This window comes from Pseudomonas sp. RL_15y_Pfl2_60 (assembly GCF_963970595.1).
GTDB lineage: Bacteria > Pseudomonadota > Gammaproteobacteria > Pseudomonadales > Pseudomonadaceae > Aquipseudomonas.
Map to the genome: position 1 here is coordinate 286,612 of NZ_CAXAOE010000003.1, position 57,671 is coordinate 344,282.

A 57,671-nucleotide genomic window follows, 5' to 3' on the forward strand; every position below is an offset into this window, starting at 1 on the left:
GAGTATGCGATACGCGCTTGGCCGTCTTGGGTATTAATCTGGCTAAGCTCTTTTACTCGAACGCCATTGTAAGCAGGATTGGTCGCCATGATTGATCAGCCTTTGGATTGAAGGTAGGTGTAGAAGTCAGTCATACAGGCGGTGTCCTGCTTACTGCGTTCGTGATCAAGTAACGATGGCGTGCCTCGATTTGGTGATACGCAGTCGTTGAAGTCTAATGCGCTAAGGGCGTGGTGCTCGCTGTCCCATTGAGGCTGCTCAAGGAACAAACGCAGGCTTACTTGCTGGCCCGGATAGGCTAGGAAGAGGCTTTGCGAGGCACTTGTGTAGGCTTTGGATAGCGTGGTTTGTTGGTTTGAGTCGAGCACTATTTGCCCTTGCTCATTGGTTTGGCCTTGCAACAATACCTGCTCTTTTCCTGTTTGCAGAATGCGCCAAGGTGTAAACGCTAATGGGAAGCCGTCTTCACCAGGTACATCACGCAACTCAATATTGAATACGTAATCGCGCGGTTCAACCAGGTCACGCGGTTGTAGTGTGCCAGGACTGGCGCTCTTCAAAAGGTCTCCAGCCTTGTCCGTATCTACTGGTAAAGGAATAACCGGCAGCAGCGCCGCAATTCCCGTCCCCTTGCCCGGAGATCCACCAGCGTTGTAGCGGATGATTGGACCGACCATGCTGATGCCGCTTGGGTCGAGTTTGATAAAGCTGCCGCCTGCTTGCAGGGTGAGTTCTACGCCTGCTTCGATGACCATTTTTTGTCCGGCCTTGAGGTGGATTTCGCGGCCGGCTTTGGTCAGTTGGGCGGTGCCGAGTTGGGTGTGTTGGCTGACACCGATGCTCAGGTGGTCGTTGGCTTTGGTTTCGATTTTGCGCGCGCCGGTAACGGTCACGTGTTCTTCGGCTTTGAATTCACTGAAGCTGTTGGCTTCGACGGTGTCGTGGCGTTCGTTGCCGATGTGGATTTTCTGGTCGTGTTCGATGTTTTCATCGAGGTCGCGCTGGGCGTGGATAAATATTTGTTCTTCGCCCTTTTTGTCTTCCAGGCGCAGTTCGTTGTAACCGGCGCCGCCCGGCGTGCTGAGGGTTTTAAAGGTGCTGCGGGTTTTGTTCGCAGGCAGGGCATAAGGCACATTGTTTTCTGCGTGGTACAGGCAGCCGGTAACCACGGGTTGATCGGGGTCAGCCTCAAGAAAGGTCACCAGCACTTCCATGCCGATACGAGGAATGGCGATGCCGCCGTATAGGTCGCCTGCCCAATTCGAGGCGACGCGCAGCCAGCAGCTGGATTTGTCGTCGCCGCTGCCTTCGCGGTCCCAGTGGAATTGCACCTTGATGCGGCCGTACTGGTCGCAGTGAATCTCTTCGCCCGCAGGGCCGGTGACCACCGCGGTCTGGCTGCCCAGTACTTGTGGCTTGGGATGCAGCAGCGGGGGGCGGAAGGGAATATCCCAAGGGGTTGCGATAAAGCTATTGCGGTAGCCCTGCTGGAAGTCATCCGTGTCGCCAACGTCATGGGTCATGGATTCTTCGAGCACTTGCGGTTGTTTACCTTCATGGCGAACCTGATGGATCAGCCACAAATCATTCCATTCGCTGCGCGGGTGATCTGAAATTTCCAAAAAGTGACCGCTGATCAACCCCGGTTGGTCGCTGTTACCTTCGGCCAAGCGATAGTCACTGCGGTGGCGTTCAACTGCGCGTTGGCTCAGGTGCTTGCCGCGTTCGCGCTCGCTGAAGCGGCCGGGATAGCTGTAGTCTTCCAGGTCTGGCAGGGCTTTGGCGTCTTCGTCTTGTGGCTGTTTGTAGGCAGCTTCAAGCTGCAGGCGCGGCGTCTCAAAGTTGTAGTCACGTTGGGTGACACGGCTGCTGCGCGTTTGCTGGCGCATGGCAAAGCGGCGGATCGCCGGTTCATTGGCAACCATGCCGCTGCCGGGTAAATAGACGGTCGGCTGGCCCAGTTTGGGGAATACGCTTTGGTCATCGCCAAACACCAGCATGTGGGCATCAGGGCTGTGCTGGAAGTGGTAATGAATACCTTCCTCTTCGCACAGGCGCTGAATGAAATGCAGGTCGGTTTCATCGTACTGCACACAATATTCGCGGGGCGGATAAACAGTCGGGCCCAGTTGGAATTGGTAGCTATTGCTGAGGATGCCGTGCTCCTCCAGCACCGCGCTGATGATTTGCGGCACGTTCAGCGCTTGATAAATACGCTGGTTGGTGCGTCGCGCCAAGTAGCTCAATTGCGGCACGATAGTTAATTGATAGCGGGTCAGGCGCTTGCCTGACTCGCGCTGGGCGAAGCTCTGGATGATGCCGTGAATACCCGCGCCTTGCGGGGTAAAGGCCAGAAATGCGGTCTTGCCGAGCAGGCTTTCAAGGTCGATATCGGGTTGTTCGCTGACCACCTCGATTTGAAACAGGTAAGGCTGGCTGATGCGTTCAACGCCTGTGAAGTTGAGTACCTGCAAATCGTGCGGCTGGTCTTTGATGCTCAGGCTGAAATGGGTTTCATTGGCCGGATTGAACATATCGGTTTCCTTGTGCAGTAATCATCCGTGGGCACCTTTTGACGAGAAATGATTCAGCCATCCTGTTCGTCTTGCAGGCTCGGGCGTTTGGAACGCATGCAGTAGTTCGGTGCAGCACTGGCTGCGGTGTTGCGGTTCGAAGGCGATCGCCTTGAGCAGCGCATCCCAGCAAAGTTGCGGGATCTTGTCGGGGCGTTGCAGTTGTTGATCAAGTTTTATGTTCATCGCCTGGCGCGCACTGAGGCGCTGGAACGGATGCTTGCCGCTGCTCAGTTCAAGCAGTACACAGGCCAACGCATAAATATCGGCTGCCGGGGTGAGTGGCTCACCGTTGATCAATTCCAGGGCGGCATAGCGCGGTGTCCAGGCGTTGAAGCGTGTGCGCGACAGGCGCGGCAGGCCTGTTAGCAGGCCTTCCATTGGCTGGCCGAGGCCGTAGTCAAATAAGCGCAAGCCATCATCGGCGAGCAGTACGTTGCTCGGCTTTATATCGCCATGAAGCACGCCTTTTTGATGCGAGTAGAGCAAGGCCTCAATCAGTGGAATGGCAATGCTGCGCAGTTCATCCCAGGGTAAACCGTGAGGCTGGTCGCAGAGCAACTGATCAAGAGTCGGGCCTTTCAACAGCTCAAGGGTGATGAACGCCCGCTTGCTTGATATATCGACATCAAAGTTGAACACGCGCACCACATTGGCGTGTTGCAGTTTGGATGTGAGGGCAAACTCACTAAACAACAGTGCATTGGCGTCGGGGTATTCAGCGAAGTCATCGCTTACGGTTTTGAGTGCAATGTAGGGATCGGGGTCGCCAAATTGCTCACGTAGCAGATCCCGCGCGCGATAGACCACGCCCATGCCGCCAACACCCAGCAGGCGCTCAAGTTTGTAACGACTGCCTAATATCTCCGCCATCTCGCTTAGCTCGACTGGCGCTTGTGGCGGCGCCGATCTGGCGGCATTTTCAGCGAAGGCAAAGTAGGTCAGGTCATTGGGCTCGTCATTGAGCGCTGCTGGCGTGTCGGTGGCGTTTGGGCTAGTCATTAGGCGTCCTCATTGGCGCACCAATACGGCGCTGAGGTTGTCGCGGGCGGGGCCATCAAGCACTTGGTCAAACATCCGGGAAATGGCCAGGTGTGGTGATGACAGGTTGAGCTGGGCGCTGATCGAGTCGGCGCTCAGGCTTTGGTACAAGCCGTCACTGCAGAGCAAGAACGCATCATTGGGAAACACGTCCAGCTCGATTGTTTCCAGTTGCAGGTCTTCATAGGCACCAATGGCGCGGGTTAGGGCATGTGAGCCGGGATGGAACCTGGCCTGCTCGGTGGTGATTTTTTTCTCGTCGATCAATTGTTGAGCGAGGGAGTGATCACGAGTCAGTTGGTAGAGGCGGTTGCCTCGCCACAAATAGCAGCGGCTGTCGCCAGCCCAGACACAGGCCGCCCGTTCACCATCAATCAGCAGCGCGACTACTGTGCTGCCGATGATGGCGTCGGGGCGGGCGGCGGTGACGGTCAGTTCCTGGCCGAGCCGCCGGTTCAGGTCATGCAAGCATTTGCGCACATGCTTGAGACGCTCCTCCAGCTCGCACTCATGGGGTAACTCAGCGAGCTGCTCGACGATCAAACGACTGGCCAGGGCACCGTTCTGATGGCCGCCCATGCCGTCGGCGACCACCCACAGGCCGCGCTCTGGCATGGCCAGGAACGCGTCCTCATTGCGTGCTCGCACTTTACCGGTCTCGGTTCGTGCCACACTTCGCCAGCGGCTTGCTGCGCCCTGCATTAGAGCGCAGCCGGCAGTCTGAAACTGCGCAACATGTTGATGTCAAAGGGGTTTGGTGAGCGCTGGCTGTGCAGCAAGTAGTTCGCACGTAAGCCACCCAAATCAGCTTTAAGCAGCAACACATCGCGGCCGCTGTGGTAGTCGACACTCATCAGGTCAAGCAGGCGAAACAGTGACCATGGCCCGTTGTTTTTCTCAATCCCAACACGGCGGCCATCGAGTTCCTCAAGAACCAGGCTGGTACGACCTTCGTTCGCCTGGGCTGGCCAACTGAACGAGGTTTGTACAATTGGCCCGTGGCGGTACTCGAGGTTTTCATCGCCGAAGCGGAAGTCGGCTCGTGCCAGGCTTGAGTCCAGTGAGTAAGGCTCCAGGGTAAACAGCACCTGCGGCTCGTTGGGGTTCTCGGCAAAGAAGCTGCGGCGAATGGTTTGAGCATTGCCCATTTGACGTAGGAAAGACCCCGAAATCGGCATGCCTTGGTCATCGACTCGACGCAATTGATACTTGCCGGCGCTGCCACGAACAAAGGGTTTGAGGTAGCTGTCGAAGAAGTCCTGGGCAATACCGCCGGCCTTGAAGAACTCCCGGAAGTCGGCAATGGCGACGTCGCTGTCACTGTCAGCGCTAAATGGATAGCGATTGCGCAGCGAGTTGCGATAAGCGCCGTACAGTTCACTCTTGTAGCGCTTGTTGAGATAGCCATAGGCCTCATTCAAGGTCAGCGTCCAGCTGCCGATTGCCAAGGGTTGGATCCAGCCCTGGACGGGCATTGGCAAGCGTGCCGCCGCAGCTGTCACCTGGTCGATCGCATTCGAGCGACCTCCCATGCGGCCTTTGGCCTGCTCAAACGCCGATTGCTCCGGTGCGCTGGCATTGGCCAGGCTGTTGAGTTGGATTTGCAGCTCGCTCAAGGCTTGCTGGGTTGCTGCCAGCTCTGGGCCTGGGCCACCTTCTTTATCCAGCAAGCGATGCAACGGCTCGAACTGGCGTTCGAGGGTTTTGCGTGCAGTGGCTGGCAAGCTGTCGGCCAAGGATGTCTTGGCTTGCTCTGCGGCGGCGGCAGCCAGGCGCGCGGCTTTACCAAGCTTACCGTTTACACCTTTGACTTTACCTGCGGCGGCCACACCATCTGCGACCTCGGCAAGGCCGGCAAAGCGCGTGTTGTCGCGAACTTCGACCAGCAGCTTGACCAAGGGTGAGTTGGCTGCGGTGAGTGCGGCCAACTCTTGCGAGCCTTGAGTGGTGCCAGTGATCGGCTGGATGGAAATCTTCGCCAGTGCCTCGCTCCAGTAATTGGCATAGTCGCGGAAGTACAGCTGTTCCATTTCAACCAGCAAACGGCTCAAGTCCTTGCTGCTCAAGGTGTCGGACTTGTCGTCGCCCAGCACCCAGTTGTCCTGCAGGATGTTGCGGACCAGATCGCTGCCCTGAGCGACAAACATCTTCTGATAGCCCGTCTGGGTGTAGAAGCCGGGAATGGTGTAATCGCTGCCGATAAACAGCGGCGCTTGCGGACCAAGATTCTGGCTTAAACGATATTCCGGGAGGCTGCGCGCCTGATCGCGAAGCATGCGGTACACCACATTTGCCAGGGATTCACTGCGCAGCACCTGGCGAGCTTGCGCAACCAGTTGGCTGTTTAGTGAGTAGGGCCTGAACGGGCCACTGAGCAAGCGTGCAAAGTGATCGTTAAGGCGCTTTTGCGCGCTGCTGTTGCCGGAGTAGCTTACGGACCAGTCCGCGGCCATCCAGTCTTGCAGGTAGGCAGGATCACGGCGTGATTCCAGGTTGAGCATGAGGTAGGCGCGCAAGCTGTTGAGCAGCCGCTCGCGGTCATTCATGTTGGCGCGGATTTGCGCCTCAAGCTGACGCGCGACGCGGGGTAGCAGGAGTTCTTCGAGCTCGGCGCGATAGGCACTCTGCACCACCGGATCTACGTCCTCGCCTTGGTACAAACCGGTGCGCTGGAAGTAGGACACATCATCAATCGGCGGGAATACCCGGGTTGCCGCGTAGCTGTTATCCAATGCGCCGAGGATGCGCAGCGCGTCGTCCTGGGGTGTGATTTCAGCACGTTGTTGGGTTAGATCCTGGGCAACGCTGCGCACTTGCTCCAGGCGTCCGTAGTTGGACGAGAAGCCATTGGCCCAAAGGAAACCGAAGATTGCCAGACACGCGATAGCACATCCGTACATGATCCGGTGACCCCAGTCGATACGGCGAACTTCGCGTTTATCCAGCCCGGCAAGGTCTGACTCAGGAAAGATGACACGGCTCAGCAACTGGTTGATAAAGCGGGTGCGGCCTTTGCGGAAGGTCGGCAGGGCGCTGTTGATCAAGCCAAGGTTGTCGCCAATGCTGGCGGTCGTGCCGTCCAGTTGGCTATCGAGTTCCGGCGCGCTGGTGAAATAGAATCCACGCAGGCGGCTGGCGCGTTGATAGCGGTTGCCGCTGAAGGCCAGTTCGATGAACAGGCACAGGCGCTCACCGACCTGGCCAAGCTGGTGCGGAAAGTCGAGGATACGGCCCCGGCGCAAGGTGTCGCGCTCTTGGTGCATGCGCAAAATGACTTGGCTGTTGAGGCGTGTCAGCAGGGCCTCGAACTCGCGGCGCACGACTGGGGTGTCGCTGCTGTTTTGATCCTTGCGGAAACTGGCACCAAGCACCTGGTCGCTTTCTTCGCGGGAGAGCTGGTCGAAGAACTCGTCGAAACCGAGGATTTTGTCGGCTTTGCTCACGGCCAGGTAAACCGGCACATCCGCGCCCAGACGCTGGTGGATTTCCTGCAAGCGTTGACGGGTCTGGCGTGCCAGTGTTTCCAGGGCTTGCTCGGATTTACCCTGCAGGTCATTCAGCCCGATATTGATCAGAACGCCATTGAGCGGCCGGGCGCGTCGTTTGCGCAGCAAGTCGAGCAGGGTGGTCCAGGCGCTGCCATCGACTTGTGGCTCAGGTTGCGTCAGGTAGCGTCCGGCGGTATCGATCAGCACGGCATGTTCAGCGAAGTACCAGTCCGCATAACGGGTACCGGATACATTCTTGGTCATGCGCGAGGCGTCGCCACGGTTGAGTGGGAACTCCAGGCCGGAGAAATCCAACAGGCTGGTTTTACCACTGCCTTGTGGGCCTATGACCAGGTACCACGGCAGGTCATTGCGCCAGCGTTCGCTGCGACCTTTGTACATGCTCGAGCGCTTGAGGGTGCGCAATGCGTCCTTGAAACGGCGGCGCAACTCATGCTGTTCATCGCTGATCTGGCCTTCACGACGCAAACGCTCTTGCGCTTGCTCGTCGTTCTCATCGGCTTTCTTTTGTGCAGAGGCACGCCAGCTGACGAATACCATCGTCAGGCCCCAGATCAGGAACAGCAGGCTGATGGTCAACAGGCGGCTGGTGGCCGACGCCCAGAACTTGTAGTCGTTGACCGCGAACAATGGGCCAGCGAACCAGATAATCAGGGCAATGAAAAGAACCAGCAACAGGCTCCAGACCCAGGTTTTACGCAGGAATACGGCTACTTTGCCGAAAAAACTATTCATTTAGGATCATCCATGACCGTAGCTGAGGTCGGTAGATTTTGCTGAAATGGCTCAAGCGTGGTGTCACGTTGTTCGCTCAATACCCAAGCGAAACCGCTGTACATAACACCCAGGCATATCAGGGTGAAAAGCGCGACCATCCACCACGGGACAATGCGTACCAGGCGATTGCGAGCATCTTTCAAACCTTCCCAGTGGGGCGAAATGTCCCGTGGGATATCGCCGCGCAACTGACGAATTTGCCGGTAAAGGCTATCGCGTACCGCTTCGAGCTCAAGCATCCCGCGTGGGAGCACGCGGTACTTGCCTTCAAAACCGAGCGACAGGCACAGGTACATCAGCTCCAGCATCGGCAAGTGTTTGACCGGGTTGCGGGCGAGGCGCTCAAGCAGCATGAAGAACTTCTCGCCGCCGAAGGTCTCGTTATGAAAGCTGCTCAGCAGGCTCATTTTCGACCACTGGCTTTCATTGCCCCAGGCCGTTGTCACCACCGCTTCGTCAATCACGGTACAGAGCACATAGCGTGCAGCCATGACCTGGCTGTTGTCGGCGCCTTCGTTGAGTGAGCTGTGCTCGAACAAGCGAATCGCACTGCTCAGGCGTTGATGCAGGCTTGAAAGGTCTTCGTGTTCGTAGCTGTGCTTGAGCCGGACCACTTCGGAGAGTAATGGCGAAGCCGCAGCCACCAGCGGATTGAGGCTGATATTGAAGCTTTCCGAAGGGCGCAGGCGGGCGGCGTAGATCATCCGCTCTTCAAGCTGTTCGAATTTTGGCGCAGTGGCAAAGTCGGTAAGCGGACTTTGTGCGGGAGCGCTGCCGTCTCGGCTCAGAATGACGGTCTGGTCACCCTGGCTGTAATTATCATCCTTGTTGCTCATAATCAGTTCCTGATCGCCCAGAATTTCAGCTCAAGCTCAGTCAGCTCGCCGGAAACGTGAAATGCGAAGCCGCCGGAGCGCTCCAGTTGTGCACGTTCTTCGGTGGTCAATTCCAGTGCGAAATAAGTTTTGCCGGAGTGGAATGGAATCTGCCGTGGTGCCACCGAAAGTGGCTTAACCTTGATGCCTGGCAGGTGCAGATTTACCAACTGGCGAATACGCTCAACCGGTGCGACCTTGAGGTGCGCGGGCAAGCGTCGGCGCAGTTCTTCAGAGTCACACTGAGCACTGGCTGCAAGCACGAACGATGAGCTGTTAAGCAGCTTGTGATCGTGTAGTGGCGATACCTGAATCCCGTATTGACGCTGTTGCAGCAGCAATTCGATTGCGTGCTGTTCGAGCACCATCGACAGCAACTGGCGCAAGGCGTCCATCAGCTTGCTGAAGCTCTGTGCCTGGTCGCTGTGCAGGTAATAGCTGTCCAGCCGTGGGCGTTTCGTTTCACCAGAGTAGGTCGCCAATTCGCCGAGCAAGGCCAATAGTTCACGGTAGATATGTTCAGGGTGAACGTGCTCGATGTTCAGGTAATGGCGCAGCACCGGTTCTGAGCGATTGATCAGCTGCAACATCAGGAAGTCGCCAACTTCAGCGCCTGCGACTTTGCCGGATGCGCGAATTCGTTCGGCGAGGATATCGCCGCGGTGGCCAAGCATGCTGATGACTTCTTTCAGGCACGACAGCAAATAACCCGATGCCTTGAAATTGACATAGCTCGGCATGAACTCGGTGTCGAGGCTGACAACCCCGGCCGGGGTGCTATCAAAAATCACGCACAGCTGTAGCTTGACGAATGCCTGATCGCTTTGTTGATCGCCCAACAGCAAGCGAAAGTCCGGACGCGCGCAGCTGACCTGGCTGTTGGCTGCGTCATCGGCATTGGAGTCGGCAACATCCTCAACCACGGCGGTGTAGCGTGACAGCACATCTTGTTGTTCTGGCCGGCGACTTTCGATGTGATTGCCGGTGACCAACGGCAGCGCCAGGTAAACCGGGGTGTTGCCCGTGCTGGGTGGTATGTCGATGACCAGCGGCTCGCGCTCACTGCCAAGGTCGAACAGGCTGCCGTCGGGCAGCACGCCGCTGGCCTTGCTCACCACCAACTTGCCCATGTTGAGGAATTGGCGGTCGATCTCCAGCTCAAAGAAGCCCCAGGCATAGCTCTCAAGTTTTTGCGTGCGGGTCTTTAACTGGTAGTCGTAGTAGCGGTCATTCTGTTGAAAATGCTGCGGGCGCAGCAGCATTCCTTCTTGCCAGACTACTTTATGCTGACTCATGGTTAGTCCTTATCCGCATCAGCGTCGGACAGCGCATGAATGCCTTGTTCATCAAGGCGCAGGTTGATCTGGTTCAGCGCTTTGTCTTGCAGCGGGATGATGAATTGCCATTGGGTTTCTGGCAGGTCGCGATAGGCTGCAAGCACACCGACATAACGGCTGCCTTCATTGACGGTCAGCTTCAACTGACGGTTTTCGCCCGGACGTAACTCAAGTTCTTCAAGCGCGACAAGGTCAGGCGAGAGTGCTTCTTTTGGACGCTCATACAGCGAGAAGAAATCTGCATTCTCAAAGGCGACCGGGTGCTTGAGCTCCATCAGCCGGATCACGATTGGCGAAGGTCGGTTGCTGATGTCGGGGTTGAGGTCGCTGCTGCCTGACAGGTTGAGCTCCAACTTGGTGTAGTTCGAGTAAGGTGACAATGCCGAACAGCCTGCAAGAGTCAGCAGGGCGGCGATGACGAATAGGGAAATCAAGCGTTGCATGGAAATCATCCTTGGACGTCGTTGTTAAGTGTGGCGATCAGGCGGACCTGTTCTTCGTAGGTTGTGGAAAAGTCGCGGGCAAACAGGCGCTCATTCCATTCATTGTTTTGTTCGAGGCTGTTGTGCAGGCGTCGATACGCGCGCCAGCGACTGCCCGAGGTGGCCATCAGCGGCTTGCGGCCGTCGCGTTCAAAACGCAGGATCAATTGCTCGGGCGAAAGCTGCTCGAAGACACCTTTGACCGCTGCGCGACTGGCAGCCAGCAAGGCCACTTGATGCGCTTGCAGGTCACGAAAACCACGGCCTATGGCTTGCTCTGCTGGCAATTGCCCCGGCTTTTGCCCGCGCAACAATGTGTTCATCACTTCGTTGGTGTCGGTGCTGAGCTTTAGCGGGTTGTTACCCGCGCTCTGCACGGTCGTCAGGGCCAGGCGCATTTCGTTTTTCAACTCACTGCGTGTGCGCAGGCTTTGTTGCAAGCTGGCTACGCTTTGCTTGAGCAACTTGGCAGCCTTTAGTGCCAGGGCTTCACGGGCGGACTCATCGAGGTCGTTGAGTGGCACGCCAAGCGCTTCGGAAAAGCGCTGCCAGAACTCGTTGGACATCGGCTGCGGGATTGGTGCCTGGGCCTGGCTGGCCGGTGCTGCCTGGGGCGTGACCAGCTCGGGAACCAGCAGGTTCTCGGTCTCGACCTGTGCGTAATCATGCTGCTGCGCATCGGTCAGCTCTGGAACATCAAGCGCTGCCAGTTCGTCCGTCTCTACATAGCCCTGCCTTTGTTCTTGCTGGTCCATCGCGGTGAGTGGATCCAGATCGAGAAACGCGTCATCTGGAATGATGCTGCTGCCGGTGTCATGCGGCCGGCCCAGGTCCGCCTCGAACTTGCTTGGGTCCTGGATCAGGCGCGCGCGCACCTCGAACTCGCCAAGGCAATAGATGCTGCCGTGCTCAATGCGATGTGGTTCTTGCTTGCGCAGGTTGGCACCACTGTCTTTGAGCTGGATACCATTGCTGCTGACATCGGTCAGGTAGAAACCGCCATCGCGAAAACTGACTTCTGCATGGCGACTCGAAAGCACGCGTTTGCGGTCGGGAAGCAACCAGTCACAGGTCTCCGCACGGCCAATAATCCCGCCGGCTTGCTTGAAGGTTTTGCTGGTTGCAAGCCCTGGCAAAAATTGCTGGGCACTGACCACGTCGAATACCAGTTCCATGGTGCTAATACTCCTGAGATCAGTTACCGCGATCGTTAGCTTGCGGATCGCCTAAAGGGCGAAATTCATCGTCGTTAAACTTGTAGTTGCTGCTGCAACCAGCAAGTGTCAGCACTACAGCTAGCAGTGCTATGGCCCATACGTGCGGCTTCATATCGAGTCCCTCTTGTGTCATCGCTGGCAGAGCACAGCGGGTTTTAAGTGGTGTTATTGAGTTGTTTTTATGCAGCTCAAACATCGCCTGGGTTGATGTTCAAGCGTTCCATCCGGTACAGCAGGGTTCTGCGTGGCAGCCCAAGTTCGCGTGCCGCCTTGCTTTGGTTGCCACGGTTTTTGCGCAGGCTGTCGAGCAAAAAGTTACGTTCGACCTGCTCCATGCGCTGGCGCAAGCTGGTTGCCGCGTCAGTGCCAGTTTCGCGATTGAGGTTGAAGTGCTCAGGCAACAGCTCATTGCCCTCACACAGCAATACCGCGCGCTCGACCAACCCTTTGAGCTGGCGCACGTTGCCGGGAAAGCTGTATTGCGCGATGGCTACCAGGGTCTCTTCCGAACAGGCGCAGGGTTCGCGCTTGAGGAATTTGCAGGTGTTATCCACAAAGTGGCGGGCAAGCAGCGCAATGTCGTCATTGCGCTCACGCAGTGGCGGTAATTCGATTGGGAAGTGCGACAGGCGATAGAACAAGTCTTCGCGGAACAAACCCTTTTCGACTTGGCTTTGCAGGTCGAAATGGGTGGCTGCAATGATCCGCACATCCACGTTATGCGTATCGTTGCAGCCCAGCGGGCGAACCTCACCCTCTTGCAGCACGCGCAGCAGTTTGGCTTGCAGGGCAAGTGGCATATCACCTATTTCATCTAGAAACAGGGTGCCGCCGTCTGCCGCATCAAACAGCCCTTTGTGGTCACGATCAGCGCCAGTGAAAGCCCCTTTGCGATAACCAAAGAGCTCACTTTCGAGCAGATGCTCAGGCAGTGAAGCGCAGTTTTGTACGACGAAATTCTTGCTTCGACGCGAACCACAATTATGAATCGCCTGGGCAACCAGCTCCTTACCAGTGCCGGTTTCACCGGTGAGTAATACGCTCACCGGATTGTGCAGCACCTTGCCAATCAGCTGGTAAACATCGCGCATGGCCTGGCTGTTGCCGATCAGGCCATAACCGCTGGCGCAGGCCGCTTGCAGGCTTTCAGGTTGTTGCGCCTCGGTGCGCGGCGGCTGCAGGCGATGCATCAGTTGCAATTGGTTGACCCCGAAATTACCGAGGAACCTCAGTGAGTCAGCAAAACCATGCAGGTCTTTGGCTTGGTGGCTGGCGCACAGTAGAAGACCACTGACATGTTGCTGTTTGTCGACAATGGGCAAGCACAGCAAGCTGCGCCACGACTGCTGCGTAACGGGTAGAAACTCGGTTTGATGCAGGCTGTTGTCGAGTTCGCTTAGGCTCAATACGCGGTTTTGGCACAGGCAATATTGCAGCAGTTGTTCACCGTCATAATCGCTCGGCAAACTGTCAGCAGCCTGTGGTTGGAGCAAGCCATCGAGCCATTCTGCACTGAGCGTCAGGCGTGTATGGGTGCTGTCCAGCAGGTAAAGCTGGCTTAGCGCTGAACCCGAAAGGCCAGCGGCTGCCTCAACCAGCCCATTGAGCAGGTTGTCGGCATTATTGGCTTGAACCAAATTCGCCAAGCGCTGCAAGAGCCCCTCTGCATAGCGCAGTGGCTGTGGCACCTGACCGAGAATGGAGGGCAGGTTAAGTGAACTCACAGACCACTGCTCCATGTTCATCAAGGGTTGCATGAACCTGTTTCAAGGTTTCGCCGTTGGCCATTGCCGCGAGTAGACGATCAACCACCAGCGGCTGCAGGTGCTGGTCGATCAAGTGATCAATCAGGCGTGCGCCGCTTTCGCTATGGGTGCAGCGTGCAGCCAGGTTTTCGACCAGGGCTTGGCAATGGCTGAACTGCAGCTGACGACGTTGCAGGCGCTCGGCGAAACGCTCGAGCTTCAGGGTTGTGAGTTCGTGCAGGACCTCGCCGCTCACCGGGTAGTAAGGTACTACGCGCATGCGCGCCAGCAGCGCAGGCTTGAAGTGCTGGCTGAGTAGTGGGCGGATTGCCTGTTCAAGATCTTCGGCTTCGGGACGCTGGCCGTTTTGGCACAGTGAATCAATACGATCGCTGGCCAGGTTCGAGGTCATCAGGATCAAGGTGTTGCGGAAATTGATCTCGCGTCCTTCGCCGTCATTCGCCACACCTTTATCGAAGATCTGGTAGAAAAGATTGAGGATGTCCGGGTCGGCTTTTTCGACCTCATCAAGCAACACTACGGAGTAGGGTTTTTGCCTGACCGCTTCGGTGAGCATGCCGCCTTCCCCATAGCCCACGTAGCCCGGCGGAGCACCAATGAGTCGCGAGATGCTGTGCTTTTCCTGGAATTCAGACATGTTGATGGTGGTCAGAAAGCGCTCACCGCCATACAACAGGTCAGCCAACGCCAGTGCGGTTTCAGTTTTGCCGACACCGCTGGGCCCGACCAAGAGAAATACGCCGACGGGGGCATCTGGCCGATTAAGGCCGGCGGCGGTTGCACGCATGGCGCGATCCAGGGCGCTGATGGCTTGTTCCTGGCCGCGTAGGCGCTGGCGCAAATCTGCGGAGAAACTGATGACTTTGCTGTTGTGTTCGCGGGCCAATTGGCTGAGCGGCACGCCTGTCCAATGGCTGATAACTTCAGCCACCAAGCGTGGGCAGACTTCATAGCTGACCAGGCGCTGCTGGGTTTGCGCAGCACTTAGCTCGGCTTGCGCTGCACGCAGTTGAGCTTCGAGCTCCTCGAGGTCGCTCGGCTCGAAGTGTTCGCTCTGTTCCTCGGTTGTAACTGTTGCTGGTGCATTGAGCTGTTGGCGGGCTTCTGCGCAGCGCATGCGCAGGCTGATCATGCGCTGGGCGAGGTCTCGTTGAGTCGCCCAGCGGGTTTCCAGTTGCTCAAGCTCGGCGCGGGCCTCACGCAGGCGTTGTTCGAGCTGTTCGGCGGCTGCGCTGTCGATGTTCAGCCCCGAGTCGCGGTCGCGCTGTTGGGCGTGATCCTGACGCTCACCTTCAGCGATCTCGTTGCGCAGTTGCTCAAGGGCTTCTGGAGCGGCAGCGAGGCTGATACGTACGCGCGCGCAGGCTGTGTCCAGTACATCGACGGCTTTATCCGGCAGTTGCCGACCGGCGAGATAGCGCGCGGAAAGTTCAGCTGCGGCGACAACAGCATCGTCGCGCAGGTAGATGCCGTGGCTTTTTTCGTAGACCGGGGCGAGGCCACGCAGGATAGTCACGGCTTCCGATACTGTAGGTTCGTGCAGTTGCACCGGCTGGAAGCGCCGCGCCAGGGCCGGGTCTTTCTCGAAGTATTTTTTGTACTCGCTCCAGGTGGTGGCTGCGATAGTACGCAACTCGCCCCGGGCCAATGCGGGCTTGAGCAGGTTCGCCGCATCACCGCTGCCTGCTTGTCCGCCAGCACCGATCAAGGTGTGGGCTTCGTCGATGAACAGGATGATCGGTTTGGGCGAGGCCTTGACCTCATCGATGACCCCTTGCAAGCGGCGCTCGAACTCGCCCTTGACGCTGGCACCGGCCTGCAACAAGCCCAGATCGAGGCACAACAGCTCAACGCCCTTGAGCACTTCAGGCACTTCGTCAGTGGCGATGCGCAAGGCCAGGCCTTCGACAATCGCGGTCTTGCCGACACCAGCCTCACCAACCACTATGGGGTTGTTCTTGCGGCGCCGGGCAAGGATATCGATCATCTGCCGGATGGCTTCATCACGGCACAGCACCGGGTCAAGCTTGCCATCACGCGCTTGCTGGGTGAAGTTGTGGGTAAAGCGTTGCAGGTTCGATTCTGCGCTGCTCGAGCTGTTTGCGCTGCTGGCTTGCGGTTGCTGGGATTGGGCAAAGTCACGCAAACGCTCGGCGTTGAGCTTGGCCAGCATGCTTTGATAATGACTGCCGGCATAGCGCATCGGGTTGCGTAACAATGCGAGAATCAGCGCCGCCTGATCAATTTGGCTGCTGCCCAACTCCAGGTTGGCGACCAGCAAGGCATCCTGTAGCCACTGCACCAGCTCGGTGGAGAATACCGGGTTACGCGTTGCACTGTGTTCACTGCTCGGTTGCAGGGCTTTGGCCAGCTCACCTGCATCAACTTCGGCGTCGTTCAATGCGCGCTGCAGCAGGCTTTCCGAACGCTCCAGAAGACCCAGCAGCATATCTTCAACAAGTACCTTGTTGCCGCCACGTGCTACGCAACGTTCAGCGGCGATTTCCAGGTCGCGCTTAGTTTCGGCATCGAGTGCTTGCACCAGTTGTTGTAAGTCGACGTTTATCATTTCATCTGTCCTTAATGAGCTCTTTTGCCGAGCGTGACGATGCCATCGGCGTTGTCGCAGCCGAGCCAGCTGGTCCAGCCGAGTCGGCAGAGGTTGTCATTGCCAATGCGCAGTTCTTTGATCTGGTCTTTGCGCAGTTGCAGGCGAATGTCGTAATCCATGGGATCACGCAGGGTGAAGCGCACCAGTGCGCAAAGCGGGTTGTAGCCACTGCCCACCGGAAGAAATTGTTGAAACATGTCCCACTGCAATTCGCGAATATGGACGCGGAACTTGCCGCCGCGATCGCGCACCCAACCGCCCAGCACCAGGCTTTCACCGAGCATGCTGTTGGCTGTACCGAGCTGGTTGCGTTGTTCGGCGAGAATCTCGACGCGCCGCTCGATGAATTGCTCGATGTACACATCGGAATGCTTGAAGTAGTAACGCAACACCGACTCGATCAACGCTGCTGAGTGGGCGCGCAAGCTGAGCAAGCCCAGGTACGGCAGCAGGCGTTTCCAGTTGAGTTCTGAGGTCGCGCGGATTTGCTCTCCACGCAAGCCAATTAATGAAAACAGCTGTTGTGAGAAAGGGTCCAGCGCCCCGGTCTTGAAGCGTGAGTGGTATCGGTACTTCTGCCAGACGGGTAACAACAAGCGCTGTAAACGGTTGTTGAACAAATCCAGAAAATCACGGGTTGGGTTGCCATCTTCACTGTCGCCAAGGGCTTGTTCGCCATAAAAGGCGGGCAGCGGTGAACCGGAGCCGATCAGGCTGACCAGATTGATGCGCATGCGGGCTCGCAGCTCACCATTTTCTTTGATGAACTCGACGCGCTCGATGTCGCTTCCAGGGAAACCAAGACTCGGATTTGCCTGCAGCTCAAGGTGCAGATGCAAGGTTTCCTCATCCAGCTCGGGATGTGCTTCTTGCAATCGTTTAAGCACCAACTGCACACCCTGGAACAGGCTGTACTCGCGGATGCCCCGGCTAAGCCGGCTTATAGCAGGGGCTGTTGCCCCATGCGTGGCGTCCATGTGTAGACCTCTCCTTGAGTACTGTTTACGCGAAGCTCGTGGTAGGAATTCAAACTGGCGTAAAGGGCAAAAAATTCGTTAAGTACCGATGCGAATAAAAACAGGTCGCCCTCGCCGATGTAGCCGTCTGGGTCGATGGTCATCTCGGTACGCACGCCGCGTATCGGCAGCCCGCGTTCCAGGCGGTCGACATGGGTGTGGCTTATGCTTTTCAAACCATCAAGCAAGCGTTTGCTGACTTTCTCCGCGTGCTGGTCGTAGTAGCGCGGCAAGTCGTAGGTTTCGAGAATGACTTTCAGCGCCTCAACGTTGGCCAGTGACAAGTAATTGAGTGACATGTTGGAAATCAGCTTCCACAGGAAGTCACGATTCAAGGGCGGTGCGTAGCTCGGGGTGACGGCGCTGATGTTGCGAAAGTTCAGGAAGCCCGGGGTTTTCTCGCTGGGTACGCAAATATCACCGAGGGCCAATTTGCTTGGCAGGCTCTGGTTGGTGCAGGTCAGCTCGATCGAAAGCGTCTCGTGCACGGCTTCGTCGCGCAGGCCAAAGCTGAGCCAGGTATCGGTGCCTTCCCTGAGCAGGGACGTTTCCTGGCGCACGCTGTAGTGGGGACGGGCAGTGCCGACATCGAAGCTTGCGTCGTGCTCGAATGATTCAAAGGGCACATAGACTTCATAACCCTGGCCGCCAGGTTTCCAGCCGGTCACGCGGTCAACCGAGAACACCCCGCAATGCTTGGCGCTCAGTTCGGCTGGCAACAGCAGGTAGCGATCCTGCTTGCCATCCAGACGAATCGGTGTTGCGTCATGCTCGAACAGGTTGACCACAGGGGTGCAATACAGTCGCACGTTATCCAGTGTCGGACGAATGCGCTGCTCGCCCGCCTTATTGATATCAAAACGCAACTCAATACCGCGGGCTTGCTCCATGACATCCTGCGGAACCTGCTTCAAGCCATCCAGACCGAACAGGTCAACAAACATGAACTTCTCTTGGAAAGCGAAATATTCCTGTAGGTAGCGGTAGCCGCGAAAGGTGTTGAGCGGATAGGGGATCAGTGCCTGGTCTTCGGCAAAACCAACCGGTTTAACCTGATTGGCGCTCAGGGTCAGGCTGGGCACCGCGACTTCTCTGGCATCGCGCAAGATAGGCTTGCCTTTGTCGTCGAGCAACACCACTTGGATGTTGCCCAAGTGGTGCAACAGACTGAGGTACAGCATCTGGCTGATGTAGCGCTCACCGGCCAGGTGCAGGCGCAGCTTGGTCAGGTTGAGGTCAGCGATATTGCCGTCGGCGCTCATCTGCATTTTCAGGCTGAGCACCGCTCCTCCCCCTTTGACCGAGTACTGCAGCGCGTTCATCGCCAGCGGTAATACCTCGGTGTCGTAAGCGGTGCGGAATTGACAGGTCACACCCTCAATCGGCTTGGCTTCAACCGGCGTACCACGCGGTACAAACTGGGCGGCGCCTGGACGTGTCAGGGGTTCGAACTGGAGCATGCTGAAGCCCGGTAGCGGGCGCATATAGTTTGGCCACAGCAAGTACATCAGCGAGTGGGTCAGCTCTGGCAGTTCATCATCAAGTTTTTGCCGTAAGCGGCCCGTGAGAAAGGCAAAACCTTCCAGCAAGCGCTCGACATCCGGGTCGCGACCGCTCTGCCCAAGAAACGGCGCCAACGCCGGATTGCGCTCGGCAAATCGCTTGCCCAGTTGGCGCAGGGCGGTGAGTTCGCTCTGGTAGTAGTGGTTAAAAGACACGGATCAATCCTTGATTGGGTAGTTAATGTTTAAAAGCAAATTCGGCTGTGACCATTGCGGCTTTAAATCATGGCAGTAGTCAAAGTCGTAAAGATCAACGTCATAGCTATTCTTCATTGCACAGATACACTTGGCACTCTTGCGTAGCATCAACTGTACTCAAGTAGGTATTGCGCTCTGCGGGTGTGCAGTTATCCCAGTACGGTAGCCATACCCTGTTCCACCAATATTCAAGCTCGCCATGTTTACTCATTACCGCTTCAATAGGCTGCAAGTTGGGAAATGCATGCCATGGAGGTGCGGGTGTTTCAAACAGCTCATCAATCACGCTAATTATTCGTGTTGAATTCGTGGTGAGCTCAACAAGTATTTCACTAAATACTTGTTGATACGAAAGACTTAAGGTTTCACTATTTTTGGTTGTTACCGTAGTGCGGTCATACGGTAGATCAATATTAAATTTTTCAGAAATAATGATTCGCAACAGCAACAGTTGTTCAAGGGTTGTAAAGATCACAATGTAATATGCACACAGATTTTGCTCGCCCAAGTAAACTTTCTTTGGATAGGCGTTAAAATTTTCTGTGCCGTTGACAATCAATTGCATTCGGATAATGTCCAGCCTTCATAGCCGCTATTAGTCGGATAGATAACATTGCCGTTGATCCACTTAGCGCTTTCAGTTCCTGCGAATTCGCTTTGGGTAAGCAGCCATTCGGAGCTTTTCAACAGCGTTCCGTCCTGACGGTATACTCGGAAGAACGCTTCGCTACTAAATAGCCCAACCGTAATCCCCATTACACCCAGTGCACGATAGTTTGGAATATAAGAGTTAACGTAGCAGGCACCTGAATCGCTCCAGATTGTAGAGTAAGTTTCGGTATTTTTGCTTATGTCGAGTTTCACGAATAGCCACAACCCAATTGCGGAAATGGTCGTGAAGGCAATAAAAATCCAAAGTGTTAAGAGTGTGCGTTTTATAATCATTTTTTAGATGCTCGATGCACGGGCTTTGAATTCATTGAAGTCATTTGCACTTAGATGAATCATGATCGAAACCGGATAGTGTTTTACGGTAGAGAACACTAAAAAATCACTACCCAGGTTGTGTTTTTGCCGATAGTCATTAAAGCTTTTATTGCTTGTTTTAAAGTAACGGCTTTCCCCTTTGTCAATGAACTCAGGGCTTGTGTAATAATCGATTGGTCCTGGGCGAATTACGCCACTGTGATTCCAGTAACCCAGTAATTGATCCGAGCCAAAATTTAGAAAATCATATGTGTCGCGTATATACAGGCCAATCTCATAAATTTGAATTGCCGGATAGCCTAGATGATCTGAAATAGTTCTGAGCTTAGTTGCCGCGATCTTGATTGCAAAGCTGCCTAGCGCACCATACACGTCGTCCAATTCGTCGGTTGCTTTTTCCCAGACACTTGCGCCAATGCGGATTAGATTGAACTGAGAAGTTTCTTCTAACTGGACAGCAGAAAGACTACTGAAGTCTTCCTCCGCGTTTCTCAGCGAATTGGTGTTCGGTTCAAGATGGCCTATGCGCTGAAGGCGAGTCATCAGCAAAATCAGCCCTCGGGATAGTTGATCGAGTGGCGCCTTGACGTGACCTACTATGTTGTTGAATTCGGTTACATTACTCAGCCCTGCGACTAGCTCATCTATATCATCACGCATACGTGTTGAACTGGTGAACAGCCAGTCAAACGGGAGGTCGGTAAGTAAGTTTTCTGGATCAAGGGTGTTTGGAGAACTGGAGCCTTCTTTTATGTCTGTAGGTAGCTCGTATGCAGCGCCACTGAACCACTTGCGCATTAGTCGAGCACCTTGCGCCCAGCCCAGCGTATCCATGGCTGCGGGGATGTCGGTGATTTTGAAGTTTTCCGCTGTGGTTTCTGTGCCAGCTGTCTGGCTGGCCGGGCTTAGCGTTGATGCAACTGGAGTAGTGGTCATGCTGACTCCTTAAGCAATTACGAGAGCGGTTTGTGGTTCGAGATCCAATGTCACACCTTCGGCTTTGGCGGCCGATACCAACTGCGTTCTTCCGCTTTCGTCAGTAACTCCTTCAATGACTTGTCCTGAGTCGGTTTTGATGCTGTACGGTCGCCCAGCAACAGGCGCGCCACTACTCGCGTCGCGGATAACGAAGTGCTCGTTAAATGCGGAAGTCAGTGCCAGCGCCGCAGGCGCAATAAACTCAGCCGGTGTATGCGAACTGCCAATCACCACCGTGCCGGAGCCTGTAACAATCGGGTTATTGTTATGGCTGGCTGTTGAGCCGAGTACCGCTGCGGGTTTGCCGTTGATCAGGACGTTGGGGATTACTGCGCTGCTGATCGCGCTGTCGCATGCGGTTTTGTCACCGAGACGGGCGGCTCCCAGTCCATCAAACAGCACGTCGGACGAGCCCTCTACGATTGGGTTTTTGTTATGACCTGAACAAGCGGTCATGTCGCTGATTCGCGCGGCGGGTTTACCAGACACGGGGCTCTCCTGCGTTAACGGTGACTTGGCCGCTGCCGTCCAGGCTGGCAGCGAAACTGACGCGGCGCTTTACGCCGGCCACTTCAAGCAGACCTTCAATGGCGAAGGCCAGGTTTAGTGGGTTATGGTCGCGTGGCATCGACACAACCTTGACCTCACGTAAACGGGGTTCGTACGCCTCGATAAAGCGTTCGATAGCGATACGCGCCTGTTGCAGCGAGTCGTGCAATGACAAGCGCATATCGTTGAGATCGGGCAACCCGTAGTCGGCGAGCGTTTGCACGCTGCCGGCCCGGGTGCTGAGCATTTTTGCCAAGTGGGCAGCCACCGACGCCATGGCGCTTGCTTCACGCGTCCAACCGGCGCGTCGATCAAGTTCACCACCTATGCGTTCAAATAGACTGCCGTATGACATGGGTGCTTATTCCTTATCCAGCTTGCCAACCAGCGACAGGGTGAAATCCGCACCCATGTACTTGAAGTGCGGGCGCACGTTCAGGCTGACGCGGTACCAGCCTGGCTCGCCTTCAACATCACTAACCACAACCTGAGCTGCGCGCAGTGGACGACGGCCACGGATTTCGGCATTCGGGTTTTCCTGGTCGGCGACAAACTGGCGAATCCACTTGTTCAGCTCCAGCTCGAGGTCGGTGCGTTCTTTCCACGAACCGATTTGCTCGCGCTGCAGCACTTTCAAGTAGTGCGCCAGGCGGTTGACGATGAAGAGGTATGGCAATTGGGTGCCGAGCTTGTAGTTGAGCTCTGCGTTCTTGCCTTCTGCACTGTTGCCGAAGAACTTTGGCTTCTGCGTCGAGTTGGCCGAGAAGAATGCAGCGTTGTCGCTACCTTTACGCATGGTTAGGGCGATAAAGCCTTCTTCTGCCAGTTCGTATTCGCGACGGTCGGACACCAACACTTCGGTCGGAATCTTGGTCTCGATTTCGCCCATGCTTTCAAAGTGATGCAGTGGCAAATCTTCAACCGCGCCGCCGCTTTGCGGGCCGATGATGTTCGGGCACCAGCGGAACTTGGCAAAACTGTCGGTCAGCTTGCTGGCGAATGTGTAGGCGGTGTTGCCCCACAGGTAATGCTCGTGGCTGTTGGCGACGTTTTCTTTGTAAACGAAGCTCTTCACCGGGTTTTCTTCCGGGTCATACGGGTTGCGCAGCAGGAAGCGCGGCACAGTCAGGCCGACATAACGCGCGTCTTCTTGCTCGCGGAAGCTCTGCCATTTGGCGAACTGCGGGCCTTCGAAGTGATCCTTGAGATCTTTCAGGTCAGGCAAGCCAGTGAAGGCTTCCAGGCCAAAGAATTTAGGACCGGCAGCGGCAATAAACGGCGCGTGCGACATCGATGCAACGCTGGCCACGTATTGCATGGTCTTGATGTCTGGCGAGCTTGGGTTGAAGAAGTAGTTGGCGATAATTGCCGCAACCGGCTGGCCACCAAACTGACCGTATTCAGCGGTGTAGACGTGCTTGTACAAACCTGACTGGACAATTTCCGGGCTGTCTTCGAAGTCTTCAAGCAGGTCTTGCTTGGAGGCGTTGATCAGCTCCAGCTTGGTGTTCTCGCGAAAATCTGTGCGGTCGACCAGCAGCTTCAGGCCGCGCCATGAAGATTCCAGCGCCTGGAAGTTCTGATTGTGCAGAATCTCGTCCATCTGGCGGCTGAGCTTGGCGTCGATTTCCGCGATCATGCGATCGACCATGGCCTTTTTAACCGGCTCGTTCTGGTTTTGCGGCTTGAGTAACTCTTCAATGAACGCCGACACACCACGCTTGGCGATGTCGTAGGCTTCGTCATCTGGAGTCAGCCGGGTTTCAGCGATGATTTGGTCGAGAAGACCGAGTTCGGTGGCTTGGCCGCCGGCTTCTTTTGCTGCGCTAGTGCTCATCTAATAGCTTCCTTGTTAATTGCGATCAGGATTCAAGCTTGCCTTGGGCCGCGAGTCCGAGTTCACCGAGTACGCGATCACGCGAATCATCGTCGGCCAACACGCTTTCAATGGCTTTGCGGAAGGCCGGGGCATTACCCAGCGGGCCCTTGAGGGCGACCAAGGCGTCACGCAGTTCCATCAGCTTTTTCAGCTCTGGCACTTGCTCAACCACGTTGGCGGGGTTGAAGTCTTTCATCGAGTTGATGTTCAGCTTCACGGCGAGCTCTTCGTCGGCGCTGTCTTCTTGCAGGCGGTTAGGCACTGCAAAGGTCAGGCTCAACTCTTGTTTCTCGAGCACTTCGTCGAAGGTGTTCTTGTCGATGCTGATCGGCTTGCGATCTTCGATCTTGCGCTCGTCATGACGTTGGGTGAAATCGCCCAATACCATCAACTTCAGCGGCAGTTCGATTTCTTCTTGAGCGTCGCCAGTGGCGGGCTTGAAAGTGACGTTAATCCGTTCCTTAGGTGCAACTGAGCCTTCTTTGGCCATGGGAGTTCTCCTATTCGGTTATGGCCCGGGGGCCTAGTCCAGCACCACTTCGAGGTCGAGGTGGCACAACCTGCGGTAGATCTCATCCTTGTGTTCGCGCACAGCATGGTTCTGCGGTAACAGCTCACAGCAGTTATGCAGCATGTGCAGGACTTCGAGGGCGAGATCGGGTTCCCAGGCAGCTATGCCTGAGCTTTGAATCATCTGGTCAAGGGTGTCGAGTTGGGTCTTGGCCAATTCATACTTTTTGGCGTTGAAACAGAGCCTGGCGAGGGTCAGCTGCCAGAAAAAGGATTCGCGGCCGCCGCGAGCCGATTGCATGGCTTTCTTGATCTGTTGCACGGCAGGTTTCAACCCTTCTTTGCGCAACAGGGGTAACGCTTCTTGCAGGGCTTCATCCCAGGCGCGTTGGTTATCGCCGTCGCTGGCAACCGGGGCGCTGGCGGGTTGCTGGGGCGTAACGTGAGGCATCACGTGCGAGCTCAGCCAGGCCCGGGTTTGTTCGTCTGCAAAAGGTGTGGTGTCGTGAAACTGCAGCTCTTCAAGACCGCTCATGCGATGCATGAACAGCGCCAATTGGATTTCGATTTCCAGTGCCGCCGCTTCAGCATTCAAGCCTTGCAGGCATTGCCAGGCGAGATGCTGACCATCAAGCCAGAAGGGGGCCCTGGCAATACTGGTTTCCAGGTCCACAAGAAGGTCGGCGTATTGGCCTTGTTGGTAGCGTTCTTGATAGCTTTTTAACTTATCCACAGGCAGGCCGCGCAAGCCGGTAACCTTGTCGGCGTTGCGCTCCGGCAGGCTGTCGATGGGTAGCCACAGCAGGGTTCTGGACAGGCGCAAGGCGCGAACATCACTGACCTTTTGCTTAAGCCAATAGGCACAAAGCGGACGGGACTGGTCTTGCAGGTTGCGCAACTGTTTGTGCGCGTCCTTTTCGCTCTCAACCGATGAGGAGGCGTTCAGCAGGCTGCTTGCGGTTTGCTTGACCTGGGCTAGCGCGCCAGCGACACCTTTGTTCGAATCTTGCTTGCTTTGGCTTGCCCGTTTGATTTGTTCTTCAAGCCGCCTGCACAGGGGCAGCAGCAATGGAGCATCAGCCCCAAGTTGTTCGGACAGGGAGCCTTCGAGCTCACGTAGTTTTGCAGCCAAGTCCCCAAAAAGGTCGAGTCGTTCACCTACCGGGACGTCTTCGGCAAGGACTTGTTCCAGGCGCGGAGTCAACCAGCTGATTGCAGCGGCGCGAGTGCGTGCTTTTTGCGGGTAGAGCTCGGCCCAATGCTGGGTGCAAAGGCTGTGTAAAAGCACAATTCCAGCGTGCAGGCCGGCAAAGGATTCACGCTGGTAAAGCGCCCAGGCCAACCAGGCGGTAACCCGAATATCTTTGGAGTGGTTGGTGAGGATTATTTCGCTGGAGTCGAGTACTTTTTGCCAATCAATCGTCGCCACTTCATGCAAAGCATTTGCTTTGCGAAGTTCGCTTTCGAGATGTTCGTATTCAGTTGAATAGCGAATATCGCTGCCAGCAAAGTTGTTGGCTGATATGGGCGTGTTTGCAAGCGATAGATAGCGTGCAGACAACGTACTCGAATAGGTCATTCCCTGACTCGGTATAGTGTGGCGAACACATAAATGCAGCTTAGTTCACATTAATTGCTATAAGCTGACACTAAAAGTGCGCAACTTTTTGCGCACATTGTATGTGCAATAAGTTGCGCAAACGTCTCTGAGGCCCGCATCCTATAGGCCTCGAATCCGATAGGCAATATACCATCGCTTGGTTTTATTGGGACTAAAGTTCAGAACTTAAGCCTTTCTCAGTGGTATCACCGCGCTATCAGGCGCTTATAGCTATTTAAGCTCAGGCGGATATCCTTTGGGTGGATATTTAATTATGTGAAACAGTACAGATCTAAAGGTAGGGTTAGGTCACAAATGACATTTGAAGTTATAAGCCAAATAACTTGGCTTGAGCTTGCTGAGCTGTAGTGGGTAATGGCTTTTTGCCTTCATTTATATTTTTAGGTTAATTACTTCATGCAAGCGTTTGATTGTTTGTTATTTCTCGACCCAGATGTCGAGATGTAATTGATGTTCGCTGGCAGGGGCTAGCGTGACCATGTCCTCAAGCACGTTTGCATGCTCAATGCAGAGCATCCGTTGCCAGGCCGCATCATTGAATTGCGATAAGCGCCGGGCTTTATCTACCCATGGATTCCAGACCACTGCTGATTCTGAACCACGGCTGAGCAGGTTGATGGTGCGCTGCCAGCCAGGGTCGAAGATCTGCAGTTTGGCCGGTGTGTGCAGGTAGATCCGGTCAGTTTCGCCGCTGAAATGCAAGGCTCCGGATTGGGTACGGGTTTGCCAGTTGTCCAGCGTCTCGATGTAATCGCAATCTTCAAGGCCCTTCACGCTCACGGTTTGGATGTCACTTACCGCGAAGTAAGTGTGCAGAGCCTGGCTGAAGCTAAGCGGCCGTTCGCCGAGGTTGCGGCAAGCCAGGCTGATGCTCAAGCGTTCTCCAAGGCGAACTGTCAGCCTCAGTTCGGCGGCATGGGGCCAATGTGCTAGTGGCTGCTCAAGGGTGTTGTAGCTGAAGCTGATGCAGGCTGCCTGCTCATGCTGTTCAATCCCTGCCAGGGACCAGTCAATGCTGCGTACAAGGCCGTGTGCGCTGGCCTGTTGTGGCTGTTGGTGCATGGCTTGGATGCTTCGCGGGTTGCGTTGCAAATCGCCGAACCACGGCCAGCACACAGGCACGCCGCCGCGCACGCTATTGCCGGGTTCCAGCTCGGCTTCCTCGCTGAGCCAGATGATTGGCCGGTCTCCTTCATGACCGTAACTGAGGACCTGGGCGCCTTGCTGGGCAATCAGTAATTTGCTGTTGTTGAAGCGCAAGCTCCAGCAGGTCAGCGAACCCTGTTCGATACGTTCAACGCTTGCCGAAGTCATCAGCTTCTCCTGTTCATAGATATTCAATGCTCTGGTAGTGCGCAACGGGCCTGGGCCTTAATGCAAAACGCCCGTAACTAGTACGGGCGTTTTGACTAAAGCGTGTCGTGTTAGTTGCCGTACACCTGCTCCGGCAGCCAAGTGATCAGCCCCGGGAACATGTAGGCGATAACCAGCAAGATAATCTGGATCAGGATAAATGGCACCACACCTTTGTAGATGGTGCTGGTTGCAACCGATGCCGGTGTAACCCCGCGCAGGTAGAACAGCGCAAAGCCGAATGGCGGGGTGAGGAAGGATGTTTGCAGGTTGAGTGCAATCATGACCCCCAGCCAGATTGGATCCAGCCCCATGGCCAACAATACCGGACCCACAATAGGCACCACCACGAAGGTGATCTCGATGAAGTCGAGAATGAAGCCGAGGAAGAAAATCACCACCATCACCAGGAAGAATGCGCCAAGCACACCGCCAGGTAGCTGCGCGAAGACTTCCTCGATCAGGATTTCGCCACCGAAGCCGCGGAAGACCAGGGAGAACAGCGAGGCGCCAATCAGGATCATGAACACCATGGAGCTGATTTCAGTGGTGCCGTAGGCCACTTCTTTCAGCTGGGTGAAGTTCAGCTTGCCTTTGAGCATCGCCAGGATCATCGCGCCCAATGCGCCAAGCGCCGCCGCTTCGGTCGGTGTTGCGTAACCTGCGAGAATCGAGCCGAGGACTGCTGCAATCAGGATAAGCGGAGGAATCAGGGCGTTTGCCAGCTTGCCCCATTCAATTGGACCGAGCTCTTCTTGTGGCAGTGCCGGGAGCTTCTTCGGTTGGAAAATCGCTACGCCGATGATGTAGAGGATATACAGCCCCACCAGCAGCATACCTGGCAGGAAAGCACCGACGAACAAGTCACCGACTGAAACCGTCTTTGGCGAGAAGATGCCCATCTTCAATTGCGCTTGCTGGTAGGCGCTGGACATCACATCGCCAAGCAAAACCAGGACGATTGAAGGTGGAATGATTTGTCCCAGCGTGCCGGTCGCGGCCAATGTGCCGGTGGCGATTGCCGGGTCATAGCCACGACGCAGCATGGTTGGCAGTGCAAGCAAACCCATGGTGACCACAGTTGCGCCGACGATACCGGTGCTGGCAGCAAGCAAGGCTCCGACCACGCAAACTGAAATGGCCAAGCCACCGCGCAGGGTACCGAACAGTCGCGACATGGATTCGAGCAAGTCTTCGGCGACGCGGGATTTCTCCAGCATCACCCCCATGAACACGAATAGCGGCACCGCCAGCATCGTCTGGTTGTTCATGATGCCGAATAAACGGTTGGGTAATGCGCTGAGGTAGGTGGCGTCGAAAGTACCAGTGACTATGCCAATGCCGGCGAACAGCAGTGACACGCCGCCCAGGGTAAACGCGACCGGATAACCGGCCATCAAGGCGACACAGATACAGATAAACAGCAGAATCGGCATTAACTCAACCATGCTTCACCTCCGGCTCGGGCAGACGACCGGCGAGCATGTAAACAGCTTTTATGATGTCGGAAATTCCTTGCAGGACCAGGCCGGCAACCAGAATCAGGATGATGCTTTTTTGTAGGTAGACGAAGTGCAGGCCGCCAGACTCGCTTGAAGCCTCTTTGGTGGCCCAGGAGTTGGCGACATAGTCCCAGCTACTCCAGCCCAGAAACAGGCAAAGCGGTAACAGAAACAGCAGCGTGCCGAGAATATCCACCAGGGCTTGGCGTTTGCCGCTGAATTTCTGGTAAAAGATGTCCACGCGCACGTGTGCGTTGCGCTGAAGTGTCCAGGCTGCTGCACCCATAAATACCAGGGCGTGGGCATAGAGGACGGCTTCTTGCAACGCCGTGGCGCCGATCCCCAGGCCGTAGCGCAGGACGACTACAATAGCTGTTCCGATAACCAGAAATGCCGTTAGCCAAGCGCAGGCTTGGCCAAAGCGTTTGTTTAGCGCATCGATAATGCGCGCAAGGTGGAGCAAAAGGGGGGGCTTGTCGGACATGGTGAGTCCTTATCGTTATGAGTGAGAAGGCGGGCAGGCCGGTGATTCTAGGCAGCTCGTGATAATGCAGCAATGGCACTACAACTTTAGTCGTATCTACTAGGCTTGAGAGTCACTTCGCCCTATGTTACTCAGGCGCGGTCTGCTGACAGTGATCCTGTGATAAGACCAATACAACAAGAAGGAGCATTGCATGAAACGTCGTCAAATTCTCGCAGCAGCTGGTGTAGGCCTTGCCGCCACTGCCTTGGCGGGTTGTAACAAAGAAGCTGATTGCAGCAAAGAAGCCGCTGCAGGCAGCGCTGCCAAGCCTCAAGAAGGTGGCGGTGGAGAAACCTTCCATTGGAAAATGGTCACTTCTTGGCCAAAAAACTTCCCGGGTGTGGGCGTTGGCGCAGAAAACTTCGCCAAACTGGTTAATGAAATGAGTAAAGGCCGCCTGACCGTTAAAGTCTATGCGGCCGGTGAGCTGGTTCCTGCCCTTGAAGTATTCGACGCTGTTTCGCGCGGTACTGCAGAAATGGGTCATGGTGCTCCGTACTACTGGAAAGGCAAAGTGCCAGCCGCGCAGTTCTTCTGCGCCCTGCCATTTGGCCCTAACGCGCAAGAAATGAACGCCTGGCTGCACAAGGGGGGTGGTTTGCAGTTGTGGGAGGAGGTTTACAAGCCGTTCGGTGTTCTACCGATGGCCTGTGGCGCAACTGGGGTTCAGACCGCAGGCTGGTTCAACAAGGAAATCAACTCGGTTGATGACTTCAAGGGTCTGAAAATGCGTACGCCGGGTCTGGGTGGCGAAGTGCTGACCAAGATGGGCGGCACCGTGGTCAATATGCCGGCCGGTGAAATTTTCACTGCACTGCAAACCGGTGCAATTGATGCTACCGAGTGGATTGGTCCTTACAACGACCAGGCGCTGGGTCTGCACAAAGCAGCCAAGTACTACTACACGCCGGGTTGGCAGGAGCCGAACGTTACCTTCGAACTCGACGTCAACATCAAGGCATGGGAAACACTGCCTGCCGACCTTCAGGCCATAGTTCGCGCCGCTGCGCGTGACATCAACGGCGACATGCTCGACGACTACAACGCCCGTAACATGGAAGCCATGGAGCAACTGAAGAAAGAAGGCGTCGAAGTACGCCGCCTGCCTGATGATGTGTTGGCCAAGCTCAAGGGCATCTCGGCTGAAGTGGTTGATGCCACTGCCGCAGCTGACCCTGCCGCGACTAAGGTTTGGGCGCAACAGAAGGCATACCTCGAACGTCTTTATAAGTACGCCGAGGAAAACGAAAAGGATATCTACAACATTCGCGGTTAATACCGAGGTCGCTTGTAGCGTAACTAAAAACGCCGGCTCAATAGCCGGCGTTTTTGTGTGCGATTGGTCGCGCTAGCGCGCTCAGGCTTAGCGCCGTGGCGGTACAGGGCGGGTTCGCCCGCTGCCATCAATCGCGACGAAGACAAAAACGGCCTCGGTGACCTTGCGCCACTCGCTGGAGAGTGGGTCGTCGCTCCAGACTTCGACCAGCATCTGAATCGAGCTGCGGCCGATTTCAAGTTCCTGTGTGTAGAAGGATAACTGTGCGCCAACCGCAACTGGGACCATAAAGGCCATGCGGTCAACTGCAACTGTGGCCACGCGTCCGCCCGCGACTTTGCTCGCCATTGCGGTGCCTGCCAGATCCATTTGGGAGACGAGCCAGCCACCGTAAATATCACCAAAACCATTGGTTTCACGGGGCAATGCAGTGATTTGCAGCGCTAAATCACCTTGCGGGATTGGGTCATCCTGTTCGAAGTCATTCATAGACGTAACAGCTCGCGGCGCGGTTGTTGTTATGGAGCGCTGAAGTTAAGCGCAAGGCGAGTATACCGACTGAGTGGTCGCTGGGCGACTTTAAGCCGTCAATAAGCCACAAATCCAGGTGCTGTGAGCGCTATTGCATTGGTGGAACACGCAACAGCTGGCTGATTCTGAGTTTGTAGCCCCCTTTTGTAACCGGTTTTCGCCTTGGCCATTGTTGGTCTTGAGCGCTTCAGATCCTGGGGTGGGCAGCAGTGCAGGCAAATTAATAGCAGACGTCATCTAACTGTCACATAGTTTTCATAGATTGGTCACACGGCCTGAAGATACTTGGGCCCGTTCCATCCAACACTACTTCTGCTAGGAGCAAGGCATGAAACTTAAGCGTTTGATGGCGGCCATGACTTTTGTCGCCGCTGGCGTTACAGCCGCCACCGCGGTTGCCGCTATCGACCCGGCTCTGCCGACCTATGAAAAAACGTCCGGCGTATCCGGTAATCTGTCGAGCGTAGGCTCTGACACCCTGGCTAACCTGATGACCCTTTGGGCTGAGAACTACAAAAAGTTCTACCCAAACGTGAACATTCAGATTCAGGCGGCAGGTTCGTCTACTGCACCACCGGCGTTGACTGAAGGCACTTCCAACCTCGGCCCGATGAGCCGCAAGATGAAAGATGCCGAGCTGCAAGCATTCGAAGAAAAATACGGCTATAAGCCGACCGCAGTTCCAGTTGCTATCGATGCCCTGGCTGTGTTCGTACACAAAGACAACCCAATCAAAAGCCTGACCATGGCTCAGGTTGATGCGATCTTCTCGGCGACCCGTCTGTGTGGTGAAGCTAAAGACATCACTACCTGGGGTGATGCTGGCATGACTGGCGAATGGGCGAGCAAGCCAATCCAGCTGTTCGGTCGTAACTCGGTATCCGGCACCTACGGTTACTTCAAGGAAGAAGCACTGTGCAAAGGTGACTTCCGCTCCAACGTCAACGAACAGCCAGGCTCTGCCTCGGTAGTTCAGTCGATCTCTAGCACTGTTAATGCCATCGGTTACTCGGGCATTGGCTACAAAACCTCCAGCGTTCGCGCTGTCGCGCTGGTCGACAAGCAAGGTAAGGCTGAAGAAGCCACTGAAACCAACGCACTGTCGGGCAAATACCCGCTGTCGCGCTTCCTCTACGTCTATGTCAACAAGGCGCCGAACAAGCCACTGAGCCCACTCGACGCGCAGTTCCTGAAAATGGTTCTGTCCAAGCAAGGCCAAGAGGTTGTAGTCAAGGATGGTTACATCCCACTGCCGGCCAAAGTGGTTGAGAAGACCATGAAGGAACTGCAGCTCTAAGCAGCTCCTGGTTGCGTGAAGCGACCTGATATACCGGCGCCCGCACTCAGAGTTGAGTGTGGGCGTTGTCGCGTCACCTGGCTGTAACCTATCTGTCACATAAGACCGTTAGATTTGTGCCTCCGCTGACTCAAGGCGCGCGTCCACAACCGCCCAGAGATCCTCGAATGAACGACTTGGCCAATGAATTCATGAACACATCTACCGATAGCAGCCAACGAATCGACTTCAATACGCCCGTCTTGCTGCGTAAGCGCCGTAATCGTGCGCTCAAAGACCGTATGGCGCGGTGGTACGTTTCGATTGGCGGGCTGGCGGTGCTGGCAACCATCACCCTGATTTTCTTTTACCTTGCCTATGTGGTGATGCCGATTTTCTCCGGTGCTGATCTCACTGCACATAAAGCCCAGCAGCCAGCCTGGCTTGCAGATCAGGGCGATGCATTGATGCTTGCGGTTGAAGAGCAAAACAAGGTCGCGATGCGTTTAAACAGCAAGGGCCACGTGCAGTTTTTCAAGCTCAAAGACAGCGCCCTGCTGAACAGCATTGATTTGCCAATCCCCGCAGGTGTAAGCATCTCCTCATTCAGTGAAGACCAACCCGGTAGCCGCCGTACCGTAGTCGGCCTGTCTGACGGCAGCGCGTTGGTGTTCAAGCAAAACTATGCGGTGACCTACCCGAACAACGTTAAAACCATCACCCCGGTCATTCAGTACCCCTTTGGTGAAGAACCGATCAAGCTCGATCCTCAAGGCCGTGCGCTTGAGCATGTAGCCGTTAGCATCAATGGCGATAATGTGTTGCTGACCGGTTCGACAGGCACTGAGTTGCACGTATTGTCGATCGTCAATGAAGAAAACCAGTTCACCGGCGAAACCAGCCAGGAGCAGCAGGCCGTTGATTTACCGCAGATCGCCGAGCCGATCAAAGCGATGATTATCGACCCACGCCAGCAATGGCTGTATGTGTTCAATGGCAAAGCCACCGCCGATGTGTTCGACCTGCGCAGCAAGACCTTGAACGGCCGATACCGGTTGCTTAAAGGCGACGCCGAAGTGACTACAGTCAGCCCGCTACTGGGCGGTATCTCGCTGTTGATTGGTGATAGCAAAGGCGGTATCGCCCAGTGGTTCATGGTGCGTGATAACGACGGCAAGTCTGTACTGACCCATATCCGTGGTTTCCAGATGAAGGACAGCCCGATCACTCAGTTCATGCCCGAAGAGCGCCGCAAGGGCTTTATGGCAATGGACAGTCAAGGCAACCTGGGCCTGTTCCACAGCACTGCGCATCGCACATTGTTGATTGATCCTGTTGCAAAAGGCGCCAGCGTTGCGGCGCTGTCGCCACGAGCCAATCGCGTACTGATTGAGTCAGGCGGGCAGCTGCAGACCTTCAAGGTCGATAACCCCCATCCAGAGGTTTCCTGGAGTTCGTTGTGGGGCAAGGTCTGGTACGAAAGCTACGACGAGCCAAAGTACATCTGGCAGTCAACTTCAGCCAACAGCGATTTTGAACCGAAACTGAGCCTGGCGCCCCTGACCTTCGGTACGCTTAAAGCGGCGTTCTACGCCATGCTGTTGGCGGCGCCACTGGCTATTTGCGCGGCAATCTATACCGCCTATTTCATGGCTCCGGCCATGCGCGGCAAGATCAAGCCGGTCATCGAGTTGATGGAAGCACTGCCCACGGTCATCCTCGGCTTCTTTGCCGGACTCTTTCTCGCGCCTTATGTCGAGGGGCATCTGCCCGGAATATTTAGTTTGCTATTGCTAACCCCGATAGGGGTGCTGGTAGCCGCTTTCCTGTGGAGCCGTTTGCCTGAGCGCATTCGCCTGGTGGTCCCTGACGGTTGGGAAGCCGCGCTGCTGATTCCGGTGATCCTGCTGATCGGCACGGCTTCATTGTCGATGAGTGGACACATGGAGAACTGGTTCTTCGGCGGCGACATGCGCTCATGGCTGAGCAACGATCTGGGCATCGCCTTCGACCAGCGCAACGCCTTGGTGGTTGGCCTGGCGATGGGCTTTGCGGTGATCCCGAACATCTACTCGATTGCTGAAGATGCTGTGTTCAGTGTGCCCAAGAGCCTGACGTTTGGCTCATTGGCACTCGGCGCAACGCCATGGCAAACCCTGACTCGCGTGGTGATTCTGACCGCCAGCCCGGGCATTTTCTCGGCGCTGATGATCGGTATGGGGCGCGCCGTGGGTGAAACCATGATCGTACTGATGGCCACCGGTAATACGCCAATTATGGACATGAACATTTTTGAGGGTCTGCGCACCCTTGCTGCCAACGTTGCGGTTGAGATGCCTGAATCGGAAGTTGGCAGTAGCCACTACCGGATTCTGTTTCTCTCTGCGTTGGTACTGTTGAGCTTTACCTTCGTGATGAACACGTTGGCAGAAGTCATTCGAACCCGCCTGCGTAAGAAATACGCCTCGCTCTAAGACTCAGGAAGGTAGACGTCCGTGAACGTGAAAAAGCAAAATCTCAAATCCTGGTTCAAGAGTGGCTCGCCTTGGGTCTGGATGACCGCCAGCGGTGTATCGATTGCCGTGATCATGACCGTAGGTCTGCTCGCCGTAATTGCCACCCGTGGCCTTGCGCATTTTTGGCCAGCTGATGTGATCCAGGCCTCCTATCAAGTGCCGGGCGAAGCACCGCGGCTGATGGCGGGCGAACTGGTCCAGGCTGAACAAGTAACGCGTGCGCGCTTGGCCTCTGCTGGCCTTCCCGTTGATGTGGAAGGCGGCGAGTTCATGACCCGCGAGCTGTTCAAGGTCGGTAACCGTGACATCAACGGTGCGGACTTCAGCTGGGTTGTCGATGAATGGATGAAAGATGCCAGCACGCCGACAGACCTGGTGGCGGTGGAGCGCCGTGAATGGGGCAACTTCTACGGTTACCTGGTTAACGTTAAAGAAAGCGGCAAGCTGGTCGCTGAGGGCGATGCAGCCTGGGATGAGCTGCAAAACCGAATTGCCCGCATCGACAAGTTGCACAGCCAGATCTCGAAGCTGCAGAAAAAGGACATTGGCCGGATCAACTACGGACTTGAAGGCCTGCGCCTTAAGAAACGCAAGCTGGAGCTGACCGATGAGTTGACGCCTGCTGCCCAAGCCGACCTCGATGCCGAGCGCGCGCAGTGGGATGCCGAATACAAGGTGCTCGAAGCGCAGTTGCTCGGCTTGCACGACCAGTTCAATCGCGACAGCGTGACCCTGAAGACGGTAGACGGCACAGAGAAGGAAATGAGCCTGGGTACTGTGGTTCGCGCCTATATGCCGAACGCCATGGGCACCACTGAAAAGCTCGGTTTCTACTTCGCCAAAATGTGGGAGTTTGTCAGCGAAGATCCACGTGAAGCCAACACTGAGGGTGGTATTTTCCCGGCGATCTTCGGCACCGTAATGATGACCTTGATCATGGCGGTGATCGTGACGCCTTTTGGCGTTCTGGCCGCTATCTACCTGCGTGAGTACGCTAAACAAGGGCCGATGACCCGCATCATCCGCATTGCGGTAAACAACCTGGCTGGGGTCCCGGCAATTGTTTACGGGGTGTTTGGCCTGGGGTTCTTCGTCTACGTACTGGGCGGATCAATTGACTCGCTGTTCTTCCCGGAAGCTGCGCCAGCGCCAACCTTTGGTACGCCCGGCTTGCTTTGGGCATCGCTGACCCTGGCTATTCTTGCGGTGCCAGTGGTGATCGTTGCGACTGAGGAAGGCTTGGCGCGTATCCCGCTTGCACTGCGTGAAGGCTCTCTGGCGCTCGGTGCCACCAAAGCCGAAACCCTGTGGAAGGTGGTGCTGCCAATGGCAAGCCCGGCAATGATGACGGGCTTGATTCTGGCTGTGGCGCGCGCGGCGGGTGAAGTTGCGCCGTTGATGCTGGTGGGTGTGGTTAAGTTGGCACCTGCGCTGCCACTTGATGGTAACTACCCGTACTTACACTTGGATCAGAAGATCATGCACTTGGGCTTCCATATCTATGACGTCGGCTTCCAAAGCCCGAACGTTGAGGCAGCGCGGCCGTTAGTCTATGCCACAGCGTTGTTGCTGGTGCTGGTAATTGCTTTGCTTAACCTCAGTGCGGTGTATATCCGTAACCACCTGCGCGAGAAGTACAAGGCGCTGGATCATTAAGAATTTTGGGTATGCTGCACCGCTGTGTGCAGCGTCCGATCAATGAATTATCAGGAACCTTTGAAAACGTCGCGAGCGCGTAGCTTTCAGTGGTTTCTCAGCGTAGGGAGCGTCTCATGCAGCACACTACACCAAGCCATGGTATCGACATCTCAGCTCTTGGCCGTGAAAAGCAAAGCTTGGATTTGAACAAAGAAACCACCGCCATCCAGGTGCCGGGTCTGGACCTGTTCTACGGTGAAAAACAAGCGCTGTTCGATGTCAAAATGAACATCCCCAAGCAGCGCGTTACCGCATTTATCGGTCCGTCCGGTTGCGGTAAATCAACACTGCTGCGTACGTTCAACCGGATGAATGATCTGGTTGATGGCTGCCGTATCGAGGGTGAAGTCAACCTTGATGGCACCAATATCTACCGCAAAGGCGAAGATGTGGCTGATTTGCGCCGCCGCGTTGGCATGGTGTTTCAGAAGCCAAACCCGTTTCCTAAAAGCATTTACGAAAACGTGGTTTACGGCCTGCGCATCCAAGGTGTAAACCAGAAGCGCGTGCTTGATGAAACCGTTGAATGGGCGCTGAAAAGCGCAGCTCTGTGGGATGAAGTCAAAGACCGTCTGCATGAGTCTGCGTTGGGCCTGTCGGGTGGTCAGCAGCAGCGTCTGGTGATTGCACGTACCGTTGCGGTGCAGCCAGAAGTCCTGTTGCTGGATGAGCCGTGCTCGGCACTTGATCCGATTTCGACCCTGAAAGTCGAAGAGCTGATCTACGAATTGAAATCCAAGTACACCATTGTCATCGTTACCCACAACATGCAGCAGGCGGCGCGGGTTTCCGATTACACCGCGTTTATGTACATGGGCAAACTGATCGAGTACGGCGACACCGATACGCTGTTTACCAACCCAGAAAAGAAGCAGACCGAGGATTACATCACCGGTCGCTACGGCTGATCGCCTCGACCCCCGCCAAGCGCACTGAGCTGCGTCGGCGGGCCTTGCCGTACTACTCGTACTGTCTGTGGCCCGCCTTCTTGCTCAGCACTGCTTGGCAGGGCCCGATCGCTGAAAGATTGCATGAGGCGATTTGTGATCAGGCGTTCGGTTCGCTGGGGCTTTTGGCAGCAAAGGTTTACAGGTTTTTGTATTTAACTAATTTCGCGTCGCAAGGGCTTGAGCATGATTAATAAAGACAGTCTTACTCATCACATTTCTCAACAGTTCAATTCCGAGCTGGAAGAGGTGCGCAGCCACCTTTTGGCAATGGGTGGCTTGGTTGAGAAGCAAGTCAATGATGCGGTCAACTCGTTGATTGAGGCCGACTCAGGTCTGGCTCAGCAAGTGCGCGAAATTGATGACCAGATCAATCAGATGGAGCGCAACATCGACGAAGAGTGCGTACGCATCCTGGCTCGTCGTCAGCCTGCGGCGTCTGACCTGCGCTTGATCATCAGCATCTCCAAGTCGGTGATCGATCTGGAGCGTATCGGTGATGAGGCGACTAAAATCGCCAAGCGCGCGATTCTGTTGTGTGAAGAAGGCGAATCACCGCGCGGCTACGTTGAGGTGCGTCATATCGGCGGCCAGGTTCGCAAGATGGTGCAAGAGGCGCTGGATGCCTTTGCCCGCTTCGACGCAGATCTTGCTCTGTCTGTGGCCCAGTATGACAAAACCGTAGACCGCGAATACAAGACCGCGCTGCGTGAGTTGGTGACCTACATGATGGAAGACCCGCGTTCGATTGCGCGCGTGCTGAACATCATCTGGGCCTTGCGTTCGCTGGAGCGTATTGGCGACCATGCTCGTAACATCGCTGAGCTGGTTATCTATTTGGTGCGCGGTACCGACGTTAAACACATCGGCCTCAAGCGCATGCAGGAAGAAGTCGAAGGCACCGGTAAAGCCAAGTAATCCGTTTCTGACGCGCACAAGGCCAATTGTCTGTTGGCCTTTAGCTACTCACCCGGACTATGCTTGTCGAGGTAGACAGGGAGGGGTAGATGAGTAAAGTCCGCGTTCTGATTGTTGATGATGCAAGTTTCATTCGTGATCTGGTCAAGAAAGGTCTGCGCGATCACTTTCCTGGTGTGCAGATCGAAGAGGCTGTGAACGGTCGTAAAGCGCTGCAGTTGCTGAGCAAGCAGAGCATCGACCTGATCCTCTGCGACTGGGAAATGCCGGAGATGTCCGGGCTTGAGCTCCTCACTTGGTGCCGCGAGCAGGATAACCTCAAGGCCACGCCGTTCATCATGGTCACCAGTCGCGGTGATAAAGAAAACGTGGTCCAGGCGATCCAGGCCGGCGTTTCGGATTTCATCGGTAAACCCTTCTCCAATGAGCAACTGGTCACCAAGGTCAAGAAAGCCCTGCATCGCGCCGGTAAACTTGAGGCCTTCGCGCCGAGCCAAAAACCTGCCGGCAATGCATTTGCCAATGATTCACTCTCAGCATTAACCGGCGGTAAAGCCGAGGTGGTCAAGCCTGCCACGCCAAGCGCACCAGCGCCGACTCCAGCCGCCGTTGCCAGCGCCAAGCCGAGTGCGGCGCCTTCGGGGCGCGGGCAAGGCAGCCTGCGCCTGCCAGGCGGCACCATGGCTTGTGTTATCAAGGCGCTGAGCCTCAAGGATGCACAGTTGCTGGTTAAGCGCGGCCAGCTGTTGCCGCAAGTGCTGGAAAGCGTGGTGCTTGATCTGGAGCAGGGCGAAAGCTCAGAGATTGCCCGGCTCAATGGTTACTTGCACGCGGTTGCTGCGTTCGAGCCCAAGGCCGACAGCGAATGGCTGCTGTTGACCTTGCGCTTTGTTGACAGCGATCCGCAAAAGCTCGATTACCTTTCGCGCCTTATAGCCCGCGGTACCGCGCAAAAGCACTTCACCCCCGGCGGCTAGCTGAAAGCTGTTCCAGGTGGACGACCGGCCGTCGGTTGCGGTCGAGATCCAGTGCACATCTTTGTACAAAGCATCTCGTGCCATGTCTGTGCGGCTGCTAATCTGCAGGTTCCGGACACTGAAAACTATAAGATCCGAATCGAAATGCTAGGGCGCTTACTACTTATCTTCAGTCTTATGACTGTGGCCTTTGATGCTGCGGCCATAACCATCTACAAGTACACCGATGCCAATGGCGTGGTGACCTACACCGACCAGAAGGCCGCCGGTGCGCAGGTGTTTGTGTTCCGTGACCGCATGGTTGAGAGCCTCGACAGCGAGGTAAAGCTGGAGACCCTCAAGCATGCCGCCGGAGAAACCCTGCTGGTGCGCAACGACCTCTATGCCCCGGTGCAGATTGAGCTGAGCATCAACAGCGCTGAAAATGCCGTGGGTGCGCCTGATAAGCCCATCAGTTGGATTCTGGCGCCGCGCAGCAAGATTCGCTTGGCCACGCTGGCGCCCATGGATGCCAGCAAACCGCTGCGCTACAAAACCAAATTACGCTACGCCATGGGCGACCCGCGGCTGATCCCCACGCAGAAGAAGTATCCGCTGCCTTGGCGTGGTGGTCCGTTTAACCTGAGCCAAGGGGCCAACGGCAAGTACAGTCACTTCGGGCCCAAAGGTCGTTATGCACTAGACATCGCCATGCCTGAAGGCACGCCTATAGTCGCCGCCCGCGCAGGTGTTGTGGTCAAGATCGAGAACCAGCAGAGCGGTCGCGGCAACAACCCGGCCGGCAACTTTGTTCGCGTTCTGCACAAGGACGGCACCATGGGCGTCTACCTGCACTTGATGAAAGGCTCGGTCAAAGTTGCCGAAGGCACTCACGTTAAGGTGGGTACACCGCTGGCGCTCTCGGGTAATACCGGCAATAGCACCGGCCCGCACTTGCACTTTGTGATCCAGCGCAATGTCGGCCTGGCCCTGGAGTCGATTCCTTTCGACTTTTCGCAGCCCGTTAATACCCTGCCGAACTTTGCCGTGGGCGGCGACTAGCTAGCCTTGCAGGCGCTCGGCCGCTTACGAAGCATGCCGAGCTTTATCTATGTACCTGGCAAATACCCCAAAGCGCATGGCTGGGCTTTGGGGGCTAGGTTTGATTGCGGGTTGTGTTGCGAGTGATTGGTGGGCTGGACCGCGGCCAATCAATGGTTCAGTCCAGCTTGACCACTTTGGCCAGCACTATCTTTGGCCCTTTCATCTTCTTGACGATGATGCGCAGGCCTTCAACTTCGAGCACTTCCTCTTCTTCGGGCATGCGCTTGAGTGTTTCGTAGATCAAGCCTGCCAGGGTCTCGGCCTCGATATGGTCAAGGTCAATGCTGAGCAAGCGCTCGACCTTGAACAAGGGCGTATCGCCGCGTACCAGCAGCTTGCCTGGCTGATAGGCGAGGATGCCGCGCTCGGTCTTGCGATGTTCATCCTGGATGTCGCCAACCAAGGCTTCGAGCACGTCCTCCATGGTCAGGTAGCCAATCACTTTGCCATCTGCTTCTTCAACCAGGGCAAAGTGTGAGCCGCCTTTGCGAAACTGCTCCAACAGGGCAGACAGCGGCATATGGCGGTTGACCCGTTCCAGCGGGTGCATCAGCTCACCGATCTTCAGTGCAGACGGCAGCATTTCCAGCAATGACAAATGCAGCAGCAAGTCCTTGATGTGCAGCACGCCGACAAATTCGCCTTGATCCTCGTCGAATACGGGGTAGCGACTGTATTTATGGCGGCGAAAGACGCTGAATACTTGATCCAGCGGCGCGTTGAGGTCGATGTAGACCAGGTCTTCACGCGAGTTTGCCCAGTCGACAACCTCCAACTCACCCAGCTCAACGGCCGAGGCCAGCACGCGCATGTCCTGATCGCTCGGGTCGCTGGCGCGGCTTGAGTGCAAAATCAGCTTGAGCTCATCGCGGCTGTAATGGTGTTCGTGATGTGGGCCAGGTTCGCCCTGGCCGGCAATGCGCAAAATCGCGTTGGCACTGGCGTTGAGCAGGAAAATGGCGGGGTACATTGCCCAGTAAAACAGGTAGAGCGGTCCGGCCGTCCACAACGACAACAGCTCAGGCTTACGAATCGCCCATGATTTTGGCGCCAGCTCACCGACCACGATGTGCAAGTAAGAGATGATGAAGAACGCACTGAAAAAAGCGATGCCACTTATGAGCTTGGGTGACTCGATGCCGACGTTCGCCAGTAAGGGTTCAAGCACCTGCGCAAACGCCGGCTCGCCCACCCAGCCAAGGCCAAGGGAGGCCAGGGTGATACCCAGCTGGCAGGCAGATAGATAGGCGTCTAGTTGATTATGGACGGTACGCAGGATATGGCCACGCCAGCCGTTTTGAGCAGCGATTGTTTCAACCTTGGTCGAGCGCAGTTTGACCATGGCAAATTCTGCGGCAACAAAGAAGCCGTTGAGCAGAACCAGAAACAGAGCGAACAGAATGAGGCCGAAGTCGGCGAAGTAGCTTGTATCAGGGTAACCAGTCGAGGGGTCCATATAGGGTTCAAATAACTAATGACCGCTAAAGATTGGGGGCATAGGTTCAGCTTTGCAAGCTTGCTACAGGACTAAATTGCATTGCAGTGTATCAATGGTATTCAGATCCTGACTAAAACTGGCGGCACTAGCGACTTGAACGTGCCACCTGCATGGGGGGGAAATTGCAGGTGAAGGTGCTGCCCTGGCCTTGGATGCTCTTGATATCCAGTAATGCTCGGTGACGCAGCAGTACGTGCTTGACGATGGCCAGGCCTAGCCCGGTTCCGCCGGTGCTGCTGGCGCGGCTGGAGTCGACGCGATAAAAACGCTCGGTCAGGCGTGGTAGGTGCTTGGCTTCAATGCCCGGGCCTGTGTCCTGCACCGATAAGTGGGCGCCGCTGGCATCGCCCCACCAACGGATGTGGATCTGGCCTTGTTCGGGTGTGTATTTCACCGCATTGAACACCAGGTTGGAAAACGCGCTGCGCAGTTCGGCTTCGCTGCCTTTTAGCTTGAGTTGCGGCTCCACTTGCAGCGTAATCTGGTGGTTGCGTTCGCCTGAAAGTGCCTGGGCATCGCTTTGTATCGATTGCAGCATCAGGTCAATATCGACCGGATGATTGTCTGACGGATAGTCAGTGGCTTCCAGCTTGGCCAATAGCAACAAGTCGTTGAGCAGGTTCTGCATGCGCCCACCTTGCTCATGCATCTGCTTCAGCGCCCTAACCCAGCGTGGGTTTACCGCTTCAACATTGTCGAGCATGGTTTCCAGGTAACCGGCGATCACGGTCAGTGGGGTGCGCAGTTCATGGGAAACATTGGCCACGAAGTCTTTGCGCATTTGCTCAAGCTGGTACAGGCGGGTGACATCGCGCACCAGCATCAGGTGTTCATGATTGCCGTAACGGGTGATCTGAATCTGCAGCCGGCGTCGATCGGTCAAGGGTGACGGCAAATCGAGCGGGTCATGAAAGTTGTTGCTCTCGAAGTATTCTTTAAAGCGTGGGTCGCGTACCAGGTTGGTGATGGGTTGGCCGCTGTCTTGGGGGGTTTTAAGACCCAGCAGCGTCTCGGCGGCGATGTTCCACCAATCCAGGTTACCTTGGCTGTCGAGCATGATCACCGCATCCTTCAGGGCTGCGGTTGATTCCTGGACCCGGTCGATGACCGCTTGCAGGCGGCCACGCACTTTCTGGTCGCGGCGTTGCAGGTGATAAATACTGTCGAAGACTTCGCCCCACATGCCGTAGCCGTCTGGCGGCGGCTCGTCAGGTTTGTGCTCTTGCAGCCATTTGTGCAGGCGCAGCAATTGGCTCAATGTCCAACCCAGATGACCTGCCAGGCCAATGACCAGAGCCCAGGCGTATTCGCCAGTCACCAAGCCGACTAGCAAGCATGCACTGACGAGCAGCAATAAGCGGCGGATTATGGCGCCATGCCAGTTTCTATTCACCTAGTGCTCATCCGCCAAGCAATCCTTTCGCGTATCGCCAACAAGGAGGGCGATGTAGGTTGATTAATCCAGCCAGGTTCAGCTTTTGGTGGAAAAACGATACCCGGTGCCACGCACGGTTTGTACTAGATTTTCGTAGACCTCGCCCAGAGCCTTGCGCAGGCGTCGGATATGCACGTCGACCGTGCGCTCTTCGACATAGACGTTGCCCCCCCAAACCTGATCAAGTAGCTGGCCGCGTGTGTAGGCGCGCTCCTGGTGGGTCATGAAGAACTGCAATAAGCGGTATTCGGTTGGACCCATTTCCGCAGGTTTGCCATCAATGGTTACCCGGTGGCTGACCGGATCAAGCAACAGGCCGCCAATTTCGATTGGGCCTTCACTGTCGCTTGGCCCCGCGCGGCGCAGCACGGCCTTGAGCCGAGCCACCAGCTCTCGCGGCGAGAATGGCTTGGTAATGTAATCATCGGCGCCGACTTCGAGGCCCTGGATCTTGTTGTCTTCCTCGCCTTTGGCGGTGAGCATGATGATCGGAATATCCCCGGTCATCTCGTCACGCTTTAGGCGTCGCGCCAGCTCGATACCTGAGGTGCCCGGCAGCATCCAGTCGAGCAAAATCAAATCGGGTTTACGGTCAACGATGATGCTGTGGGCTTGCTGGGTATTTTCAGCTTCCAGGCATTCATAGCCCGCCATCTCCAGAGCGACCGCAATCATTTCGCGGATCGGAGCTTCGTCATCGACGATCAGGATATTCTTGCCAACCATGGTTACGGCCTCGGTAGGTTCAACTGTCATGCGCAGCATTAGATAACGGAATTATTGCAGTCATATGACAGATAAATGCAGCGCGCCGAAAAAACAGCCGTTTACAGCGCCTCTACTTCAAGCGGGCACTGGCGCTGCGCGCAACGCATAATCGGCCACCAAGCCGATAAATATAGCCAGTCCGGCCCAATGGTTATGCAGAAATGCCTTGAAGCAGGCCATGGGTTCACGTTCGCGTGTGCTCCAGAACTCCCAGGCAAAACAGCCAGCGGCGACCAACAAGCCCAGGTGGAAGTAAATTCCCAGCTCAAAGCGTGCCGCAGCCATCAACAAGCACAACAAAGCCAGGCCTTGCAGTGTGGCAATGATGATGCGATCGGCTTCACCAAACAGAATAGCGGTCGATTTAACACCGATCTTTAAATCGTCCTCGCGGTCGGCCATGGCGTAATAGGTGTCGTAGGCGACCGTCCACAGCAGGTTAGCGATGTACAACAACCAGGCCTCTGGAGGAACGCTTCCGGTTTCTGCGGTGAATGCCATCGGCATGCCCCAGGAAAACGCCGCTCCCAGCACGACCTGTGGATAAAAGGTGTAGCGCTTCATAAAGGGGTAGCATGCCGCCAGTGCTACGCCGCCGAATGACAGCCAGATAGTTGCTGGGTTGGTGAACAGCACCAGGATGAAACTCAGCGCGACCAGCACGGCAAAGAAGATCAGCGCTTCGCGCGGGGTGATCTTGCCGCTGGCCAGTGGTCGTTGCTTGGTGCGCTTGACGTGCCCGTCGAAGTTGCGATCTGCATAGTCGTTGATCACGCAGCCGGCGGCGCGCATCAGTATCACGCCGAACACGAAGATAAACAGGTTCTTCAGGCTCGGCACACCTTCAGCCGCGACCCATAGCGCCCACAAGGTTGGCCAGAGCAGCAAGTAGATGCCGATTGGCTTGTCCATGCGCGTCAGCTGAATAAAGTCCCAGCAGCGCGGGTGCAGGCGATTGAGTGATTGCAGCAGGCGGCTATACATCGAGCGCTTTCTCCGTGGCAGTTGCGCGGATTATACGTACAGTGCGGGCAAATGCCCGGCACAGATGCCGAAGCTGTGAAAACTAGCGCACAGCCTCGGCATTGCCAACCGCAGCCCTAGATGCTGGGTGACAGAGGCGGGTGACCTTGATCATTGCGGCTTCTCAGGGGTGATCGACCTGCGCGGCAGCCCAGAATGCAGGCAAGAATACTTCCGCCACCAGAATCGCCAACTTGCCTCGGCTAAAGCATGAGCGCCGGGCCCACAGACGCTCTGCGCGGACTTCGGCAGGCAGGCACATTGCCGGGTAATGGCAGGCTTGTAGCTCACCGCGATCAAACGCATGGTCGCTGAACAGGAGTTCGCCTAGCGAGCGTGAACCGAGTTGTGCCAGCGCCAGTCCTGAGCCTTCCAGCGCACTGCGCGCACTGACACTCCGGGCGAATACCCAAGGTTCACCATGGCCACGCAGATACACTTCGCGCACCCAACCTTGGCTGCCATCGGCGACGCCCAATGCTGCGCACTCATCGTTACGCATACGCTGCCAGCCTTCGCTGAGTGGCGTCACGCTGAAATGATTTGCGGACAGGGTCGTCAAGCGCTGGGTTAGTGAGTCCTGATTAACAAACAGCCAATCGTGCACTAGGGCGCTCGGCGAAGGCTGTAGCTGGCTGGCGGTAAACCAGCGTGGTGGATGGGCTAGCGCGGCTGAAGGCACGAGGTTAAGTCACCAGTGTTTTGAGGTGCGCGAGTTTATCATGTGGTTTCTTCATGCCCAGCCTTCGAGGCGCATGGTCGCACGCACCAGGCGTTGTTCTTCAAGCTCGATGTCTTTGAGGTTGTCACGAATGCTGTGTATGTGTTCGCGTGCGGCGCGCTGGGCTTGTTCTGGCAAACGCTCGATTACGGCGTGATACAGCCGTGAATGCTGACGGTCGATCTGGCGTTTTTGCAGCGGCCGGTGGTAAAGGTTATTGACCGAAGCAAACACCGAATTGAGCATCAAGTCAGTCAGTGACTGCAGGGTGTGCAGCAGCACCGGGTTATGCGATGCCTCGCAAATGGCCAGGTGGAATGCATGGTCGAGCCGTGCATGTTCGCGGGCATCAATGGCACGGGTGTCGCTATGGGCGGCGAGCATTTCTTCATAGCGCCGGGTCAGCAACACGAAATCCGCATCGGTGCCACGCAGGGCGGCCAGTCGCGCTGACTCCGCCTCCAGCAGGCCGCGCACTTCCAGCAGATCAAACAAGGTGCGTGGTTGTGAACTGAACAGGTGCATCAGCGGGCTGGCATCGCGGGTGCCGGTGAGTTGCGCCACGCGTGAATCGCGACCTTGGGCGGTGTCGATGATGCCGCGCCCGCGTAATACTTTCAGTCCTTCGCGCAGGGCTGAGCGAGAAATGCCGAGCTTCTCGCACAAGCGTCGTTCCGAGGGCAGCGGCTGCCCGACCTTGAGTACGCCATCGACGATAAGGCGTTCAATTCGCTCAGCGACCACATCACAGACCTGGCGCCGTGCTGGAATGATTTCTGCAGGCATAGGGTTCCTTTGCAACTGGTAGGACCAGTTATTAATTGTTGTTCGAGGTGTAATCAATATAAACCGATCAGCCAATAATTGCGGGCTTTATAGCAAGGCATCAATAAGACCTATTGCTTAAAAACTGGTCGTACCAGTTGTTGTGGCGCTAGACGGTAGGTCACCGGCAGCTTAAACATAGGCGGCATAACTAGCCTGTGCATGTTTTGCAGGGGCAATAACAATAACGCTGCTGTTGAAATGAGCCTGCCATGAGCATTGTTTACGACGAGCGAGTCGATGGCGTGCTGCCTAAAGTTGATAAGGCCGCGCTATTGAGTGAACTGCAAGCGCGCCTGCCCGACCTTGACGTGCTGCACACTGAAGAAGACCTCAAGCCATACGAATGCGATGGCCTGTCGATGTACCGCACCACGCCGATGATGGTGGTGCTGCCTGAGCACATTGAACAAGTCGAAACCCTGCTGAAAATCTGTCACCAGCGCCAGGTTCCGGTCGTTGCGCGCGGTGCTGGCACTGGTTTGTCTGGCGGCGCCCTGCCTCTGGAGCAGGGGATTTTGCTGGTTATGGCGCGCTTCAATAAAATTCTCGAAATTGATCCGGCTGGGCGCTTCGCTCGCGTGCAACCGGGTGTGCGTAACCTGGCGATCTCACAAGCCGCCGCGCCCTATGACCTGTATTACGCACCGGACCCATCCTCGCAAATTGCCTGTTCGATTGGTGGCAACGTCGCTGAAAATGCCGGTGGCGTACATTGCCTTAAATACGGCCTGACGGTTCACAACCTGCTCAAAGTCGAAATTCTCACTGTTGAAGGCGAGCGAATGACGCTGGGCAGCGACGCGCTGGACTCGCCCGGCTTTGATTTGCTGGCATTGTTTACTGGCTCTGAAGGCATGCTCGGGATTGTCACCGAAGTGACGGTCAAGCTACTGCCCAAGCCACAGGTGGCCAAGGTCTTGCTGGCCAGCTTCGACTCGGTCGAAAAGGCCGGGCGTGCGGTGGGTGACATCATCGCGGCGGGGATTATTCCTGGCGGCCTGGAGATGATGGACAACCTGGCGATTCGCGCCGCCGAGGACTTCATTCACGCCGGTTACCCGGTTGATGCCGAGGCCATTCTGCTCTGTGAGCTTGACGGTGTTGAGGCGGATGTTCACGCCGACTGCGAGCGGGTCAAGCAGGTGCTTGAAGCCGCAGGTGCAACTGAGGTTCGCCTCGCCCGTGACGAAGCCGAGCGCGTCAGGTTCTGGGCCGGACGCAAGAATGCATTCCCGGCTGTTGGCCGCATTTCGCCAGATTATTACTGCATGGACGGCACAATCCCGCGCCGCGAATTGCCCGGCGTACTTAAAGGCATTGCCGATTTTTCCGAAGAGTACGGCCTGCGCGTGGCCAACGTATTTCATGCCGGTGACGGCAATATGCATCCGCTGATTCTGTTCGATGCCAACCAGCCGGGCGAGCTTGAACGCGCCGAAGCGCTGGGCGGCAAGATTCTTGAGTTGTGCGTGAAAGTTGGCGGCAGCATTACCGGCGAGCACGGGGTGGGCCGTGAAAAAATCAACCAGATGTGTTCACAGTTCAACAGCGACGAGCTGACCTTGTTCCATGCGGTGAAAGCAGCTTTTGACCCCAGTGGCTTGCTCAATCCGGGCAAGAACATTCCCACCTTGCACCGCTGCGCCGAGTTTGGCTCGATGCACGTGCATCACGGTCAACTGCCATTTCCTGAACTGGAGCGTTTCTGATGGTTGTGCGCCACGATGCAGACGCCAGCAACGCGCTGCTTGAACAAGTTAACCAGGCCCTCAATAGCGGCACCAAGTTGCGTATTCAGGGCGCTAACAGCAAGGCATTTCTCGGCCGCAAGGTCGAAGCTGAAGTGTTGGATACCCGCGCCCATTGCGGCATTGTCAGTTACGACCCAACCGAGCTTGTGATCACCGCGCGCGCCGGTACACCGTTGGTTGATTTGCAAGCAGCGCTGGAAGAAGCCGGGCAGATGCTGACTTGCGAGCCGCCACACTTTGCAGAAGGTGCAACCGTCGGTGGCATGCTCGCGGCGGGTTTATCAGGGCCGCGCAGGCCTTGGTCGGGTGCGGTGCGTGATTTGGTGCTTGGCACTCGGGTTATCACCGGTTTTGGCAAGCACTTGCGCTTCGGCGGCGAAGTCATGAAAAACGTCGCCGGTTACGATGTTTCGCGCTTGATGGCCGGCAGCTTTGGCTGCCTCGGGCTGGTCACCGAAGTGTCGCTCAAGGTCCTGCCCAAACCGCGCGAATGCGTCAGCCTGCGCTTTGAGGTTGATGTCGAGACGGCCCTGAAAAACCTGGCTGAGTGGGGGCAGCAGCCGATTCCGATCAGCGCCGCGAGCTATCACGACAATGCGTTGCACCTGCGTCTTGAAGGCGGCGAAGGGTCTGTCGCCTCGGCTCGCGAGCGCCTGAGTTGCGAGTTGCTCGATGGCGATTACTGGCAACAACTCAATGAACATCAGCTGCAATTTTTCCGCAGCGACAAGCCGCTATGGCGTATCTCCGTGCCGAACAATACCGGCGTATTGGCGCTGCCGGGTGAGCAGTTGATCGATTGGGGCGGGGCGCAGCGCTGGCTCAAATCAGACAGCGATGCCCAGACCATTCGCCGGATTGTCAGCGAAGTGGGCGGCCACGCAACCTGTTTTACCCCGGACGCGTGCGACAGCCCGATGCCTCCGTTGAGTGCACCATTGCAGCGTTATCACCGTCAGCTCAAGGCCCAGTTGGACCCGCAAGGGATCTTCAACCCAGGCCGTATGTACTCCGAGGTTTAAGCCGTGCAGACCAATTTAAGCGAACAAGCCAAGCGTCTGCCGCGTGCCGAAGAAGCCGAAAGCATTTTGCGCTCGTGCGTGCATTGCGGTTTTTGCAATGCGACTTGCCCGACTTACCAGTTGTTGGGTGACGAACTGGACGGCCCGCGCGGGCGAATCTATTTGATCAAGCAAGTGCTTGAGGGTAATCAGGTTACCGCCAAAACCCAGCAGCATCTGGATCGCTGCCTGACCTGTCGTAATTGTGAAACCACCTGTCCTTCAGGCGTTGATTACCACAACCTGCTCGATATCGGCCGCGCCGTGGTGGATGCCGCCGTGCCGCGCTCAGCCAGTGATCGTATCTTGCGTGAAGGCCTGCGCCTGCTGACGCCGCGCCCGACCCTGTTTAAATCCCTGACTCAGGTTGGGCAGGTGTTTCGTCCGCTGTTGCCGCAGACGTTGAAGAACAAATTGCCGCGAGTCGTGCGCCCAGCCAAGGCCCGGCCTGCGGTTACCCATGCGCGTCAGGTTCTGATGCTCGAAGGCTGCGTGCAGCCGGGCCTGTCGCCCAACACCAATGCGGCGGCGGCGCGTGTACTGGATAAGTTGGGCATTAGCGTCAAGCCGATTCAACAAGCCGGTTGTTGCGGCGCGGTGGACTACCACCTCAATGCGCAGGATGCCGGTCTTGACCGCGCCCGGCGCAATATCGATGCCTGGCTACCGGCGCTGGAGGCGGGTGCCGAAGCGATTGTGCAGACTGCCAGCGGTTGCGGTGCATTCGTCAAGGACTACGCCCATATGCTCAAGCACGATCCGGCCTATGCCAGCAAAGCTGCACAGGTCAGCGCCCTGACCAAGGATTTGGTCGAGGTGTTGCGTGATGAACCGGTTGAAGCCCTTGGCGCTGACTCCGACAAGCGCCTGGCATTTCATTGCCCCTGCACCTTGCAGCACGCGCAAAAGCTCGGCGGCGCGGTTGAAGAGGTGCTCGGGCGTATTGGTTTCAACCTCACCAGCGTGCCGGACAGCCACCTTTGTTGTGGTTCGGCAGGCACCTATTCATTGACTCAACCGCAGCTGTCGAAGCAGTTGCGGGACAACAAGATGAACGCCCTCGAGAGCGGTAAGCCCGAGGTCATTGTCACCGCCAATATTGGCTGCCAGACCCACTTGGATGGTGCAGGACGCACGCCAGTCAGACACTGGATCGAGCTGGTCGAAGAAGCCCTTAATTAGGATCTATGTCATGCAAACCAAAGCAATTTTGAGCCAGCAGGAAGTCAACCGGATCATTGCCGCAGCGCGTAGCGAAGCCCAGCAAAACCAGTGGGCGGTAAGCATTGCCGTGGTCGATGACGGCGGTCATCCGCTGGGGCTGGAGCGCCTTGATGGCTGCGCGCCGATTGGTGCCTATATCGCCACTGAAAAAGCGCGCACTTCGGCGCTTGGTCGTCGTGAGTCAAAGGGCTATGAAGACATGGTCAATGGTGGACGCAACGCATTCTTGTCGGCGCCGCTGTTGACCTCACTTGAAGGCGGGGTGCCAGTGATTATTGATGGCCAGGTGGTTGGCGCAATCGGCGTTTCTGGGGTTAAAGCCGAACAGGACGCACAAGTAGCCAAAGCAGGCGCACAAAGCCTGAATTGAGTGACTCGCCGGCCCAACCGCAATTAATGGAGATGTGAAGATGACCAACCAGCGCCTGCAAGTAGCTGCCAACCTGCAACGTTTTGTCGATGAAGAAGTACTGCCGGGTACCGGGCTTGAGCCCAAGGCTTTCTGGGCCGGTTTTGATGAGCTGGTGCATGACCTGGCACCGCTTAACCGCCAGCTTTTAGCTGAGCGTGACCGCCTGCAAGTTGAGCTGGATAACTGGCACCGCGCCAATCCTGGGCCGGTCAGTGATATGCCGGCTTATCGAAAATTCCTGGAGTCCATTGGCTACCTGTTGCCGCAGCCCGAATCGGTCAGCGTCAGCACCAGCAATGTCGATACTGAAATCAGCAGTCAGGCTGGCCCGCAACTGGTGGTGCCGGTGATGAATGCGCGCTACGCATTGAACGCTGCCAACGCACGCTGGGGCTCGCTGTACGACGCGCTCTATGGCACCGATGCAATCTCCGAGGCTGATGGGGCCAGCAAGGGGCCAGGCTACAACGAAGTGCGAGGCGCCAAGGTGATAGCCTTTGCCCGCAATGTGCTGGATCAGGCCGCGCCATTGGCCAAGGGTTCGCATGCCGACTCGGTGCGCTACAGCTTGGTCGGCGGTCAGTTGCAGGTTGCCTTGCAAGACGGTTCAACTGTTGGCTTGAAAGCCCCCGAGCAATTTGTTGGCTTGCAAGGTTCGGCCGATGCGCCAAGCGCGATCTTGCTGAAAAACCATGGTCTGCACATTGAAATTCAAATCGACCCAAGCAGCCCAATCGGCAAGACCGATGCCGCAGGCGTCAAGGACCTGCTGATCGAGGCGGCGCTCTCGACAATTCTCGATTGCGAAGATTCGGTCGCGGCTGTCGACGCTGACGACAAGGTGGTGATCTACCGCAACTGGCTCGGCTTGATGAAAGGTGACCTGACTGAAACCCTGGAGAAGGGCGGTAAGCAGATTGTTCGCCGGCTCAATCCTGATCGTCAGTATCAGACAGGCACTGGCGCGGAGCTGACATTACACGGCCGTTCATTGATGTTCGTGCGTAATGTTGGCCACTTGATGAGCAATCCGGCGATTATCGACGGCGAGGGGCACGAGATTCCAGAAGGTATTCTTGACGGCGTGATGACCAGCCTGATTGCCTTGCACGACCTGCAGCGCAAGGGCAACTCCCGTACTGGCAGCGTGTACATCGTCAAGCCAAAAATGCATGGCCCGGCTGAGGTCGCCTTTGCCAATCAGCTGTTTGCCCGCATCGAGGCATTGCTGGGCATGGCCAAGAACACCCTGAAGATGGGCATCATGGATGAGGAGCGCCGTACCAGCGCCAACCTCAAGGCCTGTATCGCTGCTGCTGCTGAGCGCGTGGCGTTTATCAACACCGGTTTTCTGGATCGCACCGGCGATGAAATGCACACGGCAATGGAAGCTGGGCCGATGTTGCGCAAGGGCGATATGAAATCGACGCCCTGGATTCAAGCCTACGAACGTAACAATGTGCTGGTTGGCCTGGCCTGTGGCCTGCGCGGCAAGGCGCAGATCGGTAAAGGCATGTGGGCCATGCCGGATTTGATGGCCGATATGTTGGTGCAAAAAATCGGTCACCCAAAAGCGGGCGCTAATACCGCCTGGGTGCCTTCGCCAACAGCGGCGGTATTGCACGCCCTGCATTACCATCAGATTGATGTGCAAGCTGTGCAGCGCGAGTTGGAGCTGATCGACCTTGGCGCACAACGTGACAGCCTGCTCAAGGACTTGCTCACTGTGCCGGTCGCCGTTGCGCCAAGCTGGAGCGACAGTGATATTCAGCAAGAACTGGACAACAACTGCCAAGGGATCCTGGGCTATGTTGTGCGCTGGGTTGAACAAGGTGTTGGTTGTTCGAAAGTGCCGGACATCCACAACGTGGGCTTGATGGAAGATCGCGCAACCTTGCGTATTTCCAGCCAGCACATCGCTAACTGGCTGCGCCACGGTATCGTCAGCCCGCAGCAGGTTGAAGCGAGCTTGCAGCGCATGGCCGCCGTGGTTGACCAGCAAAATGCGGGCGACCCGCTATACCGGCCAATGGCGCCTGATTTTGCCCAGTCCGCAGCGTATCTGGCGGCGAGCGATCTTGTGTTCAAGGGGCGTGAGCAACCGAGCGGCTATACCGAACCATTGCTTCATGCATGGCGACTGCGTTTCAAGCAGCAGCATGCCTGAGTGACAAACGTAATACCCGGCCCCGACCGCTTTTAGCTGTCGGGGCTTTTGAGCATTGGCGCCGACCTCGGCTAAACGCTGGGGTTGGTGTCACATAGTCCTGTGTAGACCATGCAGGACTGAGTGCGTGGCGCCGGGTAAGACCCGGAAAATATGCGGTTCACAAAAAGAACAAGGAACCAAGCTAATGAGTCAAACACTGTTGTCCATATTGGCCTTTGTGCCATTGATACTTGCGGGCGTATTACTGATTGGCTTTCGTTGGCCAGCCAAGTATGCAATGCCCGTGGTCTTCTTCCTCACCGCAATCATCGGCTTGACTGCATGGGACATGTCCCTGGTCCGGGTCGTTGCCTCAAGCTTGCAGGGGTTGATCCTGACTGCTGCGATCTTGTGGATCATCTTTGGTGCGATCCTGCTGCTCAACACCCTCAAGCATTCGGGTGGCATCAGCGCCATTCGCCGCGGCTTTTCCGGCATCAGCCCGGACCGTCGGGTGCAGGCGCTGATCGTGGCCTGGTTGTTCGGTTGCTTCATCGAAGGTGCGTCAGGCTTTGGTACACCCGCTGCAGTGGCGGCCCCCTTGTTGGTTGCGCTGGGCTTCCCGGCGTTGGCAGCGGTGGTGCTGGGCATGATGGTGCAGTCGACACCGGTGTCTTTCGGTGCAGTTGGCACGCCGATGCTGGTGGGTGTTGTCGGGGGCCTGGACAAGACCGGGATGACTGCACAACTGGCGACAGTGGGCAGCAGCTGGGACATCTTCTTCCAGATGATCGTCTCGCGCGTGGTGATCATGCATGGCGTGATCGGGATATTGATGCCGCTGATCATGCTGTCGATCATGACGCGCTTTTTCGGCAAGAACCAATCCTGGAAAGAAGGCCTGCAAATGGCCCCGTTCGCGATTTTTACCGGTTTGGCATTTTCTCTGCCCTATATGGCGGCCGGGGTTTTCCTGGGGCCAGAGTTCCCGTCGATGATCGGTGCGCTGGTTGGCCTGTCGATTGTGATTCCAGCTGCAAAAGCAGGTTTCTTGCTGCCTAAGCAGACCTGGGATTTCGCCGATGCCAAAGACTGGCCGGCAGAGTGGATGGGCAAGATCGAGATGAAAATCGAAGATATCGCGGGCAAAACCCCGATTTCCGTGCCAATGGCATGGGCGCCTTATCTGCTGCTGGCGGTATTCCTGGTCGCATCGCGGGTGTTTCCTGAACTCAAGGCTGCATTGAGTGCAATCAGCTTTGGCTGGAGCGATATCCTCGGTGAAGCCGGCGTCTCAGGCTCCATCCAACCGTTGTTCCTGCCAGGCGGCATCCTGTGCATCGTGGTGCTGGTGACTTTCTTCCTGCATCGCATGCGTGCCTCCGAGATGGTGGCGGCGATCGGTGAGTCGAGCCGTACGCTGTTGGGCGCTGGTTTCGTGCTGATCTTCACCATTCCGATGGTGCGTATCCTGATCAACTCGGGCGTGAACGGTTCAGACCTGGTGTCCATGCCGGTGGCTATGGCTCAGCTTGTTGCCGATAGCGTAGGCGGTATCTATCCGTTGTTCGCCCCTGCTGTTGGTGCCTTGGGCGCCTTTATTGCAGGTTCCAACACCGTTTCCAACCTGATGCTGTCGCAATTCCAGTACAACGCGGCCGGCCTGCTTGGGGTGTCCGGTGCGATGATGGTCGCTGCGCAGTCAGTTGGTGCGGCGGCGGGTAACATGATTGCCATTCACAACGTGGTGGCCGCGTCTGCGACAGTCGGCTTGCTGGGACGTGAAGGCATCACCTTGCGTAAAACCATGTTGCCAACCCTGTATTACCTCTTGGCAGCGGGTAGCCTGACTCTGATTGCGATGTACGGTATGTCCATCAGCGATCCATTGCTGGCCGCTGGCTAAGCTTTGATCTAGAGCGGTTACTGCCCGTCTTTTGACGGGCAGTCCAAGGCTTTTATTGGCTCAATAGCCAAGGGCAGTCGTCGCTTAACAGCTTGGCGCACTGGCGCATTTACGGTAGTTTCCCGCGCATAACCGTGAGATTCACCTGAGGTTGACATGAAGAAGTGGCAGTGCGTGGTATGTGGTCTGATTTACGATGAGCGTCTGGGCTGGCCGGATGAAGGTATTGCCCCGGGAACGCTCTGGCAAGATGTGCCAGAAGACTGGCTATGCCCAGACTGCGGCGTAGGCAAGGCTGATTTCGAGATGATCGAAATCGGTTGATCCGCATATCAGCGCTTCAAATCAAACGGTGACCCATTCGGTCGCCGTTTTTTATGCGGTTTTTCGGCGACCTGTGTTTGATTTGGAGCCTGAGGAATAATTGGTTAAGGTCGTCTGGTATCAAGCCATGCGCACCTCTTTCAGCGCACATGGTCATCCGCACTCTGTTGGCTTCAAGCAACAACGCGCATGCGTGGCATGCATCAACTCAAAGGAAATATCGTATGAGCGCACCTGTAGTTATCGTCGGTACCGGGCTGGCCGGTTACAACCTGGCTCGTGAGTTTCGCAAGCTCGACAGCGAAACGCCGCTACTGCTGATTACTGCCGATGACGGGCGCTCCTATTCAAAGCCGATGTTGTCGACTGGCTTTGCCAAGAATAAAGATGCCGATGGCTTGAGCATGGCCGAGCCTGGAACCATGGCTGAACAGCTAAAGGTCGAAGTGCGCACCCATACCCGCATTACCGGTATTGATGCCGGACACAAGCAATTGTGGGTTGGCGAGGAAGCCATTGCCTACCGCGACCTGGTATTGGCGTGCGGCGCGCAGGTAATCCGGGTTCCGGTTGAAGGGGATGCGCAAGACGCCATTTACCCGGTTAACGATCTTGAGGACTACGCCAAGTTCCGCAGCGCCTCGGCGGGCAAGAAGCGGGTGTTGATAATGGGGGTTGGCTTGATTGGTTGCGAGTTTGCCAATGACCTGACCCTTGGCGGCTACCAGGTTGAGTTGGTCGCACCTTGCGAGCAAGTCATGCCGAGCCTGTTGCATCCAGCTGCGGCTAAAGCCGTGCAAACAGGGCTTGAAGGCCTTGGCGCCCGCTTTCACCTGGGGCCGGTGTTAGCCAGTCTCAACCACAAGGCTTCGGCACTTGAGGCGCATTTATCAGATGGCTCTGTGATTGAGTGCGACCTGGTGCTTTCGGCAATTGGTCTGCGTCCGCGGACTGAGCTCGCTGCTGCCGCTGGCTTGCAGGTCAACCGTGGGGTAATGGTCGATCGCCAGTTGGCAACATCTCACGCCAATATCTATGCATTGGGCGATTGCGCGGAGGTCGATGGCCTTAACCTGCTGTACGTCATGCCGCTGATGACCTGTGCCCGCGCCTTGGCTCAGACACTGGCAGGCAATCCGACAGCCGTCAGCTACGGAGCCATGCCGGTGACGGTTAAAACCCCGGCGTGCCCGCTGGTGGTGTCGCCGCCGCCGCTTGGAAAACATGGCGAATGGACAGTTACAGGCAGTGATTCTGATATTAAAGCGCTCTGTCATGACAGCTCTGGCGCACTCTTGGGTTACGCGCTAACCGGTACGGCCGTGCAAGAAAAACTGGCTCTAAATAAGGCCCTTCCAGCCCTGTTGGCGTAAATAGCAGTCGATCTGTCGGTTACGCCACAAAATTGCGTGGTTTAACTGCCGATCAGCACTGGCGCTGCTTGTAAACGCATGCCATCCTCCTTGTGTCTGCCGCAGCGCAGAGCTGTTGCGGCGCCTTGGGCGCTGCTCTTGGAGCAGCACGGACACAACAAAAACAAACCGTCAAAGGGGCAATTATGCGTAAACCAGAACTCGCCGCCGCAATCGCGGAAAAAGCAGACCTGAGTAAAGATCAGGCAAACCGTGTGCTGAACGCCGTACTTGAAGAAATCACTGGCGCACTGAACCGTAAAGACAGTGTGACTTTGGTTGGCTTTGGTACTTTCATACAGCGTCATCGTGGTGCTCGTACTGGTAAGAATCCACAAACCGGTGAGCCTGTAAAAATCAAAGCCAGCAACACAGTAGCTTTCAAGCCGGGCAAGTCCCTGAAAGATGCAGTGAACTGAGTATTATGGTTCGGGGCTCTCGGGTCCCGAACTGTTTTACCGGCTGTAATATAGGCCATTTCGACCCACGCTTTAGACCAGATGTAGTCCTGGCTGCAAACCGCTACAATGCGCCGCCGAACCATTCGAATATCGAGACTGTGCGCATGAAGTTCCGTTTTTTACTGTGGATGCTGGGCCGCCTGATGGCCAAGGCCAGTCGTAACAATCCCAAGTTCCAAGAGCAACTCGTCGACCGCGATATGGTGTTCCAGTTGCATACCCTAGACGGCAAGATTGCCCGTCACTTCATTGTCAAAGACCAGCGCATCACCAGTAAGGCTGGCCCAGCCGTCGAGCCTGCGTTCGCGCTTGGCTTCAAGGATGGTGCCTACGGCTTTGCAACCATGAGTGCCAAGAACAAGCAGTTAGCCTTTATGCAGGGTATCCAGAACAAGGATATTCAGATTCAAGGCAACCCCGCGTTGGTCATCTGGTTCCAGGGGCTGACTAAATATCTGGTCCCCAAAAAAACAGCCAGCGCTAAAAAAGCGGCCTGAAGCGCATTTGTCCGAGCAGGGTCTGGCTGGTACTGCCAACCTTAGGTAGTGTTGTGCCGGCCAAGCTTTTTATAGGTACAAAGCCAGAGCTTGAGCCTTAAAAACCCTGT

The 57,671-nt window shown here is 56.2% G+C and carries 50 protein-coding genes (1 of these 50 running past the window's edge); 18 read left to right on the top strand and 32 right to left on the bottom strand.

Going from position 1 to position 57,671, the window contains the following annotated elements; genetic code table 11:
- The 25 genes from AACY26_RS10230 to AACY26_RS10350 all read right to left on the bottom strand — a co-directional run.
- A protein-coding gene (locus AACY26_RS10230) for a phospholipase D-like domain-containing protein (RefSeq protein WP_339513641.1) crosses the window boundary here: on the bottom strand, positions 1-89 show its start. It extends 3,190 nt beyond the left edge of the window; the window shows 89 of its 3,279 coding nt (coding positions 1-89); its start codon is at positions 87-89; the stop codon falls past the left edge of the window.
- A gap of 6 nt (positions 90-95) precedes the next feature.
- On the bottom strand, positions 96-2,534 hold the full coding sequence (locus AACY26_RS10235; RefSeq protein WP_339513643.1) for a type VI secretion system Vgr family protein: 2,439 nt from the start codon (positions 2,532-2,534) through the stop codon (positions 96-98).
- Between the two features lie 21 nt (positions 2,535-2,555).
- Positions 2,556-3,575, bottom strand: a complete 1,020-nt coding sequence (locus AACY26_RS10240) for a serine/threonine-protein kinase (RefSeq protein ID WP_339513645.1) — start codon at positions 3,573-3,575, stop codon at positions 2,556-2,558.
- Between the two features lie 9 nt (positions 3,576-3,584).
- Positions 3,585-4,316, bottom strand: coding sequence for a PP2C family protein-serine/threonine phosphatase (locus AACY26_RS10245; RefSeq protein ID WP_339513647.1), 732 nt, complete (start codon positions 4,314-4,316; stop codon positions 3,585-3,587).
- Positions 4,316-7,858: a type VI secretion system membrane subunit TssM gene (tssM, locus tag AACY26_RS10250; RefSeq protein WP_339513649.1), complete on the bottom strand. Its 3,543-nt coding sequence runs from the start codon at positions 7,856-7,858 to the stop codon at positions 4,316-4,318. Before tssM ends, AACY26_RS10245 begins: the two co-directional genes overlap by 1 nt.
- Positions 7,855-8,736 carry a type IVB secretion system protein IcmH/DotU gene (gene icmH, locus AACY26_RS10255; RefSeq protein WP_339513651.1) on the bottom strand — a complete coding sequence of 294 codons (882 nt, stop codon included), beginning with the start codon at positions 8,734-8,736 and terminating at the stop codon, positions 7,855-7,857. Before icmH ends, tssM begins: the two co-directional genes overlap by 4 nt.
- A 2-nt stretch (positions 8,737-8,738) precedes the next feature.
- Entirely contained in the window at positions 8,739-10,070 is a 1,332-nt protein-coding gene (gene tssK, locus AACY26_RS10260) for a type VI secretion system baseplate subunit TssK (protein WP_339513653.1), read from the bottom strand.
- Between the two features lie 2 nt (positions 10,071-10,072).
- A complete protein-coding gene (gene tssJ, locus AACY26_RS10265; RefSeq protein WP_339513655.1) occupies positions 10,073-10,555 on the bottom strand; it encodes a type VI secretion system lipoprotein TssJ in 483 nt (160 codons plus the stop codon).
- A gap of 5 nt (positions 10,556-10,560) precedes the next feature.
- Entirely contained in the window at positions 10,561-11,769 is a 1,209-nt protein-coding gene (tagH, locus tag AACY26_RS10270; RefSeq protein ID WP_339513657.1) for a type VI secretion system-associated FHA domain protein TagH, read from the bottom strand.
- Between the two features lie 19 nt (positions 11,770-11,788).
- The gene (locus tag AACY26_RS10275) at positions 11,789-11,923 is read right to left on the bottom strand and encodes a type VI secretion protein (RefSeq protein ID WP_339513659.1); all 135 of its coding nucleotides are present in this window, start codon (positions 11,921-11,923) and stop codon (positions 11,789-11,791) included.
- 76 nt (positions 11,924-11,999) lie between these two features.
- Entirely contained in the window at positions 12,000-13,511 is a 1,512-nt protein-coding gene (locus AACY26_RS10280; RefSeq protein WP_339514099.1) for a sigma-54 interaction domain-containing protein, read from the bottom strand.
- Positions 13,512-13,521: 10 nt separating this feature from the next.
- Positions 13,522-16,146, bottom strand: a complete 2,625-nt coding sequence (gene tssH / locus AACY26_RS10285; RefSeq protein ID WP_339513661.1) for a type VI secretion system ATPase TssH — start codon at positions 16,144-16,146, stop codon at positions 13,522-13,524.
- 11 nt (positions 16,147-16,157) lie between these two features.
- Positions 16,158-17,165 (bottom strand): type VI secretion system baseplate subunit TssG, encoded by a 1,008-nt coding sequence (gene tssG, locus AACY26_RS10290; protein WP_339513663.1) that lies wholly within the window; start codon positions 17,163-17,165, stop codon positions 16,158-16,160.
- Entirely contained in the window at positions 17,129-18,922 is a 1,794-nt protein-coding gene (gene tssF, locus AACY26_RS10295) for a type VI secretion system baseplate subunit TssF (RefSeq protein WP_339513665.1), read from the bottom strand. Before tssF ends, tssG begins: the two co-directional genes overlap by 37 nt.
- A gap of 106 nt (positions 18,923-19,028) precedes the next feature.
- Positions 19,029-19,529, bottom strand: a complete 501-nt coding sequence (locus AACY26_RS10300) for a hypothetical protein (protein WP_339513667.1) — start codon at positions 19,527-19,529, stop codon at positions 19,029-19,031.
- Positions 19,520-19,909 carry a hypothetical protein gene (locus AACY26_RS10305; protein WP_339513669.1) on the bottom strand — a complete coding sequence of 130 codons (390 nt, stop codon included), beginning with the start codon at positions 19,907-19,909 and terminating at the stop codon, positions 19,520-19,522. Before AACY26_RS10305 ends, AACY26_RS10300 begins: the two co-directional genes overlap by 10 nt.
- A 3-nt stretch (positions 19,910-19,912) precedes the next feature.
- On the bottom strand, positions 19,913-20,887 hold the full coding sequence (locus tag AACY26_RS10310; RefSeq protein WP_339513671.1) for a DUF6402 family protein: 975 nt from the start codon (positions 20,885-20,887) through the stop codon (positions 19,913-19,915).
- A gap of 9 nt (positions 20,888-20,896) precedes the next feature.
- Positions 20,897-21,418: a PAAR domain-containing protein gene (locus AACY26_RS10315; protein WP_339513673.1), complete on the bottom strand. Its 522-nt coding sequence runs from the start codon at positions 21,416-21,418 to the stop codon at positions 20,897-20,899.
- Positions 21,408-21,833: a type VI secretion system baseplate subunit TssE gene (gene tssE, locus AACY26_RS10320; protein WP_010487720.1), complete on the bottom strand. Its 426-nt coding sequence runs from the start codon at positions 21,831-21,833 to the stop codon at positions 21,408-21,410. Before tssE ends, AACY26_RS10315 begins: the two co-directional genes overlap by 11 nt.
- A gap of 6 nt (positions 21,834-21,839) precedes the next feature.
- A complete protein-coding gene (gene tssC / locus AACY26_RS10325; RefSeq protein WP_339513676.1) occupies positions 21,840-23,315 on the bottom strand; it encodes a type VI secretion system contractile sheath large subunit in 1,476 nt (491 codons plus the stop codon).
- A gap of 25 nt (positions 23,316-23,340) precedes the next feature.
- The gene (tssB, locus tag AACY26_RS10330) at positions 23,341-23,847 is read right to left on the bottom strand and encodes a type VI secretion system contractile sheath small subunit (RefSeq protein ID WP_339513678.1); all 507 of its coding nucleotides are present in this window, start codon (positions 23,845-23,847) and stop codon (positions 23,341-23,343) included.
- A 33-nt stretch (positions 23,848-23,880) separates the two neighbouring features.
- Entirely contained in the window at positions 23,881-25,446 is a 1,566-nt protein-coding gene (tssA, locus tag AACY26_RS10335) for a type VI secretion system protein TssA (RefSeq protein ID WP_339513680.1), read from the bottom strand.
- Between the two features lie 459 nt (positions 25,447-25,905).
- Positions 25,906-26,802, bottom strand: coding sequence for a D-hexose-6-phosphate mutarotase (locus AACY26_RS10340; RefSeq protein WP_339513682.1), 897 nt, complete (start codon positions 26,800-26,802; stop codon positions 25,906-25,908).
- Positions 26,803-26,912: 110 nt separating this feature from the next.
- A complete protein-coding gene (locus tag AACY26_RS10345) occupies positions 26,913-28,289 on the bottom strand; it encodes a TRAP transporter large permease (RefSeq protein ID WP_339513684.1) in 1,377 nt (458 codons plus the stop codon).
- Entirely contained in the window at positions 28,282-28,827 is a 546-nt protein-coding gene (locus AACY26_RS10350) for a TRAP transporter small permease subunit (protein ID WP_339513686.1), read from the bottom strand. The genes AACY26_RS10345 and AACY26_RS10350 overlap by 8 nt, the downstream gene beginning before the upstream one ends.
- 193 nt (positions 28,828-29,020) lie before the next feature.
- Here AACY26_RS10350 and AACY26_RS10355 point away from each other — a divergent pair, with 193 nt between their 5' ends.
- Positions 29,021-30,145: a TRAP transporter substrate-binding protein gene (locus tag AACY26_RS10355; RefSeq protein WP_339513688.1), complete on the top strand. Its 1,125-nt coding sequence runs from the start codon at positions 29,021-29,023 to the stop codon at positions 30,143-30,145.
- 87 nt (positions 30,146-30,232) lie between these two features.
- On the opposite strand, the gene AACY26_RS10360 is transcribed toward AACY26_RS10355, so the two are convergent.
- Entirely contained in the window at positions 30,233-30,634 is a 402-nt protein-coding gene (locus tag AACY26_RS10360; protein ID WP_087518792.1) for an acyl-CoA thioesterase, read from the bottom strand.
- A 370-nt stretch (positions 30,635-31,004) separates the two neighbouring features.
- Here AACY26_RS10360 and AACY26_RS10365 point away from each other — a divergent pair, with 370 nt between their 5' ends.
- From AACY26_RS10365 to AACY26_RS10395, 7 genes are all read left to right on the top strand, one after another.
- Positions 31,005-31,973 (top strand): PstS family phosphate ABC transporter substrate-binding protein, encoded by a 969-nt coding sequence (locus tag AACY26_RS10365; protein WP_339513691.1) that lies wholly within the window; start codon positions 31,005-31,007, stop codon positions 31,971-31,973.
- Positions 31,974-32,140: 167 nt separating this feature from the next.
- The gene (locus AACY26_RS10370) at positions 32,141-34,426 is read left to right on the top strand and encodes a phosphate ABC transporter permease (RefSeq protein WP_339513693.1); all 2,286 of its coding nucleotides are present in this window, start codon (positions 32,141-32,143) and stop codon (positions 34,424-34,426) included.
- 81 nt (positions 34,427-34,507) lie between these two features.
- A complete protein-coding gene (gene pstA / locus AACY26_RS10375) occupies positions 34,508-36,124 on the top strand; it encodes a phosphate ABC transporter permease PstA (RefSeq protein ID WP_445261297.1) in 1,617 nt (538 codons plus the stop codon).
- A gap of 116 nt (positions 36,125-36,240) precedes the next feature.
- Positions 36,241-37,074, top strand: a complete 834-nt coding sequence (gene pstB / locus AACY26_RS10380; protein ID WP_339513697.1) for a phosphate ABC transporter ATP-binding protein PstB — start codon at positions 36,241-36,243, stop codon at positions 37,072-37,074.
- 225 nt (positions 37,075-37,299) lie between these two features.
- Positions 37,300-38,031 (top strand): phosphate signaling complex protein PhoU, encoded by a 732-nt coding sequence (gene phoU, locus AACY26_RS10385; RefSeq protein WP_339513699.1) that lies wholly within the window; start codon positions 37,300-37,302, stop codon positions 38,029-38,031.
- An 89-nt stretch (positions 38,032-38,120) separates the two neighbouring features.
- Positions 38,121-39,008: a response regulator gene (locus AACY26_RS10390; RefSeq protein ID WP_339513701.1), complete on the top strand. Its 888-nt coding sequence runs from the start codon at positions 38,121-38,123 to the stop codon at positions 39,006-39,008.
- 144 nt (positions 39,009-39,152) lie between these two features.
- Positions 39,153-40,049, top strand: coding sequence for a M23 family metallopeptidase (locus AACY26_RS10395; RefSeq protein ID WP_339513704.1), 897 nt, complete (start codon positions 39,153-39,155; stop codon positions 40,047-40,049).
- 157 nt (positions 40,050-40,206) lie between these two features.
- On the opposite strand, the gene AACY26_RS10400 is transcribed toward AACY26_RS10395, so the two are convergent.
- The 6 genes from AACY26_RS10400 to glcC form a co-directional block, all read right to left on the bottom strand.
- Positions 40,207-41,547, bottom strand: coding sequence for a hemolysin family protein (locus AACY26_RS10400; RefSeq protein WP_339513706.1), 1,341 nt, complete (start codon positions 41,545-41,547; stop codon positions 40,207-40,209).
- A gap of 127 nt (positions 41,548-41,674) precedes the next feature.
- A complete protein-coding gene (phoR, locus tag AACY26_RS10405) occupies positions 41,675-42,982 on the bottom strand; it encodes a phosphate regulon sensor histidine kinase PhoR (RefSeq protein WP_339513708.1) in 1,308 nt (435 codons plus the stop codon).
- Positions 42,983-43,060: 78 nt separating this feature from the next.
- Complete coding sequence (gene phoB / locus AACY26_RS10410; protein ID WP_089360366.1) at positions 43,061-43,750, bottom strand: phosphate regulon transcriptional regulator PhoB; 690 nt, start codon at positions 43,748-43,750, stop codon at positions 43,061-43,063.
- 117 nt (positions 43,751-43,867) lie between these two features.
- Positions 43,868-44,776, bottom strand: a complete 909-nt coding sequence (gene ubiA, locus AACY26_RS10415) for a 4-hydroxybenzoate octaprenyltransferase (protein WP_339513710.1) — start codon at positions 44,774-44,776, stop codon at positions 43,868-43,870.
- A gap of 163 nt (positions 44,777-44,939) precedes the next feature.
- Positions 44,940-45,497, bottom strand: coding sequence for a chorismate--pyruvate lyase family protein (locus AACY26_RS10420; protein ID WP_339513712.1), 558 nt, complete (start codon positions 45,495-45,497; stop codon positions 44,940-44,942).
- 51 nt (positions 45,498-45,548) lie between these two features.
- Complete coding sequence (gene glcC / locus AACY26_RS10425) at positions 45,549-46,322, bottom strand: transcriptional regulator GlcC (protein WP_339513714.1); 774 nt, start codon at positions 46,320-46,322, stop codon at positions 45,549-45,551.
- Positions 46,323-46,573: 251 nt separating this feature from the next.
- Between glcC and glcD the strand changes: the two genes are divergently transcribed.
- The 10 genes from glcD to AACY26_RS10475 all read left to right on the top strand — a co-directional run bounded on the left by glcD (position 46,574) and on the right by AACY26_RS10475 (position 57,561).
- Positions 46,574-48,073: a glycolate oxidase subunit GlcD gene (gene glcD, locus AACY26_RS10430; RefSeq protein WP_339513716.1), complete on the top strand. Its 1,500-nt coding sequence runs from the start codon at positions 46,574-46,576 to the stop codon at positions 48,071-48,073.
- Positions 48,073-49,137, top strand: coding sequence for a glycolate oxidase subunit GlcE (glcE, locus tag AACY26_RS10435; protein WP_339513718.1), 1,065 nt, complete (start codon positions 48,073-48,075; stop codon positions 49,135-49,137). Before glcD ends, glcE begins: the two co-directional genes overlap by 1 nt.
- A 3-nt stretch (positions 49,138-49,140) precedes the next feature.
- On the top strand, positions 49,141-50,358 hold the full coding sequence (gene glcF / locus AACY26_RS10440) for a glycolate oxidase subunit GlcF (protein ID WP_339513720.1): 1,218 nt from the start codon (positions 49,141-49,143) through the stop codon (positions 50,356-50,358).
- A 10-nt stretch (positions 50,359-50,368) separates the two neighbouring features.
- On the top strand, positions 50,369-50,770 hold the full coding sequence (locus AACY26_RS10445) for a heme-binding protein (protein WP_339513722.1): 402 nt from the start codon (positions 50,369-50,371) through the stop codon (positions 50,768-50,770).
- A gap of 40 nt (positions 50,771-50,810) precedes the next feature.
- Entirely contained in the window at positions 50,811-52,979 is a 2,169-nt protein-coding gene (locus AACY26_RS10450; protein ID WP_339513724.1) for a malate synthase G, read from the top strand.
- A 187-nt stretch (positions 52,980-53,166) separates the two neighbouring features.
- Entirely contained in the window at positions 53,167-54,867 is a 1,701-nt protein-coding gene (locus tag AACY26_RS10455) for an L-lactate permease (RefSeq protein ID WP_339513726.1), read from the top strand.
- A 156-nt stretch (positions 54,868-55,023) separates the two neighbouring features.
- The gene (locus AACY26_RS10460) at positions 55,024-55,191 is read left to right on the top strand and encodes a rubredoxin (protein WP_010487692.1); all 168 of its coding nucleotides are present in this window, start codon (positions 55,024-55,026) and stop codon (positions 55,189-55,191) included.
- A 224-nt stretch (positions 55,192-55,415) separates the two neighbouring features.
- Positions 55,416-56,564: an NAD(P)/FAD-dependent oxidoreductase gene (locus AACY26_RS10465; protein ID WP_339513728.1), complete on the top strand. Its 1,149-nt coding sequence runs from the start codon at positions 55,416-55,418 to the stop codon at positions 56,562-56,564.
- 185 nt (positions 56,565-56,749) lie between these two features.
- Positions 56,750-57,022 carry an HU family DNA-binding protein gene (locus AACY26_RS10470; RefSeq protein ID WP_010487690.1) on the top strand — a complete coding sequence of 91 codons (273 nt, stop codon included), beginning with the start codon at positions 56,750-56,752 and terminating at the stop codon, positions 57,020-57,022.
- 146 nt (positions 57,023-57,168) lie between these two features.
- A complete protein-coding gene (locus AACY26_RS10475) occupies positions 57,169-57,561 on the top strand; it encodes a helicase (protein ID WP_339513730.1) in 393 nt (130 codons plus the stop codon).
- Positions 57,562-57,671 lie beyond the last annotated feature (110 nt).

Coding starts and splice junctions, on each gene's coding strand:
- AACY26_RS10235 (WP_339513643.1), bottom strand. CDS start 2,534: ATGTTCAATCCGGCCAATGAAACCCATTTCAGCCTGAGCATCAAAGAC.
- AACY26_RS10240 (WP_339513645.1), bottom strand. CDS start 3,575: ATGACTAGCCCAAACGCCACCGACACGCCAGCAGCGCTCAATGACGAG.
- AACY26_RS10245 (WP_339513647.1), bottom strand. CDS start 4,316: ATGCAGGGCGCAGCAAGCCGCTGGCGAAGTGTGGCACGAACCGAGACC.
- tssM (WP_339513649.1), bottom strand. CDS start 7,858: ATGAATAGTTTTTTCGGCAAAGTAGCCGTATTCCTGCGTAAAACCTGG.
- icmH (WP_339513651.1), bottom strand. CDS start 8,736: ATGAGCAACAAGGATGATAATTACAGCCAGGGTGACCAGACCGTCATT.
- tssK (WP_339513653.1), bottom strand. CDS start 10,070: ATGAGTCAGCATAAAGTAGTCTGGCAAGAAGGAATGCTGCTGCGCCCG.
- tssJ (WP_339513655.1), bottom strand. CDS start 10,555: ATGCAACGCTTGATTTCCCTATTCGTCATCGCCGCCCTGCTGACTCTT.
- tagH (WP_339513657.1), bottom strand. CDS start 11,769: ATGGAACTGGTATTCGACGTGGTCAGTGCCCAGCAATTTTTGCCAGGG.
- AACY26_RS10275 (WP_339513659.1), bottom strand. CDS start 11,923: ATGAAGCCGCACGTATGGGCCATAGCACTGCTAGCTGTAGTGCTGACA.
- tssH (WP_339513661.1), bottom strand. CDS start 16,146: ATGATAAACGTCGACTTACAACAACTGGTGCAAGCACTCGATGCCGAA.
- tssG (WP_339513663.1), bottom strand. CDS start 17,165: ATGGACGCCACGCATGGGGCAACAGCCCCTGCTATAAGCCGGCTTAGC.
- AACY26_RS10300 (WP_339513667.1), bottom strand. CDS start 19,529: ATGCAATTGATTGTCAACGGCACAGAAAATTTTAACGCCTATCCAAAG.
- AACY26_RS10305 (WP_339513669.1), bottom strand. CDS start 19,909: ATGATTATAAAACGCACACTCTTAACACTTTGGATTTTTATTGCCTTC.
- AACY26_RS10310 (WP_339513671.1), bottom strand. CDS start 20,887: ATGACCACTACTCCAGTTGCATCAACGCTAAGCCCGGCCAGCCAGACA.
- tssE (WP_010487720.1), bottom strand. CDS start 21,833: ATGTCATACGGCAGTCTATTTGAACGCATAGGTGGTGAACTTGATCGA.
- tssC (WP_339513676.1), bottom strand. CDS start 23,315: ATGAGCACTAGCGCAGCAAAAGAAGCCGGCGGCCAAGCCACCGAACTC.
- tssB (WP_339513678.1), bottom strand. CDS start 23,847: ATGGCCAAAGAAGGCTCAGTTGCACCTAAGGAACGGATTAACGTCACT.
- tssA (WP_339513680.1), bottom strand. CDS start 25,446: ATGACCTATTCGAGTACGTTGTCTGCACGCTATCTATCGCTTGCAAAC.
- AACY26_RS10340 (WP_339513682.1), bottom strand. CDS start 26,802: ATGACTTCGGCAAGCGTTGAACGTATCGAACAGGGTTCGCTGACCTGC.
- AACY26_RS10345 (WP_339513684.1), bottom strand. CDS start 28,289: ATGGTTGAGTTAATGCCGATTCTGCTGTTTATCTGTATCTGTGTCGCC.
- AACY26_RS10350 (WP_339513686.1), bottom strand. CDS start 28,827: ATGTCCGACAAGCCCCCCCTTTTGCTCCACCTTGCGCGCATTATCGAT.
- AACY26_RS10355 (WP_339513688.1), top strand. CDS start 29,021: ATGAAACGTCGTCAAATTCTCGCAGCAGCTGGTGTAGGCCTTGCCGCC.
- AACY26_RS10360 (WP_087518792.1), bottom strand. CDS start 30,634: ATGAATGACTTCGAACAGGATGACCCAATCCCGCAAGGTGATTTAGCG.
- AACY26_RS10365 (WP_339513691.1), top strand. CDS start 31,005: ATGAAACTTAAGCGTTTGATGGCGGCCATGACTTTTGTCGCCGCTGGC.
- AACY26_RS10370 (WP_339513693.1), top strand. CDS start 32,141: ATGAACGACTTGGCCAATGAATTCATGAACACATCTACCGATAGCAGC.
- pstA (WP_445261297.1), top strand. CDS start 34,508: ATGACCGCCAGCGGTGTATCGATTGCCGTGATCATGACCGTAGGTCTG.
- pstB (WP_339513697.1), top strand. CDS start 36,241: ATGCAGCACACTACACCAAGCCATGGTATCGACATCTCAGCTCTTGGC.
- phoU (WP_339513699.1), top strand. CDS start 37,300: ATGATTAATAAAGACAGTCTTACTCATCACATTTCTCAACAGTTCAAT.
- AACY26_RS10390 (WP_339513701.1), top strand. CDS start 38,121: ATGAGTAAAGTCCGCGTTCTGATTGTTGATGATGCAAGTTTCATTCGT.
- AACY26_RS10395 (WP_339513704.1), top strand. CDS start 39,153: ATGCTAGGGCGCTTACTACTTATCTTCAGTCTTATGACTGTGGCCTTT.
- AACY26_RS10400 (WP_339513706.1), bottom strand. CDS start 41,547: ATGGACCCCTCGACTGGTTACCCTGATACAAGCTACTTCGCCGACTTC.
- phoB (WP_089360366.1), bottom strand. CDS start 43,750: ATGGTTGGCAAGAATATCCTGATCGTCGATGACGAAGCTCCGATCCGC.
- ubiA (WP_339513710.1), bottom strand. CDS start 44,776: ATGTATAGCCGCCTGCTGCAATCACTCAATCGCCTGCACCCGCGCTGC.
- glcC (WP_339513714.1), bottom strand. CDS start 46,322: ATGCCTGCAGAAATCATTCCAGCACGGCGCCAGGTCTGTGATGTGGTC.
- glcD (WP_339513716.1), top strand. CDS start 46,574: ATGAGCATTGTTTACGACGAGCGAGTCGATGGCGTGCTGCCTAAAGTT.
- glcE (WP_339513718.1), top strand. CDS start 48,073: ATGGTTGTGCGCCACGATGCAGACGCCAGCAACGCGCTGCTTGAACAA.
- AACY26_RS10445 (WP_339513722.1), top strand. CDS start 50,369: ATGCAAACCAAAGCAATTTTGAGCCAGCAGGAAGTCAACCGGATCATT.
- AACY26_RS10450 (WP_339513724.1), top strand. CDS start 50,811: ATGACCAACCAGCGCCTGCAAGTAGCTGCCAACCTGCAACGTTTTGTC.
- AACY26_RS10455 (WP_339513726.1), top strand. CDS start 53,167: ATGAGTCAAACACTGTTGTCCATATTGGCCTTTGTGCCATTGATACTT.
- AACY26_RS10460 (WP_010487692.1), top strand. CDS start 55,024: ATGAAGAAGTGGCAGTGCGTGGTATGTGGTCTGATTTACGATGAGCGT.
- AACY26_RS10465 (WP_339513728.1), top strand. CDS start 55,416: ATGAGCGCACCTGTAGTTATCGTCGGTACCGGGCTGGCCGGTTACAAC.
- AACY26_RS10470 (WP_010487690.1), top strand. CDS start 56,750: ATGCGTAAACCAGAACTCGCCGCCGCAATCGCGGAAAAAGCAGACCTG.
- AACY26_RS10475 (WP_339513730.1), top strand. CDS start 57,169: ATGAAGTTCCGTTTTTTACTGTGGATGCTGGGCCGCCTGATGGCCAAG.